Below are 55,771 nucleotides of genomic sequence, written 5' to 3'. Positions count from 1 at the left end.
CGGCGCAATCCTGCGAGCAGTGGCAAATGACGTGATCCCGGCCATGTCCAAAGGCGCGGCACTGGTCGATTGTTCAACCGTCGATGTCGAAAGTGCGCGTGCGGTGGCTGATCAGGCAGGGGCTGCCGGGTTGCTTTTTGTTGATGCGCCGGTTTCCGGCGGCGTTGGCGGTGCAGCTGGTGGCACGCTCACCTTTATGGCCGGTGGTAGCGCAGAGGCCTTTGCCAAGGCGGATCCGTTGTTTGACATCATGGGACAAAAGGCCGTGCACTGCGGCGAAGCGGGTGCCGGTCAGGCTGCCAAGATTTGCAACAACATGATTCTTGGCGTGACGATGATCGCCACTTGCGAGGCCTTTTCACTGGCCGACAAACTGGGGCTGAGCCGGGAAAAGATGTTCGACGTGGTCAGCACGTCATCAGGCTATAGCTGGACCATGAATGCCTACTGCCCTGCCCCCGGTGTTGGCCCGCAATCTCCGTCAGACAATGACTATAAACCCGGGTTTGCAGCCGATCTGATGCTGAAGGACCTGCGTCTGTCGCAGCAGGCTGCAGAAGCCGCAGACGCTGACACACCGATGGGCCAAATGGCACGCGATCTTTACGCACAGTTCGTTGAAAACGAAGACGGCGCAGGCATGGATTTTTCCGCCATGCTGCCCAGATTTGAAAAGCGTAGCCGCAATTAGCACAAGCTTGGAAGAATTTTGCGAGGTCCGCTAGTGGCGGGCCTCATTTTTCTGTGTGCCCCCTCGAAAGACCGCAACCAACACCTATCTGATGAAGGTACACACAGTAAAAGGGTTCCCTAAATGGCCTCCAAGATTTTTGCAAAAAACGTTGGCAGCTTTGATCGCATTTTGCGGATCGGTGCTGGCGCGACTCTCACTCTCGGGTTTTTTGTTAACTATAACCCGCTGTTCCTCATCGGTGTACCGATCGCACTGACTGGTATTTTCTCAACCTGCTGGCTGTACAGCCTTCTCGGACTAAGCACAGCCAAGGCCTGACAAAAGTCAGGCTCTTGGCGACAGAAGCTCTCTGTTCTTGCGTGTAACTGCAATACGTAATGAGGAACAGAGTAATGAGATCAACTATCGTAGCAGCAATTGTCCTGGCCACTATAACTGCAACCGCCGGGCTGGCCGATGTCGGTGGCAAAAAGAAGACGGCGCGTCAGGCTAACGCCCATCATTCGAAAGTAGAAAAATCACACCCTTATGCAAATAAGAAAGTGTTACACACCAAGAGGTTAACTCGAGTCCAAAAGCGTCGCTTGCCAGCTCTTCCAAGAGGTCACAGCTATCGGGTTGTGGGAGATCATGTGGTCGCGATGGATGAAGATTTGCTTGTCATCGTGTCCGTACTGGGTCTTGCCTCTGTATTGTTCGACTGACAATTCAAAATGGGTCGTGGCGTTCCTTTTGGGACGGCCACGACACCAAACACTGTCTTCAATCAACTAGACTACTCGGCAGCAACCCGTTTTCCAGAAAGCATATCCGCCAGATAATGCCCGGTGTGACTGCGTGCATTCTGGGCAACATCTTCGGGCGTGCCAACAGCTACAATCTCACCACCGCCATCCCCCCCTTCGGGGCCAATATCAATGATCCAGTCGGCGGTTTTCACAACGTCCAGATTGTGCTCAATCACAATCACGGTGTTGCCTTGGTCAACCAGCTCATGCAGCACTTCCAACAGCTTGCGCACGTCTTCGAAATGCAGGCCCGTGGTAGGTTCGTCCAGGATGTACAGCGTGCGCCCGGTTGAACGTTTGGCCAGTTCTTTCGACAACTTTACCCGTTGTGCTTCACCACCCGACAGAGTGGTCGCTTGTTGCCCTACCTTGATATACCCAAGCCCCACCCGCGCCAGTGCATCCATCTTGTCACGAATGCTTGGAACCGCCTTGAAAAAGTCCTGCGCATCCTCGACAGTCATATCAAGAACGTCTGCTATGCTTTTGCCTTTAAACTTTATTTCCAGAGTTTCCCGGTTATACCGAGCACCCTGACAGGTCTCGCAAGTGACATAGACATCCGGTAGGAAATGCATCTCGATCTTGATCAATCCATCGCCGGAACAGGCCTCGCAACGCCCGCCTTTAACGTTGAACGAAAAGCGCCCTGGCTTGTACCCACGTGCCTTGGCTTCGGGCAATCCGGCAAACCAATCCCGGATCGGGGTGAAGGCCCCGGTATAGGTGGCCGGGTTAGAGCGTGGTGTGCGCCCGATGGGGCGTTGGTCAATGTCGATCACCTTGTCCAGATGTTCGAGACCTTTGATAGTCTCGCAGGGCGCCGGTGTCTGGCGCGCACCGTTCAGTCGCATCGATGCCGTTTTGAACAGGGTTTCAATGGTTAGCGTGGATTTCCCCCCGCCCGATACGCCCGTCACGCAGACAAATTTTCCCAATGGAAACTTGGCTGTCACGTTTTTCAGGTTGTTTCCCGACGCTTTGACCACCGAGATCGATTTACCATTGCCCTTACGGCGGTCCACAGGAATAGAGATCTCGCGTTTTCCCGACAGATACTGCCCGGTCATCGAGGCTGGATCAGCAGCAATCTCAGCGGGCAACCCCTTGGAAACCACTTGCCCACCATGCACGCCTGCGCCTGGCCCAATATCAAAGACGTAATCCGCTTCGCGAATGGCCTCTTCATCGTGCTCCACAACAATCACAGTATTGCCTTGGTCTCGCAGGTTCTTGAGTGTGCCCAAAAGCCGATCATTGTCACGCTGATGCAGGCCAATCGACGGCTCATCGAGGACATAAAGAACTCCCGTTAACCCAGAGCCAATCTGGCTGGCCAAACGGATGCGCTGGCTTTCCCCGCCCGACAGCGTTCCACTTGAACGTGAAAGCGTAAGGTACTCTAATCCCACATTATTCAGGAATCCTAAGCGTTCGCGAATTTCCTTCACAATCGCCTTCGCAATCTCTTGTTTTTGGGCTGTCAAATGGTTCGGAACATCCTCAATCCACGCCAACGCCTCGCGGATCGACATCTGCACAACCTGCCCCACATGCAGCTTTGCAATCTTTACCGCCAGCGCCTCTTCGCGTAACCGATAACCGTTACAAGAGCCGCATGGCCGGTTGTTTTGGTAACGCTCAAATTCTTCCCGAATCCAGTTGGAATCGGTCTCGCGGTAACGGCGCTCCATATTGGGGATCACCCCTTCAAAAACCCGCGTCACCTGGTAAACACGCCCGCCTTCATCATAGCGAAATGGGATTTCTTCCTCGCCAGAGCCGCGCAGGAACACTTGCTGAACCTTTTCTGGCAGATTCTTCCATGCTGTGTTCTTGTCAAACTCATAATGCTTGGCGATGGCCTCAATGGTTTGCAGGAAGTAAGGCGATTTGCCTTTGCGCCACGGCGCAAGCGCACCGTCGTAGATTTTCAATGTTTGATCCGGCACCACAAGGCGCTCGTCAAAAAACAATTCCATGCCCAGCCCATCACATTCCGGACAAGCCCCAAACGGCGCGTTGAAGGAAAACAAACGCGGCTCAATTTCGGGGATTGTGAACCCGCTGACCGGGCAGGCAAAGTTTTCAGAAAACGTGATGCGTTCCGGCTCTTCGTCTTTTGGGGCGGTCTCCAGAATGGCAATCCCGTCTGCCAGATCAAGCGCGGTTCGCAAACTGTCAGCCAGCCGCGTTTCCAAACCTTCCCGGATCACAAGACGATCGACCACAACGTCGATATCGTGGCGGAATTTCTTATCCAGCGTAGGAGGCTCATCCAGTTCGTAAAACACACCATCCACTTTGACCCGCTGAAAACCCTGTTTGCGTAACTCAAGGAATTCTTTACGATATTCACCTTTTCGGTCCCGCACGATCGGCGCCAGCAAATAGCCACGCACCCCGTCTTGCAGGGTCATGATGCGATCCACCATGTCCTGGACCTGTTGTGCTTCAATCGGCAATCCGGTGGCCGGACTAAACGGCGTGCCAACACGGGCAAACAACAGCCGCATATAGTCATAAATCTCGGTCACAGTGCCGACGGTTGAACGCGGGTTTTTGCTTGTGGTTTTTTGTTCAATCGAAATAGCTGGCGACAGGCCGCTGATGTGATCGACGTCCGGTTTTTCCATCATATCAAGGAATTGACGCGCATAGGCCGACAGGCTTTCGACATAGCGACGCTGGCCTTCGGCATAGACTGTGTCAAACGCCAAAGACGACTTACCTGAACCGCTCAGGCCGGTAATCACCACCAGTTGATCGCGTGGAATATCCACGTCGATGTTCTTGAGATTATGTTCGCGCGCACCGCGCACCTCAATGTTTTTCAACTCAGCCATCAAAGCCCCCGAAACCAATGTCCTAGAGATAGGTTAATTGTGCCGATGTTCCAACATAAAAGTGAGAACATACAGCGAACATTTTGTCTGTTTCTGTCAGCAGACGACATTTACGGGCTAAAACTGATGAGCCGCCCAAACCTTTAGAGCCGACGTCCAAGGCTGACATACCGCCCCTAAATGGATGCATATTTCCCTACCGGCGGAGTCCGATTTCTACCGGAAATCGGAAAATGAAAATCTACATGTGGATCACACGCCCATAAGCATCGAGAACGCTTTCGTGCATCATCTCTGATAAAGTGGGATGCGGGAACACGGTTTGCATCAGGTCTTCTTCCGTGGTTTCCAGCTGGCGCCCAACCACATAGCCCTGAATCATTTCGGTTACTTCGGCACCGACCATATGCGCGCCCAGCAACTCGCCTGTTTTGGCGTCGAACACTGTTTTCACCATGCCCTCAGCCTCACCCAAGGCAATCGCCTTGCCATTGCCGATGAACGGGAAACGGCCCACTTTGATGTCGTAGCCCAATTCCTTGGCCTTGGCTTCGGAATACCCCACCGAGGCCACCTGCGGATGACAATAGGTGCAACCCGCGATGCTTTCGGGCTTTACGGCGTGGGGTTTGCCCCCTGCGATCAGTTCGGCCACCATGACGCCTTCGTGGGATGCTTTGTGGGCTAACCACGGCGCGCCAGCGATGTCTCCAATCGCATAAAGTCCGTCCACACCGGTACGACAATAGGCATCCGTCACCACATGGGTCCGGTCCAGTTTAACGCCCAAGGCTTCAAGCCCCAGATCCTCGACATTGCCGACAATACCTACGGCGGAAATCACAGTGTCAAACTCTTGCTTCTGGATCTTACCGCCACTTTCTATATGGGCCGTGACCTTGCCTTTGCCGCGATCCAGTTGTTTGACCATGGCTTTTTCCATGATGGTCATACCCTGTTTCACAAAGGCCTTTTTGGCGAAGGCGCTGATCTCAGCGTCTTCTACAGGCAACACCCGTTCCATCACCTCAACCACCGTTGTGTCGGCACCTAACGTATTATAAAAGCTCGCAAACTCAATGCCGATAGCCCCCGAACCTATGACCAACAATTTCTTTGGCATGCGTGGTGGCTGCAAGGCGTGCTTGTAGGTCCAGACCAGATCACCATCCGCCTCAAGCCCCGGAAGCTCGCGGGCGCGGGCACCAGTGGCCAGAACAATATGTTTGGCGGTCAGCTCTTCTTTACCTTTGTCGGTTGTAACGCTCACTTTGCCCTTAGCTGGCAGAGTCGCGGCGCCCATGAACACTTTGATCTTGTTCTTTTTCATCAAGTGGCCAATGCCCACTGAGAGTTGCTTGGCCACGCCGCGCGAACGTTTGACTACCGCATCGAGATCATAGTCGATGTTATCAGCCTTGAGACCAAACTCAGCGGCACGATGCATCAAATGAAACACTTCCGAGGACCGCAGCAAAGCCTTGGTCGGAATGCAGCCCCAATTGAGGCAAATTCCACCAAGATGTTCGCGTTCTACAATCGCTACATTCAGCCCTAGCTGTGCTCCGCGAATGGCCGCAACATACCCCCCCGGGCCCGCCCCGATCACGATCATGTCGAAATTGCCCGATGCCATGCGTCTCTCCCTTATGTGCTTCCTAAGAACCTAATGCAGATTCCCCGGTACTTCAACGAAGCCCATTGAGCGATCATTTCAATTGGTGTTTTGATTTCCGAGCGTCTTGAGTCATTTTGAGGACAAGACGTTTCACAGGAAGTCCTCGTCATGAAAACTGTAAAAAACCTTTTGCTCGCAATGATTAATGCCACCCTGATCCTCGTGGCTGTATGTCTGTTTTTGTTCTGGCAAGTTTCCAGCACAGCCGAGCGTGTCGCTGGAAACTTTGCGGCCAACTTGGATGTTCTGGAGCCTGTTACGAAAAGTGTTCGAGGCCTGACCACTGAAGTGGCCACCCTACGCATAGAATTATCCGCAGCCCAAGGGCAAACCCAGATCGCGGCCCGCATAGATGCACTGGATGCCAAGTTGGCACAGCTGCAAGCATCGATGGACAAAATTGTCGACACACCGGATCGGTTGATGATCACCGCCATCGACGCCGCCTCGGACAAGGCGACGCGCACATTGATTGAGCTACGCGACTGTCAGAAACCCGAGGCCTAAGCGGCCGCTTGATGGACTTTCTGAAGCTGTTGCACCGTGTACCCATACCCACCGAGATCAATGTATTCTTTTTCGGGGCCGGTATAGGATCGCGCAAGCGCATCATTGCGATACGGGAAACGACCAAACAGCCGGATCACTTCGCGATGTGCTTTGGCGTGCAGCATATTGGACGGGCCTGTTTCCGGCATCCGTTCCAGCATCATTCGCACGCAACGCTCTTGGTCGCATAGGTTTTCGGAATGCATCAGGGGAAGATAGAAAAACTGCCGCGCGGGCTCGTCGATTTTCAGGTCCCATTTCTGATGAATTGCCGCTTTGGCTGCACTCAGCGCTGCACGATCCGACGAAAACGCCTTAGATGTGCCCCGGAACATATTCCGGGAGAGCTGGTCATTCAGGATGATATAGGCCAGCGCACCGCTGGGATATGTCAGCCATTGCGCAAAACTGCCTTCCTGCGCGTCTTTCCAGGTATCCAGAAACTTGTCCCTGATCTCCTGATCCAAGTCTTCTGATACAGCATACCAACCTTCTGGCCCCACTTCGTCGAGCCAGAACTTCAAGATTTCTTCGGGCCCTGCCATGCCCAAACTCCTTGTGTTTGATCACCCACCACGGTGACATGAAAATGTTACGCAGATTAATGGGTTCACCTTAAGTAACAAATTGCGACATCACGACATATTATTGTGTATTTTCCGCATCTTCCTCTTCAAGAGCGGTTTCAATGGCGAATTCTTGCGCAGCTTCAACCGCAACTGGTGAAGAAGAAGGCAGAATTGGTGCGTATGTGCTGGTGTCTTCCACGGCAATCCCTGCCCGGCGGGTCATACGGAACGCGGCATAGGCAGCGATGGCCAGCATCAGGATAGCCAAGAACAGGAAATATCCCGGAGCCCCAAATACCGCCATAAACCAACCTGTCAAAACGGGGCCTGCGATTGCCCCAAGGCCGTTGATGAAAACCATTCCGCCAGAGGCCGCGGCCATGTCTTCATGCTCCAGATAGTCATTTAAGTGAGCAATCAGCAATGAATACAATGGGTTAGAGAACCCGCCCACAAGAACCGCAGCCACGAGAAGCATCATGTAACTCGTGCCAAGCAGCATACCGACAATCGCACCTATCCCCCCGATCAATCCAGCAATCAGGATAAGAACCCGGCGATCCATACGGTCGGACATCCAGCCCAACGGATACTGCACAATCATTCCACCGACATAGAAAGACGCAACAAACAACGAAATATCTTTCACGGATAGGCCTATCGAGGCCGCATAGACTGCCGCCATCCCGAATTGAGCCGCAAATACACCCCCCAAAAGAAACATACCCACCGTGCCCAAAGGAGAGATATTGACCAGTTCACGCAGGCTCATCGGTTTGGTGGCCTCAAACGCAGGCGTCGGCGAAATGCTGAGCAGAATTGGCGCAAATGAGATGGAAACCAGCACCGAAGGGATCACAAACAGAACAAAGCCCGACGGATCAGCTGTCACCAGAATGGCTTGTGCCGTGACCACACCGATCATTTGCACAATCACATACAGCGACAGCGCCTGACCCCGGGTTTCATTTGTCGCCGCATTGTTGAGCCAGCTTTCAGCGGTGACATACACACCCGAAAAGCAGAACCCGATCAGTACCCGGCAAATGAACCAAACTGTTGGGTTGGCAAATGTCGGATAGATGATGATGACGGCGGAAATAAACGACGCCAGCGCCGCAAAGACCCGTACATGCCCGACCCGCCGGATCATTTCCGGCGCCATACGTGATCCGCCGAGGAATCCAAGAAAGTAACCAGACATCACAAGCGACATCTCAAACGTGGAAAACCCTTCGATCTCGCCCCTGATCCCCAAGAGTGTCGACTGCACGCCATTGCCCAATGTCAGCAGCAGCATTCCCAACAACAGCGCCCAAGCGCCCGACAAGAACTGAAACATCGCGGCCTCCCTGCGATTCCATGAACCTCCAGATCACATACACACAAGGTGGTGTATGCTCTGTCTACGACCAGCCTAACACGTTTGCGGCATGGTTTTGGTGTTTGCGCTCCAACAGCGCAGGCATTTGCTGCGAGATAAAGTTTCCAGCTAACCCAGTTTTGTCAGTTGGATTCACCCCCAAGCGGCGGGGACTTTCTGATCCATGCCATGGTGATTTGAGACTTTGAGGCAAAGTGAACGCTCGATCACGTACTCGATGGCGCAACTGGCAGAGTGAATGAGGCCAAAGATCAAATCCCCACCAAGGCGTAATAACTGGTTAAAAAAAGGCCAAAACAAATGATTGCAACGCGAAGAGCGGATTGCGGTACAGTCAAAGCCAGACGGCCACCCAGGTAACCGCCGATCGAGGAGCTGACCATCATGACCAGAGCAAAATGCCAGGATACCGAACCACCAAACCCAAACACCACCACCGCAACCAGACTGACCGAAAACACCACAAGGTTTTTCAATGTATTGGCTTCATGCAGATCGTCAAATCCGATGAGTATCAACGCGGCCAGCATGATTTGACCCAAACCTGCGCCAAAATACCCGCCATAAACGGTGAAGGCGAAAAAGACCAAGATCGGCAATATCGGCCAGCTTTGGCCCGTGTTGCGCCCCCAAGCCAACACAGCGCGACGCAGTCTGGGGGCCGTGGCAAACAGTATGGTTGAAAATCCGATGAGATAGGGCACCAATCCCGCAAATACCTGTGCCCCTAAAACTAAGAGCATTGTGGCACCAAGTGTTCCGCCGAGCGCCGCCAGAATCATCGGACCCAGACATTTCCGCCCAAGGTGGCGCAGTTGCGGGCGATACGCGGCCAAAGCAACCAGATTTGCGGGCAACAAGGCCACCATATTTGTCGTATTGGCGACCAGAGGTGGCAAGCCCACCCAGATCAGTACGGGAAATGTGAAAAACGTGCCGCCGCCTGCAATGGCATTCACCACGCCAGCCAAAACGCCCGCAAGAGCCAAAATAATGTAAGTTTCAATTCCGACCGTCAAAAATGCACCAAAAGCGGTTTTTGGTTCTTAATGTGACGACCTACTAAAGCTTTGACATCTTTCCCTTTTTCAGGGATGTGCCGCGCCGCTACAGGCAGAAAGTCAGGGTTGTTCAGTTCAGGAAACAAAATCATCACTTCTTCACATGCCTCGGGTCCAATGGCTTTAAGCGCTTCGCGACCTGTATACAAACTTTCCGAAGGTGCGCCTTCGGAAAAGACAATTTCGTGGTTGTCGAACAGCATGTGAAAATAGGAAACGGATCGTAGATCTTGATCCACAAAGATGCTGGGGATCTCGATCAGCTTATGAGCCGCAATCAGGGCCTCGTGCGCACTAAAAATCTGTTTGGCAATCGGCGAAGATATCAAGACCCGATGCTGTGGAGATAGATACAAACCCCGTTTCGGCAAACCATGCCCAAGTGCACCCGCCACTGTTCTGATTGGTTGCAGCTTGGGCTTCAGCGCCAATTGTTGCTGTGTGACACCCTTGCTTGCGATCCACCGCACCGGATGTGCCCCGTCATCCGGCGTCAAAACCTTTTCCTCGGCATTAGATCTTCAATTGGCCGTGCATCGGTCGCGAGAACCGTCAGGAAAACTTCATGGAAGTAAGAGAGACGCGTCTCCATAAGAAAAAAATCGGTACTTTTCTGCAATCGCATGCGCGTAAATGTGGCGTATTTGGTCCTGCCCCATTAACGCCGACACCAACATCATCAATGTCGACTTGGGAAGATGAAAATTGGTCATCAATGCATCAGCGATCCGAAATTCAAAACCTGGGTAGATAAATATATCTGTTCCGCCTTCCCAGGCTTTCATGGCCCCGTCACGCGTCGCGCTTTCAATCAGTCGCAACGCGGTGGTTCCAACCGGGATGACCCGGCCTCCGGCCACCTTTGTGGCTGCAATTTCTGCCGCTGCCTGACGGCTTACCTGCCCCCATTCTGAATGCATTTTATGCGTTGTCACATCATCGACTTTTACAGGCAGGAATGTTCCGGCTCCGACATGTAATGTGACATAGGTGAAAGTAACCCCTTTGGCTTTGAGACGCTCCAGCAAAGGCGGATCAAAATGCAGGGACGCTGTGGGGGCAGCCACGGCTCCTGAGTGTCGCGCCCAGACAGTTTGATAGTCCGTTTTGTCCTGTTCATCAGCCGCACGTTTGGCCGCAATGTAAGGCGGCAGAGGCATGGCACCGGCATCTGCCAGTGCCGCATCGAAATCCTCCCCAGCCAGGTCAAACTGCAAATGCGCTTGCCCATCGGTTTTCGCAATCAATGTGGCCGCAAGAGTGTCAGAAAACACAACCTTTTCACCTTCACGAATTTTTCGCAAAGGCTTGACCAGCGCAGACCATGTCCCTTCCGCATTTGGTTCCAACAGAGTGACTTCAATTTTGGACCGCGTGTCACCTTCGGGGCCTGATCGGGTACGAAACCCTGTCAAACGCGCTGGAATGACCTTGGTATCATTCAAAACCAATCGGTCTCCGGGGCGCAACCAGTCGACAAGGTCGGACACCGCGCCATCAGTAATTTGGTCACCATTGGCCACCAGCAAACGGGCAGAACTGCGAGGATTGGCAGGCCGTGTGGCAATCAGTGCCTCGGGCAAATCGAAATCAAAATCTGCGAGTTTCATCTTGCGTCAGGATCCTGTGAGCCTTCGGTTTCATCTTCCAAAGAACGCGTGCGGGGCTTTGGTCCAGTCCCGTCCGGGCTTGGCGCGCGGAAAATCTCGCGGAAAAACCCCGGCGTCAAGGCCGATAGCGGATTGACGGCAATCTGCACCGAATCCGGCGTGCCTTTGAGGTGATAGTTAAAGGCAATGAGCCCCTCGCCTTTCTTGGAGATGACCCGGCCAACCGAATTGATAATGTAAACCGGAGAGAAGGCGCCCTGAAAATTCATAAAACGGGTTGTAAGGTTCATAACCCCATCCAACGAAATACCCATGGCCGGACCAACTGCGCTGCCTTGGGTGATGGTCAATTTGTTCGGTGCCAAGAGGAAACTGCCAGCAATTTCGGTTAACAGAATGCCCGGTCCGTTTAACTGGTCTAAAAGACCAATCACGCTGACTGCGTTCAACAGCTCTGCAAAGGCAGGAGCCTCCTGAATTCTGACGTTCAGTATCGTGACATTTCCCGAGAAATGCCCCTCCTGTGCGCCCGGCGACAAGTGCAACACCAGGTCTCCTTGTCCCGAGGATTTTGTTATCCCCATGGCCGAGATCACCTGACCGCCTTGATCAGATGTTATTTTGAACGCCTGCCCTTTTTTCTGAGACACCATTTGGCCGGCAATTGGGGCTTGTCCGTTGAACAAACCTGTAAAGTCGCCTCCAAAGCCCCCCTTATCCTCGAACCGTCCTTTAAAATTTGACAGGTAATAGGTGTCGGTAATTTGAACGCGCTCAAGATTGGCTGAAATTGGCCCAAGCCCTCCGCCTGATGTGCTTGCGCCACTCTCGGACCCATCGCCCGAAGGCAACCCCCTTACATCGAAACGTCCGCTAAATAGGTTGATTTCAGGTGCAATCCCCTCGCCCCTGCTTCGAATTTCGCCGGTGCCATTTAGCCAGTCTCCGACCTCAAAGGCGTTCAGTTTAACCCGGTCGAGACCGCCTTTTGGGCGCATCGCAACACTCCCATCTACTGAGAGGCCGGGGGCCTGAAAGGTAAATTCATCAATGCTCGGCGGACTGGATACAGTCATGTCCATGGTGGCCCGCCCTGTGCTGTTCTTGGGTTTGGCATACCCCAGAGGTGGAAAAGAAACGCCAAGCCCCTCAATATCGGAATTCAGCGTCAAAGTTGGTGGCACACCGCGCATCATCTCCATTCGGAAATCGGCCAATGCCTTGCCAGAAAACGTGCCATCCGGAAAACCGACGTCAAACTCGTCCACCGCCAATTGGCTAAGTTCTGCTGTGCCAGTTATCGCGCTTTTTCCGCCGCTATTTGGTCCGATTTTCGAACGCCACCGCGCCTGAACCGGCAACCGTCCGACGGTGACATCACCATCAATCACGATCTCTTTGTTGTTTACTGTGCCCGTAAGCGCCCCAGCGATCACTTTGTCCTTGATGAAATGCGACGTTTCAACCTGAGGCACCACCAAATCGACGGCAAAAATGACATCCTCGGGTTTGACCTTTTGTTTTAGCGTCAGATCGATTGTTCCCACGCCGCGCACTGACCCTTTAGCAAGATCAACGGGTAATTTGGCTTTGTCCATTACCGACAAGGGCTTGCGATTGAGCAGCGACAAGGCGGCGGTCACCGGACCTTTGGCTGACAACCTAACGGTTGCTGGAGATTCCTTGAGACGCGTGTTGTGCACCACGAAACCTGTGCCCGAAATATCGATGTCTCCGCCTTGATCCGCTGTAACATACCCACTTTCGGCACCTACAAGAAAACGGTTGCGCATGAACGAAGCAACCCCCTGCCCCGCGCGCAGGATTGGCATATTTTTCATGAATTTGAGGTTTAGATCAGAGAACAGGAAATCCAGATAAACGTCCGGAGGTTCAGCCCCCTTTGATCGCAATGCAACGTTAATGTCTTTGAGGGCAATCGAATGGATATTTTTGCTTATCCAATTGCGCAGCTTTGGTTTAAAGCGCTCTGGCCAGGCGCCGAGGGCGGCATCAAGATTCAAGCTGGTCATGCTGCCGTCGACTTTGTAATCCCAGACATCATTCTGAGGTGCCAACCACCCTTTTAAATTCAGCCTCTGACCTTTCTGTGACAACACCAATTGCCCAACTGTCAGTTCAAAGGGATTGATCTGAAGACGCACGTCAGCAAAGGCGTTATCCAATGCAATAGGACTATCGGCAAGATTGTTTGGATTGAGATCCAGTTGCGAAAACTCGAGTTGCACAATCATTTCCTGCGGCAGGCCACTGTCCATTTTTCGCAAATACGCAGTGCCAAAAGCCCGTGCACCAACCCAACCTGCCTGTAGTGAAAACTCGTCCAGCGTCAGGGTCTGGCTTTTGGGATCAAACGACAAATAGGTGTGGGCCGAGTCAAAGGGGATGGGTTTGACTTCATTGTCCGGTTGCAGTGCACCTGCTCCAATTTGCAGGGCGACACTTGTCGGGCCCAACACACCCTGGCCGTCCGTCGACGCCCTTAGTGACCCCGAAATGGGAGCCTGCAAAATCTCAAGCCAGGCGAGCGCCGGAGATTGCGAGGCGATATCACTTGCGGGCAAGTCTTCAAAAGTCATGCCGAAATGGGACACATTGGTGGCAAAAGACGTCTGGGCCGTCACCTCGATCGAAGACACATAAGACCGTGCGCCCAAGGCAATAAGGCTGGCCGACAGGTTCAGGTCATTGCCATCCCGCGTCAATCGTGCCTGCCCGCCATCAATCGTCCACCCCCGACCTGCACGCACATCCTCATACCGAAGGTGCAAGGCCTCAATTTCGACCTCATCCAACAAAGCCAGCCCCGGTTGGTCAAAAATGGTCTCTAACGCGGGACCCAAATTCGCCAAGGTGGTGCTCGCGTCGATGGGATCTGCACTGGCCCCCTCGCCCAGCGTGATATTGAACGCCCCATCCCCCAAACGCCGAAGGCTCAGAAACGCTCCCGACAGATGAACGCGCTTTGGGGCCATCTGCCCTCGAAGGACTTCGGTTAACGACAATGTGACGTCGACTTCCTCTAGTTCAATCGCGCTCGAGGATTTGGCCTCGCGCAACACAATGTTACGGGCCCGAATTCGGGGGTGCCAATTGCCCTCCACCACAATCGAAATATCGCCAAGAGACACCTCAACTTGTGGAAACTGGCTGGCCAGAACCTCTTCGGCGCGATCTGCCACAAAGGTCGGAAGCTGCAAAGGCCGCCCGATCAACACAAAAAGAGCGACTGTAAAAGCAACAATAAACAAACTGACGCTCATCAACAACCACAGCCCAACGCGTCGCATTCGACGTGGACGCTGTTGCGTTTCCGGCTCTGTGTTGTCGGCTTGGGACAGGGTAAACCTCATCTGCTTCATATTGGGCTTGCTCAGCCATACACTCGTTATACGTTATGCCTGTGTAATCCGAGGAATCTCAAGATGTTTGACCTGTTAGACCCCGCCCCTGAGGTGATATTGCCCGCCAACGCAGATCAGCAGGTGTCGCTGGCATCACTCCGGGGCCAAAAGGTGGTGCTGTTCTTTTATCCACGTGACAACACTGCGGGTTGCACAAAAGAGGCGATTGGCTTTACCGAGGCCCTGCCTGAGTTCGAGAAAAACGGTGCCGTGGTTCTGGGAATTTCCAAGGACTCGTTGGCCTCGCATGAGCGGTTCATTGCCAAAAAGGAACTGGGCATGCCGCTTTTGTCGGACGAACACAGCGACGTCTGTGAACGTTACGGCGTCTGGAAAGAAAAAAAGATGTACGGGAAGACCTTTATGGGAATCGAACGGTCGACGTTTCTTATCGATGATTTAGGGCGCATCGCAGGTATCTGGCGCAAGGTCAAAGTTGATGGCCATGTGACCGAGGTCCTGGAGGCGGTGAAAGCGCTGTGACCGATTTGACGCTCACACAAATGGCGGTTGATGTGCTGACCACGGCTGATGGTCGGGTCAAGACCGCGCTTAGTCACCAACATGCGGCGACATGGTTTGCGTCTCGTGATGCTGGAAAAGCATTGGAAATTGGCAATGCGGTTCCGCCGATGCAGCCATCGAGGCCGGAAAAGCCCGAACTGTTATCGCCACGGGATGTTCCGCGCAGGCGCCCCGGCAGCCCGCAGGGTCGCATTGCATTGCTGCACGCCGTGGCCCATATCGAATTGAACGCGGTTGATCTGCACTGGGACATAATCGCGCGTTTTTCTGACGAACCCATGCCGGTTGGATTTTACGACGACTGGGTCAAGTCAGCGGATGAAGAATCTAAACATTTCAATTTGATATGTGACTGTCTTGAAGCGATGGGCAGCCATTATGGGGCTCTGCCGGCCCACGCGGGCATGTGGCGCGCGGCCGAAGACACGGCGCAGGACTTCATGGGGCGTCTTGCGGTTGTACCCATGGTTCTTGAGGCCCGCGGGCTGGATGTGACACCGGGCATGATCCAGGTTTTCAAACAAGCCAAGGAGGCCAAAACGATTGAGGCGCTTGAGCTGATCTATGCCGAAGAAGTTGGTCATGTCGCCTATGGGTCAAAGTGGTTTCATTTCTTGTGCGGGCGCAACAATCTGGATCCAAAGGACGTGTTTCACACGCTTGTGCGGCGCTATTTCCATTCGACCCTTAAGCCACCGTTTAACGAAGAAAAGCGCGCCGAAGCTGGGTTGCCGCCCGATTTCTACTGGCCACTCGCCGACGAAACGCCTCGCAAAAAGCGCACTTAGCTCCTCTGCGATCGGCGATAGTTTGCGCGATCGGTCAAACTGCGCCGCCTTGCCGCCCCTTTGAAAGGCGTAAAAACCTTGCCCTAACCGCAACTGCTCGTTAAGAAATCCGGGCCGGGGCAAAGACAAGAACCTCGGACATCTGGGATGGGATTAAGGACGAGGCACGTGCGCACACGGCTGGCTATCAAATTACACACTGTACTTGAGCAGTATTTCCCAGAGCGTCGGTTGTTCCTGCGCTCCGAGGACGACACGCGATTTATTCGCCTGCGCCCCAGCACTCAGCTGATCGCTTTTATGGGGGGATCGCTGATTATCGCATGGACGATTATTGCCACTGCGATCCTGCTGATGGACTCGATTGGCTCTGGCAATTTCCGCGAACAGGCCCGCCGCGATCAACAGACTTATGAGCAACGGCTGAACAATCTCTCGGACGAGCGCGATGTGCGCACCGAAGAGGCTTTGGCCGCGCAAAACCGATTTAACTCAGCGCTTTCGCAAATCTCCGCTATGCAATCCGAGCTTTTGGCCTCGGAATCCCGGCGTCGCGAGTTGGAAACCGGCATTGAGGTTATCCAATCGACCCTGCGACGCACCATGAAAGAGCGTGAAACGGCACTGGCACATACCTCAAACCTTGAAAACAGCGCAAACCAATCGGCCACCGCGGGTTCTGGCGGAGCGCCTCTTGGCAATGACATGATGGATGCCCTGTCCTCTGTTCTGGCGCAAACAGCCGCTGAACGGGATCAAGTTATCGCAGATGCGGAAGAGGCCTTGAAAGCGGTCAAAGAAATGGAGCTGGAGTTGGCTCTGATGGAAGAAAAGAACGACCAGATTTTCCGCCAACTCGAAGACGCGATGACCATTTCGGTTGAGCCGCTTGAGAAAATGTTCACAGCCGCTGGCATGGATACCAAATCGCTGCTGAACGAAGTACGTCGTGGATACAATGGCCGAGGTGGCCCTCTGATGCCGCTTGCGTTCTCGACCAAGGGGGGCGAGTTGACCAAGGAAACCCTGCGCGCCAACGACTTATTGGATCAACTGGATGAGTTGAACATGTACCGCATTGCGGCAGAGACACTGCCTTTAGATTCGCCGCTGAAAAGCGCCTTCCGCTACACCAGCGGATTTGGCATGCGCTGGGGACGGATGCATAATGGGACTGATTTTGCGGCAAAACACGGCACTCCAATCTATTCTACCGCGGACGGTGTGGTCATCCACGCCGATTGGCTGTCGGGATATGGCCGCCTGATCAAGATCAAACACGAATACGGAATCGAAACCCGTTACGCCCACTTGGCGAAAATCCGCGTGAAGGTCGGACAAAGGGTCTCGCGCGGCGAACAGATAGGTGATATGGGCAATTCTGGACGATCGACAGGCACGCACCTGCACTATGAAATTCGCAAGAACGGACGCGCCGTCAATGCGATGAAATTTATCAAGGCTGGACGAAATGTTTTCTAAGAGCAAAATCAACGAACCCGCACCGAAATCCGCTGATGCAGCTAAATCTGCTGTACCGGAAGCTCCGGCTGCCAAGATTCCACCAAAGCCTGCTGGCGATTTCAAAGCAGCGGCGCCCAAGGCAAAACCGCCCGCGTCGATTCTGTCTTCGGACCTGCATGTTACGGGAAACATGAAAACAACCGGTGACATCCAAGTGGAAGGCACCGTGGAAGGCGACATTCGTGCGCACCTGCTTACAATTGGCGAAAGCGCGACAATCAAAGGCGAAGTGATCGCTGATGATGTGGTGATCAATGGCCGTATCGTGGGCCGCGTACGTGGCTTGAAAGTGCGCCTGACATCGACCGCACGCGTCGAAGGTGACATCATCCACAAGACTATCGCGATCGAAAGCGGTGCGCATTTCGAAGGTTCTGTTCAGCGTCAGGACGACCCGCTGACCAAGAAAGATGCAGCCCCCAAGGCCGCTGCACCTAAAGCCAACGTCTAATACCTTTGATCCACAAAAATCTTAAAGAGCGCTCCAGGTGGAGCGCCTTTTTTTTCCGTCCGCGACAGGTATCAACGCCGCACGTATTGGCTAGTTGCGTTTTGGTCGACCTGGTAATCCCAGGCCGTGCTGTTTCGATCCATCGCCGCGTTGACCACATTTTTCATTTTTAGGCGATCCCAGACGTCACTCCCGATCTTGTCCAGATCGAACCGTCCACCGGTTATGATTTGATCCAGCTCATTCTCCAGTTTGGCGTGCTCCGGGCGCCCTGACAGATTGTTCCATTCATCCGGATCCTGAACGAGATTGAACAGCTGCGGCGCTTCACCGTGACAATAAATATACTTCCAGTCCCCCACGCGCACCATAAACGCCGGGCGCATAATCCCTTCTCCGTGATACTCGGAGATGATGGGAACAACCTCCAGAGCCTCGCCGCGCAATGCTGGCATCAACGAGCGACCCTCCATAGGAACAGCTGGAGTCTGGCCAGCCATCTCCACTAAGGTAGACGGCAAATCAATAAGCGATACAGGGGTTTCAACCTTGCTTGCTGGCGCGCCGGGCATATCGATAAACAACGGAATACGGGTCGACCATTCATAAAGGTGGCGTTTTTGGATCATGCCCTTCTCGCCTAGCATTTCGCCGTGATCCGACGTCAAAATGACGATCGTATCTTCGCGCAAACCCTGTTCCTCCAAGACTTCGATCAGTTCACCGATCTTGTCGTCCACATAATGAGCCAGCGCCGCAAACCCCCGTCGCATCGCCAACAGGTTTTCCGGATCACGGATGCGGTCTCCCTCGCGATCCAGCCCAAGCCAACGCCGCATCAGACGATCATAGCCTGAGTATCTCTGGTCCATATCTTCAGGAAACTGTGGCACATCCAGATCCGCATCCTTGTACATTTCCCAATACTTACTAGGAACTTTGTAAGGTGGATGTGGATTGGTAAAAGATACCGTAAGCATCCAAGGCTCTTCTGGAGTGTGGCGCAGATATTCCAGGCTACGAAAGTGCGTTTCTTCGTCATACTGCAGTTCTTTCGACCATCCGGGGCCGATGTTCTCGCTGACATATTGGGCGACAAAATCAAAAGCCTGAAAATCCGGATCATCTTCGGGCGGCATCGGGTAGGACCAGATAAAACCTGACGGGTAAACATCAGTGTTCAGGCGCCTCTTGAAACCGTGCAACTGATCCGCACCAATAAAGTGCATTTTGCCTGCCAGAACAGTGTCATATCCCGCATTGGTAAGGTAATGGGCAAAAGTCGGAATAAAGGAATCGAAGGGATCGCCATTGTCATAACATCCCGTTGTTGATGTGTGCATACCAGTCATGAAACAGGACCGCGCGGGCACGCAGATGGGGCTGGGGGAATAAGCGTTGGTGAATGCCACCGACCGCTGCGCCAACGCCGACATATGCCGAGTCCGCGCCTGTGGATACCCGCAGGCCTCGAGCATAAAGGGCGGCATCTGGTCGGTCATGATCAACAGAATATTGGGATGTGTATCGGCAGGCATGTCGTGTCCCTTCAGAATCAATTTATCGGTGTTATCGGCAATGCTACTTCAAAGCATGCGACTTTTCTGAACGTTCACGACACGCCAATGTCTTATTTTTGAGCAAATGCACACGACAAATTGGGAAGATCTGACTTCGCATGCTCTTACGTCGGGTTTGGACGCTGGTTGCGCCAATTCCTGACAGATCGTATCTAGTCGTCAAACCCACCATCATCATCAAAGCTGTCCGACACCATGGACATCCCCAGAATTGTGGCGCCTGCCTCGCCGTAATCCGCCTTTTGACCGGCTTTACGTTTTTTATGAGCGCCCCGGGCGGCAAAAAAGATAACGACTCCGATAAGGCTGAGACCTCCGCCGAAAACCGGCGCGGCAATTGCATCTTCGGTCATTCCTTTGGCATCAATTGTTTCAATTCCGGCACCAAGGATCACAACCCCAAATAACAAAAATCCCAGCGACAGAACTATTCCGATAAAATATCTCATGACAGGCTCTTTCCTGTCCCGAGCATACCAGAAGGTGCGAAAACCCACGTTGAGCCATCTCAACGCGGTATCACATTGATCTAATTGCCCAGCATCCATGTCCCGTCCGGCCAAAAGGCGTGATAGGCAAAAGCAAACATTACGTCGTGGGGGACATCGCGTCCCTGCCCGTCTTTGACACGGATTGATCCCACATCACGCCCTTTTGCCATTGTCCCGGCATCCAATGCCGAGGCCTGGCCTTGACGCCAGCTGATCTCTAGCCCGGCCTCGCGCACTACGGTTTCTTCGCGCAGGCGCTGCATGGGCCAGGCTCGAGCCCCAACGCGCACGACACGCGACAAGGCTTCGATCCCATGCGGTGGCAATTCTCCGCTGTAAAGGAAGGGACGCTTAGAACTGTCGTATCGTTCATAAGGATTGCGACCGTAGCGCCGGTTATGCGGCGGCTGGACCATGACCAATCCGCTTGGGTTCTCGGCCATGTATTGAGCCCATCCCTGCATATAGCTGGGCAGAAGGTGCAGCTCTGTGCCCGTCAGATCGCCAACGATGGCCGTGCCAAGGGCCTGTTGCCACCAGCTTTGGGTTTCGCGGTCATACATCACCATGTCTGAGTTCCGAAGTTTACCGGACACCCCAAATGTCAGCGTCTGACCTGCAACCCGCCGATCGAACGTTAAGGCCGAATTGCATAAAGGGCAAAATGTGACCGCAATGGGAACGCCACCTATCGTGTCATTCACAATCTCATGCCAAGTCAGGTAGCGCAGCGGATAAGCGCGCGGATCACTCCCCGCAATTTCCAGCACGATCACAGGTTCCAATGCACCGATCCTGGTCTCTTGTTCAGCCCGAATAAACTGCGGGTCACTCAGGGCTGGAATACCGTCCTTGGGCGGGCCTCCGGACAGGATTTCCACCCAATTGGTCACAGAAGTCTTAGCAAAATCTGTTTCCGGCCATTCGTGTTTCCAGAAATCCGGATTGGCACTGGCGCTGGAGCCAAGCAAAACCAGTAATAGTGCCGCGAACAGGTGATTAAGTAAAAACATCTGTGAGCCTCCCTAGGTCAGAAGCAGGCTTGCAAAAAATAAGGGGGGCCGCATAGCCCCCCTCACAACAGTTTGATGGTGTTTGACTGCGAGCTTAGTCGATGACTGTGACGGTTTTCATCATGTCGGGCTGGCCAATCACCGATCCGTTTTGACCTTTGCCAAGCTTGATCTGATCCACAACATCCTGACCAGAGGTCACTTTTCCGACCACGGTGTATTGCCCGTTCAGTGAAGAATATTCGGTGAACATGATGAAGAACTGCGAGTTCGCAGAGTTTGGGTTCTGAGAACGGGCCATACCCACGATACCTTTTTCAAAAGGGATATCTGAGAACTCGGCCTCCACGTCCGGGCGAGAAGATCCGCCCATACCTGCACGGCGCATATCGCCGCCCATTTTACCGAACTGCACGTCTCCGGTTTGCGCCATGAAGCCTTGGATCACGCGGTGAAACACCACGCCATCATAGGCACCCTCGGCGGCCAGAGTGGTGATTTGCTCGACATGTTTCGGGGCCACATCTTCGAACAGGTCAATAGTGACAATGCCATTGGCCTCGCCTTCGATCTCAATCTGAATGCCCGTGGCTAGTGCAGGGCTGGCCAAAAGGGTCAGAGCCAGCGCTGCCTTAAGCATCTTCGTCAGCCGCAACTTTTACGCTGATCATGCGGTCGGGCGACATCGGCGGCTCGCCGCGTACAATCGCGTCTACGTGCTCCATGCCTGAAATCACACGACCATAAACGGTGTATTGATTGTTCAGGAAATGGTTGTCACCGAAGTTGATGAAGAATTGCGAATTGGCACTGTCAGGCGCCTGACTGCGGGCAGCGCCCAAAGTGCCACGGTCGTGTGGAATGCGGCTGAATTCGGCTTTGAGGTTCGGCAGGTCCGACCCGCCAGTGCCTGCACCACGGATGTTAAAGTCTTTTTCCATGTTGCCGTTAGCGACGTCGCCGGTCTGCGCCATGAACCCGTCAATCACACGGTGAAAGCAGACATTGTCGTACTGACCTGACCGGGCCAGTTCTTTCATGCGCTCCGAATGGCCCGGTGCGATGTCAGGCATCAATTCGATGACAACAGTGCCGTCTTTCAGTTCCATCAGGATGGTGTTTTCTGGGTCTTTGATCTCGGCCATGGGGCTCTCCTATGAATTCGTTTGGGCGATAGTTAATCACCCTGGAACCGAATGCCAAGACATCGCATTGACCCACGCCCAGTTTCCTTTAGAGAACAGGGGGTATTTTGAACAAGGAGAGCCTGAAATGTCTTGGAAAACACTGGACGACATGGATCTTGCCGGTAAACGGGTTCTGACCCGCGTAGACATCAATGTTCCCATCGTCGACGGCGTGGTCACAGACTCGACCCGCATCCAACGCATCGCACCGACCGTGACGCATATCCTTGCTTCAGGTGGTCGTCCGGTTCTTCTGGCTCATTTTGGTCGCCCCGGTGGCGAGCGGCGCACTAACCTGTCGCTGAACCAATTGGTGCCGACGCTGGAACAGGCGTTTAAAGCACCCGTAGTCTTTGCGTCAGATTGTGTTGGCACCGAGGCCGAACTGGCCGCCGAGACGCTGCAACCAGGTCAGGTTCTGTTGCTGGAAAACACTCGTTTTCATGCGGGGGAGACCAAAAATGATCCTGAGTTGGCCAAAGGCATGGCCAAATTGGGTGACGTGTTCTGCAATGACGCGTTTTCTGCCGCTCACCGTGCGCATAGTTCCACCGAAGGTCTGGCGCACCTGATGCCTGCTTGTGCTGGTCGATTGATGCAGGCCGAGCTGGAAGCGCTGGAAAGCGCACTTAGCAAACCGCAGCGTCCTGTGACGGCGGTTGTGGGCGGTGCCAAAGTATCCACCAAACTGGAACTTTTAAGCAACTTGATTGAGAAGGTCGACAATCTGGTGATCGGTGGCGGGATGGCCAACACGTTCCTTGCCGCTCAAGGATTGGATATTGGCAAATCTCTGGCCGAGCGCCTGATGACAGACACTGCCAACGAGATCATAGCCAAAGCCAAAGAAACCGGCTGCCAAATCATCCTGCCAAAGGACATCGTTGTTGCGCGCAAATTCGAAGCCCACGCCAACAATGAAACCCTGCCGGTCGACGCCTGCCCGGCGGACGCGATGATTTTGGACGCAGGTCCTGAAAGCGTCAAAGCCATCACGGAAGTTCTGCAGAACAGCAACACGTTGATCTGGAACGGTCCGTTGGGCGCGTTTGAGATGGAACCATTCGATGCAGCCACCAATGCCGCAGCCCTTAAGGCGGCCGCCTTGACCCGCGCAGGACAGTTGATTGCGGTTGCAGGCGGCGGTGACACGGTGGCCGCGCTGAATGCGTCCGGTGCTGCACGCGATTTCACCTATATTTCGACCGCAGGCGGCGCATTTCTGGAATGGATGGAGGGTAAGGTATTGCCCGGAGTAGCCGCTCTCGAATCCTGATCAGGAAGCACATGGCCCTGCGGCATTTGTTGGATGTCACACCTTGTTAGCGCCACCACGATTGCAACGCTCGCCCCGCTCGCATAAAAGCGGGGCGACGTCATTTCCAGAGACGAAACACCATATTTTCAAGGGCGGGAACATTTATGTCCAATCAAGCACAGACCAAACAAATGACTTCTGGCGAAGGCTTTATCGCAGCTCTTGATCAAAGCGGCGGCTCCACCCCCAAGGCCCTGCGCCTTTATGGTGTCCAAGAAGGCGCCTACAACTCAGAAGCCGAAATGTACGATATGATTCACGCCATGCGTTCACGGATTGCTATGGCGCCAGCCTTTAACGGCGAAAAGGTTGTCGGTGCGATCCTGTTTGAGATGACAATGGACCGTGAAATCGATGGCAAACCCACCGCCACCTATATCTGGGAAGAGCGCGGTGTAGTGCCGTTTTTGAAGGTCGACAAAGGCCTGGCTGACGAAGAAAACGGCGCGCAGGTCATGAAGCCTATGCCGGAACTAGACGCACTGTGTGAACGCGCCGTAAAAGCAGGCGTGTTTGGGACCAAAATGCGCTCGGTGATCAATGCAGCCAACCCGGCTGGCATTGCCGCGGTCGTCGCGCAGCAATTCGAAGTTGGCAAACAAATCCTCGGTCACGGCCTGATGCCGATCATCGAACCTGAAGTGACAATTTCCATCGCCGACAAGGCCGCCGCCGAAGACATTCTTCTGGCCGAACTGACCAAACAGATCGACGCGCTGCCAGATGGTCAACAGGTCATGCTGAAACTGACCCTGCCGGAAACCGCAAATCTTTATAAATCACTGGTCGACCACCCCAAGGTGATGCGCGTTGTGGCCCTGTCTGGTGGCTATAGCCGTGAAGAAGCCAATGATCGCCTGTCGAACAACACTGGCGTGATTGCCTCGTTCAGCCGTGCGTTGACCGAAGGCCTGTCGGCCCAGCAAAGTGACGCAGAATTCAACGATACGATCGCCGCTTCAATCGGCAGCATTCACGCAGCCTCGGTTGCCGGTTAAAAGGATCAATTGCCCGCCGCTGTCACCCGGTGGGCAAACTCGTCTTTGACGATACCTTCGGCCGCTTGCGCGAACTGGCGGATCAGCCGGGGTTTGCCAGACGATTTTCGCCACACCAATCCCACTGAGCGATACTGCCCTCCCCTCATCGGGATCAGCACGACATCGCCTTTGGGATCGGACACTTCGGATTGAGCATAAAGAGCTGGCAGCAGTGTCACGCCCATGTCCATCGCCACCATCTGGCGCAACGCATCTAGGCTTGTACCCTCGTATTCCCTTCGCAGTCGCGCCCCCACATCTTTGCACATCTGCGCCAAAGGCTCGTGCAACATCAAACTGGACCCAAGCGTCAAGACGTCTTGCCCCACAAGATCGGATTGCGCGACTTGTGAGCGCTTGGCCAATGCATGATCCCGCGCCACCGCCAGCAGCAATGGCTCTCGGTAAAGCCTGTGCACGGTAAAATCCGACGAGTTTACAGGGAGTTGAGTGAGGATCACATCATGTACACCCGCCAGCAACTCCTCAAGCAGGTCACGCGGCGCACCATCGCGTGCAACCAGTTTTAAATCTGGATGGCTGACATGCAAATGCCGCAGAAACGATGGCAGAAAATAGGGACCGATTGTCACCGTTGATCCAAGCCGCAACTTGCCTCCACTGCCTCCAGCCAGGGCGGCGGACAATTCCATCAGGCCCTCGACGTCGTCCAATACCTGTTGGGTTTTCTGTAGCACTTCACGCCCTGCAGGCGTCAGTTGAGCGCCGCGCCGCCCACGCTCCAAAAGCTGTAATCCCAGCACCCCTTCCAAAGCGACTATCTGTTGGCTCAGGGAAGGTTGACTCAGCCCAAGCTGCTCTGCGGCCCGTCGGTACTGTCCGGTTTGAGCCAAAGTGGCGAAGTACTTGAGCTGACGAAGGGTTGGTTTTTCAGCAGACATGAAGTTTTCCTTTGATAGGTTTTTCCTATCAATCAAATAGCGTTCTACGCATTTTAATTATACCAAGGCACCTCATATGGGAAGGGACAGCAGAGATACTGCTGATCAAATGAACAACAACACCGAGGTCAAAATGTCTGACAGTCTCTTCAAACGTATCGCCATCATCGTCATCCACATGAAGTCTCTGAAAAACCGCCAAACCATTCTGGACGGACAGATCGAAGTAGAACACAAGCGCCGCGCACCGGATCAGGAGCAGCTGCGCTGGCTTAAAGTGCGCCGCCTGATGGTTCGTGACCAGATCGCCCGCTACGAGAGCATTCTCCAAGACCTCAGATCCCTCTTACCAACCACCCATTCAAGAAAGGTAGCCCTGGCATGACCGAGCTTTTCAAATACCTGACCCCATCCTGGGCCTCTCCAAGTCAACGTGTTGAACGTTTGATGAACAGCTTGGAAAAAGACAACTATGTCGCCGAACGCATCACCGCAGCCCAAAGACCCTATGCGTCGGAATCCACACGCCCGCCCCTGTACCCGTTTTCACCGATGTAGGATGGCCGTTGGTTCTTAACGAGGTTTTCGCAACACCAACACGTCGCGCAGGATGGACTCGCTCATCCGATGCGCGACGTTTCTGTCTATCACCTCAAGCCCAAGCCCATCAAAGGCCGCCACCATCGCCGGACGTCTGGGAATGTTCTGGTTATAGGCAATGGCCATCGCACCCCCCGGCGCCAGGCAGGCTGCCCATCCCGGTGCGGCCGCCTGAATAACGTCGATCGGGCTGCGCGCACCATCCGCGCCCCCCATGTGCTGCACACCATAGGGGATATCCGTCACAATCAGATCAAACGGCTTGCGCCCCGCCAGATCACAGGCATTCACCGTGTCTCCGATGACGAGTCTCGCAACCTGCCCCTCGGCCATGAAATCCAGAAACTTGCCCACGCCCTTTTTGTTGGATTTTTGCACCCAACCATCGACCAATTTGTGTTTCTGGCGGTGCAGTTTGGTCCATTTTTTGAGCCCTCGACGCACCTCGTTTAAAACCGTCTGATCCTTTTCGATCCCATTGGCGGATATCCCAAACCGCATTGCCCAGAACAATGACGTGCCCCGCCCGCACATTGGATCAAGAAGGCGCAGCTTTTCATTATTAGTATCAGCTTCTTGAAGGGCAATGTTGATCAGCAACCGCGTCAATGTCTCGTTGGTCTTACCCCGGTATTTCTCACCATAGACAAAGTCTTCGTGCAAACCGAAACCGGCCCCGCATTCAATCGGTTGCCAGTTGTCACCATCGACCTGAAACAGACCCTGTGCAAAAGACAGGCGCAAAATATCGCAGGCTTTCTCTGGCTCGGCGGTCAAACGCAGAAACGACATACCCCCGCGTGCCTCGTGACCCGACACATCCACATCCGCCAGCCCCGCAATTTCGGCCAAAACAACCTCTTGCGTGTCGGCGAAATAGGCCGCCCGCGCAGAAGGTGAGATCAATAATGCAAATTCAGACATGTCGCGCTTTCGAGAAATCAGGATCGGGCGGACCCTACCCGAGCGCAACAGGCTTGAAAAGCATCATGCCTGCGGATCAAGTCGCGCCAGAATAGCTTCCGTATCCAGCCCCGCCACTGTACCCGCGATTTGACCGCGGTGGTTGACAACACGGCTGGTGATATACCCCGAAACCACCGCATTGGGCGCGGTCTGCATCAAGGCGGCAGCGGTCAGCAAGTTGGCCAGGCTTTCGGCAAACCATCGTGCGTCGCCTTCGCCGGGAATACCGGGCCAGCGCGCGCGGTGCTCGGCAAGGGCTGCATCAAAGCGTGAATCATTTCCACAACCCGCATCCAATACCCCATTCAATGCCTCGGCGGCGCCGGGTTCACGCGTCAAAGTCCGCAGGATATCCAGACAAATCACATTGCCCGATCCTTCCCAGATCGAATTCAAAGGTGCCTCGCGGTAAAGCATCGGCATCGGCGTGTCTTCGACGTACCCCATGCCTCCCAACACCTCGAGTGCCTCTGCGACCACAGAAATCGCGCGTTTGTTGGACAGGTATTTCGCCAACGCCACTCCGATGCGTGCCAAAGCCCGCGAAGCGTCATCGTCATGATCGAAACTGCGCGCCATAAACATCGACACGGCCAGCGCGCCCTCCCAGTCCAACGCCAGATCGGCCAGAACCTGACGCATCAAAGGCTGATCAATCAGCTTACGTTGAAATGCAGAACGATGAGATGCCCAGTGATGGGCTTCGGCCAACGCCGCATGCATCAAGGCCGCTGGTGCAATCGCGGTATCCAATCGGGTGTGATGCACCATTTCGATGATCGTGCGCACCCCGGCACCCTCGTCCCCAAGACGGAAGGCCAGAGCATTGTGATACTCGATCTCGGAACTGGCATTGGCGTGATTGCCTAACTTGTTCTTTAATCTTTGCAGCCGGATCGTGTTCCGCTCGCCGTCCAGCCATCGTGGAACCAGAAAACATGTGAGCCCCCCGTCGGCCTGCGCCAAGGTCAAAAAGCCATCGCACATCGGCGCAGAACAGAACCATTTATGACCCGTGAGACGATAATGATCGCCATCCCGCGCCGCTTTGGTACTGTTGGCTCGCACATCTGATCCACCCTGTTTTTCGGTCATCGCCATGCCCAGCGTCGCCCCGGACTTTTCCCAGATTGGCCTCAGGGACGGATCGTAAATCCCTGACGTCAGCTTGGGCGCCCATGCGTCAAACAGGGCTTGATCGTGGCGCAAGGCAGGCACAGCCGCATAAGTCATCGTCATCGGGCACCCAGCGCCCGGTTCCACCTGCATCTGCATATAAACAAGGGCTGCATGGGTGGCATGACCGCCAGGATTCCCATCCCAGGCCACCGCTGCATAACCCGCATTCAGCCCATTTTCCATCACCTGATGATAGCCGGGATGGAAGTCCACCTCATCCAACCGGCGCCCATTGCGATCAAACAAGTTCAAGCGTGGCAGGTCCCTTTGCGCGTCTTGCGCGGCCTGACGTATCTCAGCCGAGCCAAAGCGCCTGCCTGCTTTCTGTAAGATATCCGGGCGGGCGCTCGCGCCAATCGCGGCCTCACGCAACGGTAGATCATCTGCCCAAAGATCAATGTCCTGCCTTGCCGCTGGTTGATTTTGTACCTCGTGGTTTTCGAGAACGCTGGTTGGGGCACATTCAGTCATCAGGCAATCTCCAATCGTTACCTCAGCCTAACGGCACGGCACGAATTGGAGCCAGAGAATCGTGACGTCACAAATGAACAGAAAAAGCCAAGCGATTGGTAAAAAAGAGTTTCACAGAACGAATCACTTATGTCATAGTGCTTAAAGACGTCCGCAAAGGACGCGTTTGAGGCAGAGCATGACAACACAGAAATCCAGACCGGCCCTAGGGGCACTCCTGTTTTTCGGAGTATGCTTTGCTTTGTCGATCTATTTCACCTTTGCGGCAGTTCAGGGCGACTATGGCGTCTTTCGTCGTGTTGAAATCGAAGCAGACCGGACTGCTCTGATGGCCGAGTTAAAGCTTCTACAGGCCGATGTTGGGCACATGGAAAACCTGACTCAGCGCCTTTCTGACGATTATCTTGACCTTGATCTGCTTGACCAACAGGCTCGCGATGTACTTGGATTGATCCGGTCAGACGAAATCGTCATTCGTTAGACCTTTATTTATCTGGCCAAAAATACGCCGGGGGTCCGGATATTGGCCTCGGTGTTTGTCAAAATTTCCGCTCGCCACTTTGTATCGTATCGGATAGCATATAGTTTAATGCTAAACTATTCTATTTGCTGGGAGGCTTGGAATGGCTGCCAAAAAGCCCGCCAAAAAGACCAATGTGTCTGGCGACGAACTCAAGAAATACTACCGCGAGATGCTTCTGATCCGACGCTTTGAAGAAAAGGCCGGACAGCTTTATGGCATGGGGTTGATCGGTGGTTTCTGCCACCTTTACATCGGTCAGGAAGCCGTTGTTGTCGGCCTTGAAGCCGCAGCAGAAGACGGCGACAAACGTATTACATCCTATCGTGACCACGGCCATATGCTGGCCTGCGGCATGGATGCAAATGGCGTCATGGCCGAGCTGACGGGTCGCGAAGGCGGTTATTCCAAGGGCAAAGGCGGCTCAATGCACATGTTCTCGAAAGAGGCGCATTTCTATGGTGGCCATGGTATTGTTGGTGCGCAAGTTCCTTTGGGTGCGGGTCTGGCTTTTGCCGACAAATACAAAGGCAACGGGCGCGTAACCTTCACCTATTTCGGGGATGGCGCTTCGAACCAGGGCCAGGTCTATGAAACCTTCAATATGGCTGCACTCTGGGACCTTCCTGTGATTTTTGTCATTGAAAACAACCAGTACGCTATGGGTACGGCGCAAACCCGCTCTACTTCTACACCCGATATCTACACCCGCGGCGAAGCCTTTGGCATTCCGGGCGAGGCTGTGGACGGTATGGATGTGCTGGCCGTTAAGGACGCTGGCGAGCGCGCTGTTGCGCACTGTCGCAAAGGCAAAGGGCCCTATATCCTCGAAGTTAAAACCTATCGCTACCGCGGTCACTCTATGTCGGATCCCGCCAAATATCGCACTCGCGAAGAAGTGCAGAAGATGCGCGAAGAACGTGACGCGATTGAGCATGTCCGCCAGATGATCCTGACTGGCAAGCACGCCACCGAAGAAGACCTCAAGGCGATCGACAAGGAAATCAAGGCAGTGGTGAACGCCAGCGCCGAGTTCGCCAAAGAAAGTCCCCTGCCCGCAGCCGAAGAGCTGTGGACCGATATTTACGCCTGAGACTGACAGAGGAGAGTAGAAAATGGCTACTGAAATACTGATGCCCGCCCTGTCACCTACGATGGAAGAAGGCACGCTGGCAAAATGGCTCGTAAAAGAGGGCGACGCCGTGTCGTCCGGAGACATCATTGCCGAAATTGAAACCGACAAAGCCACGATGGAGTTCGAAGCCGTCGATGACGGGGTTATCGGCCATATTCTGGTGGCTGAAGGCACTGAAAACGTGGCTGTAAACACTGCAATTGCGACCTTATTGGAAGACGGAGAAGAGGCCGGCGCGGCTCCCGCACCTTCAGACGCATCCGCAGCTCCTGCGCCGGCACCGGTCGCAGCACCTGCCTCGGTGGCCGCTCCTCCGGTTGCAGCGCCCGTAGACCTCTCGCCGGATTGGCCCGAGGGCACACCGATGAAGCAGCAAACCGTCCGCGAGGCCCTGCGCGATGCAATGGCCGAAGAAATGCGTAGTGATGAAGATGTCTATCTGATGGGTGAAGAGGTTGCCGAGTATCAGGGCGCCTACAAAGTCTCGCAAGGGTTGTTGGATGAGTTTGGTTCCAAGCGCGTGATCGACACGCCGATCACGGAACATGGCTTTACCGGGATCGCAGTGGGCGCTGCTTATGGTGGCCTAAAGCCAATCGTTGAATTCATGACCTTCAACTTTGCCATGCAAGCTATTGATCACATTATCAACTCTGCGGCAAAAACGCTCTATATGTCTGGTGGTCAAATGGGCGCTCCGATGGTGTTTCGCGGGGCAAACGGCGCTGCTGCACGAGTTGGAGCCCAGCACAGCCAGGACTACGCCGCATGGTATTCACAGATTCCCGGTCTCAAAGTGGTGATGCCCTATTCTGCGTCAGATGCCAAAGGCCTGCTCAAGACCGCGATCCGTGATCCGAACCCGGTAATCTTTCTGGAGAACGAAATCCTTTATGGCCGCGCGTTTGATGTGCCTGCCATGGATGATTTCACCATTCCATTTGGCAAGGCGCGTATCTGGCGCGAAGGTTCGGATGTGACGATTGTCAGCTTTGGCATCGGCATGCAGTACGCGCTGGAAGCCGCTGAAAAGCTTGCCGAAGGCGGTATCAATGCCGAAGTTATCGACCTGCGCACCCTGCGTCCGATTGATTACGACACTGTGATCAACTCGGTGATGAAAACCAACCGCTGTGTCACCGTTGAAGAGGGTTGGCCGGTGGGATCGATTGGCAATCATTTGTCTGCAACCATCATGGAGCGTGCGTTTGATTACCTCGACGCGCCGGTGATCAACTGTACGGGCAAGGACGTGCCGATGCCTTATGCATCCAATCTTGAGAAACTGGCCCTTGTGACAACTGCCGATGTGATCGCAGCTGTCAAACAAGTGACATATCGCTGATATGCAGTGGAAAGGTTTCATAACTGGGGTGCTTGTCGGCGGACTGACTGTTGGCAGCATCTATTTCCTGAGCGACATTGCGAGCCTCTTTATTCAAGGCCCCAAGGTCACAGAGTTGGTCTTAGAAAATGAGGTTCTAAAACAGGAAAATGCAATTTTGCATGGAATGACCGAGGCAAACTGGGTTGGCATGACCACACAAGAAGCCACAAAGCAGCTCACTGCGCTGGGGCTGACCCACTCTGTCAAAGGCGCCGATGGGATCACAACCGGATCAATTTATCTTAAGCTGACCGACGGTCAGGTTGCCAAAATCCAAGCCCACTGCGCCCCGCCGGCCCCGGCCGGCTGCGCAACACAGGGAGTAAACTGAAATGCCGATTGAAATTCTTATGCCTGCCCTGTCCCCTACCATGGAAGACGGCACACTGGCCAAATGGCTGGTCAAAGAAGGCGACGAAGTGCGATCCGGAGATATTATTGCCGAGATTGAAACCGACAAGGCCACGATGGAGTTCGAGGCGGTGGACGAGGGCATAATGGGGCCGCTTCTGATTGCCGAGGGCACAGAAGGCGTCTTGGTAAACACCGCCATTGCTGTGTTGCTGGAAGAGGGCGAAGACGCCAGCACCGTCCCTGCTTCATCTGCACCGACTCCGGAAGCCACGTCTGCAGTTGACGCGAGCCACAAGGCGGCTTCTTCAGCGGTCTCCGAGGCGCCCGCCACCGCACCAGTCGCGCTTTCCTCTGATGGCAATCGCATCTTTGCCTCTCCACTTGCCCGACGCATTGCAGCCGACAAGGGCGTCGACCTGGCAGCTTTGCAAGGGTCTGGTCCCCGAGGCCGGATCGTCAAAGCAGATGTCGAATCTGCCCAGCCCGGCGCAGCACCGCAAGCCGCAACAACGACAACGCCTGCCACTACCCCGGTTGCTATGCCAGCCAGCGTTGATGCATCAGTGGTCGCGCGGATGTATGAAGGCCGCGAAATCACCGAAGTACCGCTGGACGGCATGCGCAAAGTGATTGCGGCCCGCCTGACAGAAGCCAAACAAACCATCCCGCATTTCTATTTGCGTCGCGACATTCGTCTGGATGCCCTGATGAAATTCCGCGCCGAGCTAAACGGACAACTGGAATCCCGCGGCATCAAACTGTCGGTCAACGATTTCATCATCAAGGCCTGTGCTTTGGCCCTGCAATCAGTGCCGGATGCCAATGCCGTCTGGGCCGGGGATCGCATTCTGAAGTTGACACCATCAGATGTGGCTGTGGCTGTCGCGATTGAAGGCGGATTGTTTACGCCGGTTCTTCAGGATGCCGACACCAAGTCCCTGTCGGCGTTGTCAGCAGAGATGAAAGACCTCGCGACCCGTGCCCGAGACCGCAAACTGGCGCCTCACGAGTATCAGGGCGGCAGCTTTGCCATTTCAAACCTTGGCATGTTCGGGATCGACAATTTCGACGCCGTCATCAATCCGCCGCATGGGGCAATCCTTGCTGTGGGGGCTGGTGTGAAGAAACCGGTGGTGGGCAAAGACGGAGCACTGGAAGTGGCCACGGTCATGTCCGTCACACTGTCGGTGGATCATCGTGTGATTGACGGGGCACTTGGCGCTGAATTGCTCGGATCCATCGTCGACAATTTGGAAAACCCAATGACGATGCTGGTCTAAAATTCGAGAGATTCACATCAAAAAAGCGCCGCAACATCCTGCGGCGCTTTTGTTTTTCGAACTCGATAAATTAGTGCTCGAGTAACTGATCCATGCTCACAGCCGGCTGATCACATCCTGCTTCACCAACGATTTTGGCAGGCACGCCTGCCACAGTTTTGCACGGTGGAATATCTTCCAGAACCACAGACCCCGCCGCAATCCGACTGCAATGACCGACTGTGATATTGCCCAGAACCTTGGCCCCGGCGCCAATCAACACACCATCACCGATCTTGGGGTGCCGGTCTTCCTCTTCTTTGCCAGTCCCGCCAAGCGTTACTGAATGCAGCATCGACACATTGTCACCCACCACGGCGGTTTCGCCAATCACGATGGAATGGGCATGGTCGATCATGATACCTTTGCCAATACGCGCGCCCGGATGAATGTCGATCCCAAAAATCTCGGAGGTGCGCATCTGGATGAAATAGGCCAGATCCTTGCGTCCCTGGCGCCACAACCAATTGCCGATGCGATAGGCTTGCACGGCCTGATAACCTTTGAAGTACAGGATTGGCTGCAACAAACGGTGGCAGGCCGGATCACGCTCAAAAATCGCCATGAGGTCAGCGCGCGCAGACGCGATAAGATCAGGATCTTCGGCAAACCCCTCATCTGCGATCTCGCGCAATACCACCATGGACATCTCGTTCGACGCCAGCTTGGCCGCAAAGCGGTAGCTCAGCGCACGTTCGATAGATTTGTGGTGCAAAACACAGGCATGCACCAATCCGCCCATGAGCGGTTCTTCTCGGACAGCAGCTTCTGCCTCGGCAGTGATCCGCTGCCAGGTTGGATCAATCTCAGATATCTTGCTGCGCGTTTCGGCCATGGCAAATCGTCCTTTTCTGCCGTTAGACTACACTACATAGTCAACCAGCCGCAAATTCAAAGGCGTGATCGAGAGGTTCATCAACGTGAATGTGAAGGCGCAGCAGAAATATCGCACCTTGATTGAGACGCATCTGGCCGCTCTGAAGGAGGAAGACAAGCTGGGCCATGATGGCCAGGCAGTTGTCACATTGGATCAACAGGCGGTCGGCCGTCTCAGCCGTATGGACGCGCTTCAATCGCAGGCAATGGCCAAAGCAAATCAAACCCGACGTAATGTCAAAAAGCAGGCCTTGCAGGCTGCACTTGTGCGTATTGAAGAAGACGAGTTTGGCTATTGTGACGATTGCGGCGACGACATTGCCCCCAAACGGCTGGAGTTCGATCCTTCGGTCCGCAAATGCATCAACTGCGCCCGTGGGTGACCTGACGCGCCGTGCGCCAGGTACTCAATTCATGTAGCACCATTTCCATACAACCGCAGTATTGCGAGTCAGAAAATCCCGGCTCTGGTGGCACAGTCCGCTTGAGCGCGCAGGACATTAGCGATCCATCCCCCCAAAGGGCATGTGAACGCCCAAAGCGGCGGAAGTAACGATGCGCCGCATGCGCTTCGACAATCATTCGGCGACACAGGCTTTGCCGGGTCTCGTCAGGCACCCCCAACAAGACCAGCGCCGCTGTCACAACGTCTCCGTGCATAACCCGCCGCATGAGGTTCACACATCGACCGGCAGTGTCGCAAAAAGTCCTGCTCCGTACCGCGCCGATACTTGCGCAATCGAAATCTCGATTCCCCCGGTCGCCCCATCCGCCAACCGCTGCGCCAGCGTGTAGCTCCAATTTGGCTCAGACACATGGGTTTCGGTCAAGATACTGCCGTCCTTTATCACGCGCAGGTGATACCGCTCGCTTTCTTCGCCCAATGGTACTTCGGGCAGGTCCCACCCATCTCCATCAATACGAGTTCGGCGAATCCAGGTGATATCCATATTTCCGTTTGGCATTTGTCTGGTACGCAGATGGCACGGCGCATATGGCCGCATCCCGTTGCCGGCAAAGGCTTCGATCCTATGCTCATAAGTTGGATCGTCATAGCCGCGCTGCGCCGGACCAATACGGTAGTGGCGCGCGATATTGCGAGCCGAACTGGCCATTTCAATCTGCGAAAACTCGGACCCAAACAGTACAAAATACGATCCGATCGGCCAGGCAACCGGCATCAGCGCATCTGATCCCAACTGCCCTCGCAGGCGCGTCCTTATCCACCATGTGTCAGGCGCGATCAATTCGGCATCCCGAAACTGAAACAACTCCCAGTTTCCTGAGCTGCCGTCCCCGATCATCGCCAGATTGCCGCCGTTTAACAATGCCTCTTGGCTGATACTTTCCAGAGCCCCTGACACCAGACGGACTTGCAAAGCTTCACCATGATCCCAAAGTCCGCTTTGTGCTTCAGACAGGATGGTTTCGGTCGTCCCCACCACCGCACGTCTGGGCAGTATGGTATTCAGGCCATAGTTGGCATCGGTTGTTGCATCATAAACGGCAACGCTGCCCGGCCAGGGTTGTGCCGTCACCGCCAAATGGGGCGCATGTGGCACCTCATCTCCGGTTAACAGCGGCAGATCAAGGAACAAAGGCACCACCGGAACCGGGGCCACGAAACGGGACGTCGAAGGGCTATCGTCCTCAAAATCAGCTGGCGTGTAGACTGCCGGTTCAATGCGAACCCCTTCCAGAATTTGCAGATCTGCCTGCTCAACTCGGTCCACACGATAAAGCGCATCCCCATCTTTGGCCGCAAGAGACACCACATCCCCGGCTCCTATGTTCAGGGCAGAAGGCGGCAACGCAAAGCGCACGCTGTCGCGAGATACACGCGCTTCGGTCAACCAGCGTTCGGCAGTTTGACGACCTTCCGCCCGCGTCAGCGACAACGGCAAATCAGACCCCGAAACGGCATGAGTGGACTGATCTGCCAAAACAGCTTCTTCCGCCAGAATATCAAAATCACCATCGGCTTCGACAAATTGCACACGTATCCGTCCCGCCGTTTCCGCTTCGCTGCCGCGGGTCTTTTCGACAGTGCCGTCCAAATCTGCGGACACAGCCAAAAGGTCCCCATCCAACGCAATGGGCGCACGACCATCACGCATGACAAAGTGCAACACCCCATCTCTTTCGACCGCGTCAAATCCGTGCCGCAGCATCAATGGCTGTAACGCCGCACGTGCATCCGTGACATCCTCAACCGCAAGGCCGCGTACAACGCCACGCAGGTCACTGACGTCAAAACTTGACACACCAACCCGCAAACATAGTTCGCGCACAACCGACGCCAACGGCCTTGCTGTACTTCGGCCATTGATCCAATGCCCTTTGGCATAGTTTTCACCGTCGCTCCAAAGTGCGCGGTTGTTCGGAAATGTCGGGTAAGGCCGCGCATCCCACGCCCAGACATGAGCACGGCTCATATCGACCATCGGAGCCAAGTAGAGTTCTGAGACCGGATTGTTTTCGGAACGGGCCCAGTATTCAGTCACTGCGCGCAGGTATTGTTGCTGCATGAATTCATCGCGACGCCCGTCCGAGTATCTCGGCAACAAAGATTCGGACGACTTATCGTCCAGAAATTTGTTGGGCTGATTGGTTGCTTTGTCCAAGGCGGCGCAGCCAATTTCGGTAAACACAATTGGTTTTGACTGTGGCTCCCACGAGGTTGGGAGCACTTGGCGAACACCGCCAATACGGTTGTGGTGCCGCTTGGACCACCAATTTCCAATGTCTTTGTAGCGATAGACCCAAGGCTCATTATGCGCACCATCCGTGATCTCTGTGCGGATTTGCGCTTCTCTCGCCTCTGGCGAATGGTAGTACCAATCATAGCCCTCGCCGCCCGCCACATTGGCCATGAGGTACTCTGGATTGTAGATACTTCCCCAATCCGCATCGATATGATCCTCACCATCGCGCCAATCAGACAGAGGCATGTAATTGTCGATGCCAATAAAGTCGATATTGTCGTCCGCCCAAAGCGGATCCAGATGAAAATGGACATCGTCCGAACCATCTTGAGGGTGATAACCAAAATATTCGCTCCAGTCCGCCGCATAGCTGATACGCGTGTCCGGGCCCAGAATGCTGCGCACTTCTGCCGCAAGATTCCGCAAAGCCAGCACTGTCGGAAACGCACCGCCCGCGCCCCGGAGTTGTGTGAGGCTGCGCATCTCTGACCCAATGCAAAATGCTGAAACGCCACCAGCCAGCGCGCATAGGGCTGCCTGATGCAAAATGAACCGACGATACCCCCATTCCTCGGGACCAAGATAAGTCACCGATCCGGTAACGGTTGTAAAATCCGCCGCAGACGCGGTGCCAAAGAAAGCTGCCACCTCGGCATCGGCCTGCGCGGTCCCATCAGGCGATCCAGGTTGCCCGGGCGCCATGGATCCGGTGATCCGGCCACGCCATGGCAAAACGGGCTGGTTTTGATTGCCGGTCCAAGGATCCGGCAATCCGTTCCCAGCCAGCTGATCCATCAAAATAAAGGGGTAATACATCACCTCTTTGCCAAGGCCATTAAGATGCGTGATCGCCTCAACAACCGAGTCATCCGTGGGGGTGCCTCCATAGACCGGACGATCTTCAACCTGCGCTATCTCATCGGCTGATGCACGGGTCAGCCCGGACACGCGCCATGGCATATTGCGCCCATCGGCCTCTTTGCGTTCGACCTTGGGGCGGATCGTGCAGTCACCGCATCGCAAGTCATTGCCAAACCAGCTGACCACCAAAGATATCGCCCCACAATTGGGCAATTCTTCATTCAAGGCCTCAACCGAGGTCACAAAATCGGTCTGCCCTGAGGGTGAATTTACATTGGCACTCTGGCTATGCCCAACCGCACCGGACACAAAGACCGGTGTTGTGGCCAGCGAGTACTCTCCCGTTCCCGGAACCAGCGCCACAGCACGCACCCCATGCGCAATGTCGCCTTCGGCCTCTGGCTGCTCAGCAGGGCTCGGGCGGCAGACTTCAAAGGTGAACTGGGGCACACGGTTGCCAAATCCTGACAGCGGCAGGTTTTCCATGACCACGTAGGCCGTGCCACGATAGGCGGGCACCAATCCTTCACCTTCTACGGCCTCGATCAACGGGTCAGGCAATTGATCTGCTGATCCTTTGTAAACCCGCATATTCAGGTCACCCGGAGCCACCTCTTCGCCATCCGCCCATACCCGGCCAACACTGGTGATCTCACCTTCGCAAAGGCCGATCGCAAGAGAAACCGAATAGCTGTATTCGGCGGTTTCAGGCTGCGAAGACATGCCCTTGCCGCCGCCCGAACGATGAACCGATTCCACAAATTGCGTTGTCCAGATCACCTGCCCCGAGATACGCATCCGCCCATAAAGCTGGCTCACTGCGGCACCTTCAGCCGTGCCCGTCACACGGAACCGATCCACCCGACCGACGTCAACAACATCGGAGCCTGTTCCCAGAATCTGTTGATCTATGGCACGTCCCAAAGTCGCGCCAGCCAGTCTTCCGATTGCAACCGAAGACACCCCGGCCAGAGTGCCACCAACAGATCCACCTATGGCCGCACCGGCTGCGGATAACAAAAGCGTCGCCATTTCTTAACCCTCCTTGGGAAATTCAAACCGCGCCACAATGCGTCGGCGCCATGGGGTGCTCAGCGGGCTTTCGGCCACTGCATGCCCCGAATAGGCGTGAATAAAAGTCGCGTTTGCGCCGACCCTGCCGGCAATGCCAAGATGTTTTGCCACGCCCCCGGCGCGCATTCGAAACAGCAAAACATCTCCGGGCCTGCCCTGGTCTTTCGGCTTTTCAATCAACCAGCGTCGGGCGGCGCGCCATAAGCGCTCGTCGCCCTGAGGTTCGGACCAATCCATACTGTAGGCAGGTACATCTTCGGGCAAATCCCCCCGGACTTCGCGCCACACACCCAACAACAGGCCCAGACAATCACATCCCGCCCCCTTGCAACGTGCCTGATGGCGATAAGGTGTGCCAATCCAGCTGCGTGCGGCCTCGACAACCGGGGTCACCCGCGCAGGCTCCCGCCAGAGTTGTCAGCCCCCTGTCGGGGGTAACTCATCATCCAGTCATCCCCTGGAATGTCTGGAAACCCCTGAAAATTCACCAAATTGACGAATTTCAAGCGGCATGTGTCAAACCGTTTGTCACAACCCGCCTCAAGGCGCACCTGATCCCCTACCTGCAGCAGCGCGCGGATCGGCTCCCACAGTTCAACAACCCGCAAACCACCATCGAATGTATCGCGCTTGATCAACCCGTTCAGGCCCTCGCCGCTCCCGGACTGAACCCTCAGGGTGCCGCGGGTGAACCAGGCAGGTTCAAACTCAGTCATCTCACTCCAGCGAAAAACACGCGCATCTTCAACACCTTCAATCGGGCGAATGGCATGATATCCGGCAACATCAAGATCAACACCACAAGCCGCGTCTCCCAGCACTGCGGTGCAGGGTTTTTGATAAACACGTCCAACCGGACGGTTCAGAGCTTCGGTCAGCCCACGCAATTCGGCCTGAAAAGCACCTCCTGCGCGACGTAGCTCGCCGATTGAGCCACGAAACAACAGACTGCGTTCTGCGACATCACTCCAATTGGCAAGCCAACACATCACCTCGGCCCCATCAAAGCGGCCTGCGTCGATGTCTGCTTCGCTCACACTTGTATCACTAAGCGCCCCAAGCGCTTCGGTGTTGTCAATCGAAAGACCCGTGGATTGTTCAAGCGACACCGCTGACAGTCCGGTATCGGCGCGAAAGGTGAAGCCCTCAAATGACAGGTCAAGATCATGGTCTGTGAAACCGTAACGTTGCCCATCCTTGCGGATAATGGCCCAGCATCTTGCAACGGTTGTGAAACCGCCAGCAAGATGCATCTTAAGATCGCTTTGCAGTGCCATCAGACCCGTACCTCCACCACGGGGACGTTCGGAACATCCACCGCTTGAAACGATGCCACACTTGTTTGAATGCGATCGGTGTCGAACCGAACCGGCACATCGAATTCAAATCCGGCGGTTATCTGACGATCCGGATCAGGGGGATGGTTAAACAAGATCTGACCGGTTTCAGTATTGATCTCATAATGCACACCTTCCTGCATTTCGTCACCTTCAACGCCGACACGTACAGTCCCTTCAACAGGCTTCAGGATGGGGCGCCCATAATGTGCTGTGCCGGACAGATACGTCTTTTGCAGAACAAAACTTGTCTCGATCCCATCGGCCAGCGCAATCACCTGATCACGGTAGTTCACTTCATTCGAAGGCTTGCAGGACTTAAAGTCTGACCAGTCTTTCCAGCGAAACCCATAAAGCTGACCACGGCGGGCCTCAAAAAAGGCGATCAACAGCTCGACGTCGTCCAACGACCGCATTCCCACACCCGCATCATAGCGTCGACGTGAGTGTGCCCAAGGCGTGTTGCGTTCTTCGAAACCATTGGCCAGCGACACCACATCTGTGCGTCTCTCGGGCCCGCCAATGGATCCAAAGCTTAGATTTGCCGGAAACCGGACTTCATGAAATCCCATTGCCTTAGCCCCTCTTATCGATTGCGTTGGCCGCGCCCGAGGGCACGGTTCATCTGCGCTGCAATTTGCCCCTGCGAGCGACGAAAGCTTTCTGCGTCAGGGGTTTGAATGTTCATCACGACATTGGTCGTTACCCCGCCACCACGCACCCCAAGCTTGCCATCGGCACCGCGTGCCAGTGGCATGATGGCTTCTGCGCCGGCTTCCCCCATGAGCCCCGTACCGCCGCGCATCGGAAACAAAGTTGGGCCCGACACCACACCGCCATTGGCAAAAGGCATCACCCGCCCCTGGGCAAATCCAGCGCCATTGGCAAAGGGCAAAATGCCTTGGATAAGCGTGCCAATTCCATTGGCCACAGCGCCACCAACTCCATCCGTCACAGGTTTGAGGGCTGCGTTATAGGCGGTGTTCATCATTGAGCGCGCCACATCCTCAAGCGCGTCTGACAGCTTCATGCCGTCAAAAACCACCCCGTCAAAAGCGCGCCGCAACCCGCGTGACAACCCTTTTTCCAGAGTTTTCACGTCTTGCCCGGTGGCCGCCAACGACTGGCGCACGCTGCGCAACTCTGTGTCAAAATTGGCGGCCACAGCTGCAGTCTGCCCAAGGGTCACCTCCAGCGCATCCACCTGCGTGTCAAAATCTTCCAACGCATCAATCTCGCTCATCTTCATGTCCTTCCGTCTTGTCCGGATATGTCGCCAATAATGCATCCAGCCCCTTGCGGGTTAACGCGGGCGCCCCAGCCCCCTGTCCCAGAATCATCTGCAACTCAGCTGGCGTGAGTGCCCAAAAATCCGCCGGACGCAGACGTAATCCCCGTAGCCCTGCAGCCATCAAAGAAGGCCAGTCAAAGCCCCTCATGCGGTTGCATCCGGAACGCAAAAGGCGCGGGCCAGCAATTCGGCCGCCACTTTGGCCGCCTGCATTGGCCCACCAGCGATTTCGGCCGCCATCAGGTCTGCCGCCTGCCCTTGCCAGCCACCACCACGCAGCCCCGCCACAATCAGCGCCAGCACGTCGCGCGTTGAAAAACCACCCTCTTCGAACCGCTCGACCAGCGCCACGAGCGAGTCACTGTCCAGTTCCGCTTCAAGCTCTGCCAATGCCCCAAGTGTCAGCTTCAGTTTTTGACGTTCGCCATCAATCACCAAAGCCACTTCACCTGCCCAGGGGTTTGCCATGCTCAGACCGCCACAAAGGTCAGCACACCCGCCGACGCCAGCGACAATTCATACGTCGCTTCGCCATTGTGGCTGCCCGCATATTCCACCGAAGACACCTGAAACGGGCCTTCCACGATGCCAAAATCGGGAATAATCACTTGAAAATCAGGCGTTTCGCCGTCAAAGAAAATCTGACGGGCCCGTTCGTCTGTGCCTTCGTCCTTAAACACACCAGATCCGGAAATCGACGCCGATTTCACACCGGCACCGGACAACAACTCGCGCCAACCGCCCTGACTTTCCAGGCTGGTCACATCCACAGCCTCTGAATTGAAACTGATCCGCGTGGCCCGCAGGCCTGCGATGGTTTCAAACTGACCGTCTCCGGTCTGGTCTACCTTGATCAAAAGATCCTTGCCGTTCTGAGCACCCATTTTGCCTACTCCGCCTTGTTAAATGTTGTCTTCCACACGGGCTCGGAACCGCAGATCAATTCTCCGCGTATTTGCCGTACCCTCGCGCCGTGCCGTGGCACGGTCGAATTTGAGATAAACCAGCCGCCCGCGTGTCAGCGTCAGGTCGGCCCCCTCCAGCGCATCGCTGATCGCCACCGCCACGGCCTTGGCATCTGCAAAACCTGCCGCCTCGGACAGAATTGAAATCGTCAAACGATGCTCCGCGCCACTGCCGGATTTGTCAGACCGATCCAGAACGGTTTCCGCCCCCAGGCTGACATAAGTTTCCGGTAAAACACCTGCAGGCACCTCGTCAAAAATGGCCGCGCCGATGAGTGAAGTGACACCAGCATCCCCTTGCAATCGCTGATAAATCGCCACCTGAAGCGCTTTGGATACTGCATAACTGATGCGACCACCTCTTCGGTTGCGAAACACGTCAGCATCCGACCACGCGGATCGCGTTCCGCCACGGCATGCACCGGAAAAAGACGTGTCCCTTCGCGAAATCGCATTCCCGGAGCAGGCCTTTGCGCGGACCCCTGGGGCGCGCCGCGCACCACAATCCGGTAACTGACCGAGGACAAAGAAAACTCACCGCCGTCTTTTTCGCGACCTGTCCCTGCTTTGACTTCTGCCCATAAAACGCCCCTGGCGACCCAGCTTTCGTCATAGCCCCCTGCGCCATCTGATAACCGCTCACGCGCTTCCAGAACCAATTTGCGAGACAAATGCACCCGGTTCATCGCACCGCCCCTATACGCAACGGGCGATAGCGCTCGATCAGACTGGTCACACCAAACGGCATACACCCGCCACTCAGCGCAGTATCATCGCGATACTCATAGTAATGCGCTGCCAACAACAGCACCGCCTGTTTCAGATCCGCAGGCACATCTGACCATTCCGGGCCAAATCCAGCCCAAAAATGGATCACGACCTGACCCTCGTTTGGGATACTTGGCAAACAGGACCCCACCGGGCGCAACGCCGGGCGCTGCTGATCAGGAGACAACCTGTAAGCACTTGGCGCCACCACAGCACTGTCGCCCTGACGATCGACCAATGTGACACTTTGCAGGCTGCTCACAGGTGCAACCGGAAGCCCCTGTCCCTGATCGTCGCGCCAAAAGCCCAACGACCATGAGAACTCTCTTTCGATCAATGCCTTGCCAGTGCGCGCCTCAATGGCTGCCATGGCTGCGCGCAGAAAACTTTCCAACACGCTGTCCTGTACATCATCTTCGCCAAAGCCGCTGCCCAGACGAAGATGTTGTTTGAATTCTGCGACCGGCAGGGCCAACAGCGGCACCGAGGTCTCTTCGACTAACATCATGGAAAAAACTCCGAAAATTGCGACCCCTCCGAGAGTTCGGGCGCGCGTCCATGCGCCGCTCGAACGGAGGGGACAGCCAGACAACGCAAACAGCGGACGCACGCCCTGGCGAAGGCAGCTTGCGCTGCCTTCCCCATTCCCAACCTCTTACGAGGTTGCGAATTTCAGGAGCTTAATCGCCGCAAAGTCGCTGACATCGCCACCCACACGTTTGGTGGCATAGAACAGAACATTTGGTTTGGCGCTGAACGGATCACGCAGCACGCGCAGATCGGGGCGTTCGGCAACTGTGTAGCCCGCCGAGAAATCCCCAAAGGCAATCGCGGTCGCATCCGACGCAATGTCCGGCATGTCTTCGGCAATCAGCACCGGATAGCCCAACAAACGCGCAGGCTCGCCCGCAGCCAGACCATCCGACCACAAGAAACGGCCATCAGCGTCCTTCAGCTTGCGCACAGCGCCCGCAGTCTTTGAGTTCATCACGAAAGACGCATTGGCGCGGTATTGCGCACCAAGGGCATAAACCAGATCAATGATGCCGTCTCCGCCATTGAAATCGCCGTCAACGCCTGTGGGGACATACCCGATATTACCCCAGGTCCAGCTGCCATTGGCCACTGTTGTATGGGTCATGATGCCGGTTGGTTTATCAACGCCGTCACCGTTGATGAATGCCGCCGCTTCGGCACGGGCAAATTTGTCAGCGATACGACCCGCCAGCCAGTTCTCAACATCAAACGCGCTGTCATCCAGCAAACGCTGCGATGCTTTTGGCATGGCCGACAACTCATAGAGCGGAATGACAATACGTTCGACTGTCGGTGTGCCGGTTTCGCCCGTAGCAGAGGTCTCATCCGCCCAGCCCGCGCCCACATCGGTTGAATCGATCAGCACGTCATAGGTTGTGGCCTCAATATTCACCACATTGGCAATGGCGCGAATGGACGCCGTCGAATGCAAAACAGATTTTATGGCATCCGACGTTTGCGGATCCACGAGATAGCCCCCGTCGCTATTTACAGCCGTCGACATGGACTTGCCGTCCAATTCGAGGCCGCGCAGCGCATCGTCTTCACCGGAGCGCAAATAGGCATTGAATGCCTTTTGGTGCGGTGCCTCGAAGTCGGCAGATGCGGCCAGCGCCGGGCGCTGTGGAATATGTGATTTACGATCAAGCATGGTCACTCGCTCTTCCTGTTTTTGCAATCTATTGTTCATGTCGTCTTTGAAGTCCTTGAAGTCATTCATGAAACCCGTCATGGCCGACTTCACCTCGGCGGCCGGAGACAAAGCTTCCCCGCCCCGAGCCTTCGTCTCGGTATTACCCATCCAAATGGTCCTCGATCTAGATTTGTGCCGGGCGCTATTCGCGCTTCAGCTCCTGACGGGCGCCCTCAAGGGTCGCCGCCAATTCACGCAGCATGTCGCCGTCCGGGGTTTCCCCCTTGGCCGACACACGCGCACTGGGCAGCATCGGAAAGGTGACAAGCGACACCTCCCACAGCTCCAGTTCCTGTAAGAGCCGCTGGCCCTTGTTGTCTTTCGTGGCTTTGACCGTGCGATAGCCGATCGACAGGCCGTCAATCGCCCCTGCCGCGATCAATGTGGCCGCCTCGCGCCCCTTGTCCACATCCGTCAGAAGACGCCCTTTGACCCACAGGCCACGCGCATCCTCACGCACCTCATCCCAGATACCGATGGGTTGCGCCGGATCGTGTTGCCATAGCATCTTGACCGCCCGCCCCGAGGCCATCAGCGCCTTGAGAGAGGCCGCATAAGCCCCCTTCTGCACCACATCTCCGCCCTGATCGGAACGTCCAAACAGGCTGGCATAGCCTTCAATTTGGGTGCCGTCCTGCACCTCCAGCCCATCGCCAAAGCGTGCAAATTTGTGTTCCAAACCGTTTTCCATGTCTTTTTTCCACCTTGTTCCGCTCATGGCGCCGCATTCAGCAGGCCCTGAAACGCCTGTGCGAGAATTGTGCCAACCACGCCATAAACCGTGAGCCACAACCGCTTTTCCAACCGCTCGATCAAGTCTTCGATCTTATCGAGCCGCCGGTTCAGGCCATCAAACTGCAGCTTTGCCACCCGTTCATGTGCTTCAAGACGCAAGGCCGGTGCACAATCGAATTGTTCAAACCCATAGCGCTGTTCACCCATCCGCAGGCTCTTCCGCCGCGACTGCTGGCAGGCCCAACAATCGCCGTTTCTCCACATCGCTCAGAAACGCCGCGGCCTGCACGCGCGCCCATTGCGCATCTCTTTCCGCAGCCAACGCCGGCACCTGATCCAGATCCGGTTTCAATTCCAATGCTTCGCCCACAAACCCGGCCAGCCAATCGCCAACGGCCGCAGCGACACGTGTCGCCAAAGGCAAAACGGTCAGGCGATAGAACGCCCGGTTGGCCTCCTGATAGTTGGCATAGGCCGCATCCCCGGGAATCCCGAGCAACATCGGCGGCACCCCAAAGGCCAGGGCAATCTCGCGCGCTGCCGCTTCTTTGGTTTTTTGAAACTCCATATCGGACGGCGAAAACCCCATCGGCTTCCAATCCAACCCACCTTCGAGCAACATCGGGCGACCTGCATTGCGCGCGCCCTGGTGCTGGCTCTCCATTTCTCCCACCAGCCGGTCGTATTGATCGGGGCTCATTGATCCCGCCCCATCTGCACCTTTGTAGACAATGGCTCCTGACGGGCGCGCCGCATTATCCAAAAGCGCTTTGGACCACCGCGACGCCGCGTTGTGCACATCCACCGCCATGGCCGCCGCCTGCATGGGCGAAAACCCATAGTGATCGTCCTGCGGGTGGAAATTACGCACATGGCAGACGTTGGCCCCGGCGCCGAGATCAAACCGATGTTTGCGGGCCCCTACCTTGTATTCATAGGCCACAGGCCAGCCATCTGCACCGGGCACAACGCTCATGCGGTCTGACCGCAGCACGTGCAGCTCAGCCGGCATGCCACCATCACCGGCTACGGCCTCAATATAGCCATTGCCTGACAACAGCATCTGACCGTAAAGCGCTTCCATCAGCTCGGCACGTCCCTGCGCCGGGTTCGGCGAGGTCAACAATGCCAGCAAGGGATGCGTGTCATAGCGCTGTGCACCATCCTGCAACACCAAAGGCAGGGCTGCCGCGCTTTCTGCAATCAACTTGACCGATCGAAACCCCACCGGATTTCCGCTGAAACCGGTCCGTGTCAAAGATACGGTATCGCGCGGGCTCCAGGCCACACGACCGGCGCTGTGATAGGCCACTACCGGACCCGCTGCGCTGGCTTTTTGTTCGGGCGCATTGGTTTCGGATCGCCGGAAGAAATCAAATACCATCTCGTGCTCGCTCCTGTTTCTTTGCCTTAGGCCCGCTTCGCTGCTTGTGCGCTTTGGACAGGTTGGACTTTGTCTCAAATTTGTTAATTCGCTCTCAGGCCACCGCACGGTTCGATTTGCGAGGCACCTGTTAATCTCAAAGGCTGCGCATACGCGGGCGTCGCCAACGGGCTGATGGTTCAATCACCAATTCATGCAGGGCCCAGACAAGCGCATCCAAACGATCGGGACTGCCCGATCCCTGATAGCCACGCAGGCTCATGCGGCACATCTGGTCTTCCAATTCACCAAACTGCCCCACATGGCGCACCCGACCTTGTTCATACAAAGCCGCCACAGGCTCTGCGCGGGCTGACTTGGCGCGCGCTGCACGCACCGCTTTGTATGGCACCAGTGGGTCTACCTGACGGACCACTTCGGCAACCATGTCTCCGCCCTGGTTCACTTCGGCCACCAATCGGTCTGCCCCCCATGTCTCCATGGCTGTCACAGCAACACGCGCCCATCCTGCCGGGCTCTTGGCTCTGACGGTCACATCATCCAGCACATAAGCGCGCCAATCGCTGACCGGCCCCTTCATGGTGACACCGGCCACCACAATGCCGCACTCATCTGATCCGGCATGCCCGGTCACAGGCGGGTCAACCGCCACAACAATGCGATCAAGGTCTGGCGCCTTCTTGCACCGCATTTTTTCAAGCATCGACGTCGTCCACATCGCACCCTCGACGTCATCCAACAGCACACCGTCCAATTCTTGCCGGCCCAGCCTTGTTCCGGCATAGCGCGCACGCACTTCTTTCAGAAAACTATCCGCCAGATTTGCCCGGTTCGCCTCGGTTGTGGCATGGGTGACCACTGTCGACTCCTGCGCCAACAACTCTTTCAAAAGCCCGATATTGCGTGGTGTCGTCGTGACGCAAACCTGCGGGTCTTTTCCCAGCCGCAAACCGAACTGCAGCATGTCCCACGTGGCCTGCGCCTTTTTCCACTTGGCAAGTTCATCTACCCAGGCCGCATCAAATTGTGGGCCCCGCAAGGCTTCCGGGTCATGCGCAGAAAACACTTGCGCAACGGCTCCGTTAGGCCAGATCAATCGCTTGCGTCCAGCCTCCCATTTGGGCATCCGGTCAGGCGGCGAACACGCCAACACCCCACTGTCACCAAACACCATGACCTCGCGGACCTGATCAATGGTTTCCCCGACCAAAGCAACGCGTTTAGCGCGCCCATTATCCAAGGGGCCGTTGCCCTCAACCATAGAGCGCACCCATTCGGCGCCTGCGCGGGTTTTCCCCGCACCGCGCCCGCCCATTATGACCCAGGCCTTCCAGTTGCCCTCCGGGGGCAACTGGTGGTCAAACGCCCAGAACTCAAACAAGTACGGCAGCGCCAATAGTTCGCTTTGGCTCAAGTCATCCAGAAAGGCTTGTTGTGTCTCGAACGGCTCGGAGGCGAGCCAAACGGCGCTCGATCGAAGCCCGTGCGTCGTGCAGGTCGAGCCGATAGTCGTTGACGATTCCGTCTTTCTCTTTCTGGCGCTGCTCAAAACTCTTCTCCGTATCAATGGTCGTGCGGATCAGGTGACGCAGTTCGGTCAGAACCTTGCCGGTCTGGCCGCCGGCTGCCTCCTCATCTTGTTCCAAACGGCCGCGCAGCGTTGACAACGCTCCTCTGACCCCCCGCAACAAATGCCGTACCTCTGCCACATCTTCATCCAGTGGCGACTCGCCTGTCGGCGCTGTGAATTTGTTCATTTATGCCCGTTGCCTCTCTGCGTGGTTCTCCCCTCCGCAAGAGCCGAAGCAATTGCTCCGTCTGGCCAGCAAACCCTGCCGCAGATATTTCACCAACCGCTTAAGGCAACGCGCGTTGGGTCCGAAAATGACAAAAGGCCGCCCAATTTGGACGGCCTTTTGTTTGATGGTGATATTGAGCGATGAAATGCGCAGATTCCGTTTTGTACAAAACGGAGATTTCTGCGAAAAAGTTTGTACAAAACGGTCACTTTACCATTTTGGGCCAGACTTACTGATTGGCGCGCTCAGCCTCAATTTTGCGCCATTTTGCAACGTTGGCGTTGTGCTCAGCCAACGTGGTTGCAAAAGCGTGGCCACCGGTGCCGTCCGCCACAAAGAAGATATAATCGCTTGCGTCCGGATTCACCGCAGCCTCAAGGCTCGCGCGCCCCGGATTGGCAATCGGTGTCGGTGGAAGACCGGTAATAACGTAAGTATTCCAAGGCGTTTCTTTGCGCAGCTCACTTTGACGCAAGCCCCGCCCCAAGACGCCCTGCCCTTTGGTGACGCCATAAATCACTGTCGGATCGGTTTGCAACTTCATGCCGCGTTTCAGACGGTTGGTAAACACGCTGGCCACCTGACGTCGTTCTTCCGCCAGACCGGTTTCCTTCTCAATGATCGACGCCAGGATCAACATCTCTTCCGGAGAGTTGACCTGCGCAGTTTCAGCCCGCGATTCCCAAGCAGCCGCGATAAGTACCGCTTGTTTTTCCTGCATGCTTTCGATCACATCCGCGCGGGTGTCTCCGGCTTGAACTTCGTAGCTATCCGGTGCCAGTGTTCCTTCATCCGGCACGGCCACTTCGCCAGACAACAAGCCGATTTTTAACAATGAATCAACGACTTGCCAGCTTGTCACACCTTCCGCCACCGCGATACGATACCGCGTATCGGCGCGCTGACGCATGGTTGTGAACGCCTCAGGCGTTTCCTCTTCGGCTGGATTGAACGCCGCAACTTCCACGAATTTTCCGGTTTCGGGATCCAGCTCGCGTACTTGAACGGTTTGCCGGGTCACGCCCACACGGTACACAATTTCGGTGCCACAGGTACTGGCCCCTCCACGCGTAACGATATCAGTAATCTGCTCCATCGACGCGCCGGTTGGCACCAAAAATGCACCCGCTTTCAGCTTGTCGCTTTTTTCAGAGTAGTCCGTGCCGATCCTGAACACTGCGCCGTTTGAGATCGCACCTTGGGTTTCAAGGTCCTTGGACACGCGGCTCATGTTCGAGCCACGCTCAACACGCAAACACATCGGTGCGTCCAGCGGCCCTTCAGCGCGATACTGCGCCTGCCCCCACAACACCAGTCCTCCCAAAAGGAACACTGCCACAATCAGCAATGTAATCGCGTTCGAAGCGATATGACGCCACATTAGCTGACTTTTCCGAAGATGACGGATGCGTTGGTGCCACCGAACCCAAACGAGTTGGACAGTGCGACGTTTATTTCGCGTTCAACTTTCTTGTTCGGGGCCAGATCGACAACGGTTTCCACGGCCGGGTTATCCAGATTGATTGTTGGCGGAGCGACCTGATCGCGGATCGCGAGGATCGAAAAGATCGCTTCAATCGCACCAGCGGCCCCAAGTAAGTGCCCGGTCATGGATTTCGTCGATGACATGGTCACATTCTTGGCAGCGTCCCCCATCATCCGTTCAACCGCTCCCAATTCGATGGAATCTGCCATGGTCGACGTGCCATGAGCGTTAATGTAATCCACGTCTTTGGGCTCTAGCCCGGCGTTTTTCAAAGCCGCGCGCATTGACCGTTCACCGCCTTCGCCGTTTTCAGACGGAGCGGTGATGTGATAGGCGTCTCCCGACAGGCCATATCCCAACACTTCAGCGTAGATCTTTGCTCCGCGTGCAACCGCGTGGTCATAGTCTTCCAGCACCACGACGCCCGCACCTTCGCCCATCACAAATCCATCGCGATCGGCATCATAAGGGCGGCTGGCTTTGGTCGGGTCATCACCGCGGCCGGTCGACAGCGCTTTGCACGCGTTGAAGCCCGCGATGCCAATTTCACAAATCGCTGCTTCAGCACCGCCAGCAACCATCACATCGGCGTCACCGAACATAATCAAACGGGCCGCATCACCAATTGCATGCGCACCAGTGGAACAGGCCGTGACGACTGCATGGTTCGGGCCCTTAAAGCCGTATTTGATACCCACTTGCCCCGAGATCAGGTTGATCAGCGCACCAGGAATAAAGAACGGCGACACACGACGTGGGCCTTTTTCCGCCATCAGCAGTGTTGTCTGTTCAATAGACTGCAATCCGCCGATGCCCGACCCGATCATCACACCAGTGCGCTCAAGGTCTTCGTCAGCTTCGGGCTTCCAGCCGGAGTCTTCTACAGCCTGCGTCGCAGCGGCAATACCATAAAGAATAAAGTCATCAACCTTGCGGCGCTCTTTTGGCAGCATCCAGTCATCAGAGTTAAAAGTGCCATCTGATCCGTCGCCATAAGGCACTTCGCATGCGTATTTCGTGGTGACACGTTCGGTATCAAACCGCGTGATCGGTCCTGCTCCGGATTTTCCGTCCAGAATTCGTGACCAGCTTTCTTCAACACCACTCGCCAATGGCGTGACCAATCCAAGCCCAGTAACAACAACACGACGCATAAGGCAGCCCCTAGTTTGGTAATTCTCTTCGAGACTGTCTACTTGCTCACAAGTAGCAGGGCAAGCCGTTGCAAAGCACTAGAACCGGGTTTTCCAAGACATGCGCCCTGACGGCAAATTATTTGCATTTCTTGTTTTTGCTGGTCTTCTGCGCAATTCGAAGATCATTATTGAGCACCTTGAGGCTCCTTTTCGAATGATCGTAGATTGATTCAAAATCCCTGAGATTTTTCAAATTTCGATCCAGTTTTCTTTGTGCGGAGTCCTTCTTTCGCTCGATTTGACGTAATTTTTTACTATCCTTTGTCTTTTTGGCCTCAGCATCGAGTCTGTGAATCGTTTGATTGCTTTCCTTAATTTTGGATTTGAACTTTGCCACGCTGGCCTTTTCACGGCTCATTTCGTCTTGTGTGCGATCTCTACTTTTGGTCAATCTTTTCACGAGAGCTTTCAGCTCTTTGCAATCCATGTCGACAATCTGTGTCGATACATATGTGGAAGGCGAATGAGCATTACCTTCACCTATTCCGACAGAAGGAATTGAAACCGACAGACATAGGATTGTGCCCAAGACGACTTGTGAAAAAGATCTATTTCCTTGAAGAACCCGCATTGAAAACCTCCAAAATCGGCTGCTCAATTCAGGCAGTCCTTCAAAACCGTACTAATTTTGGGAGGTTTTGCAAAACTCAGAGGGGATTTGCTGAGAGATCGCCCGTATTTCTTCAGAATAAAGCAAGGCCTTAAACGGCCTCTGCACGCTATCAATGCAGACCGCACCGGCCTTGTAGGTCAGTGCGGTCAAGGTTCTGTTTTTCGATTACTGGAATTCCGCTTTGGGTTCCGGAGTTGGTTCAGCCAAGGCCAAGGCGTCTTGCAGATCGATGTCTTTTGAGAAAAGAGCCCGACCAATCAACGTGCCGCTGATCTTAGGAACGTATTTAATGCGCGAGACATCATCTGAACTGCGCACTGTTCCTCTGGCAATGACCTGATGGTGTGTTGCTTCAGCAATGCCCGAGACCAGTCCCAATTGCGCGTCCTGATCGCCGATGTCGGCATCAATATCCGTGACAATCACGCCAGCCAGGGGTGAATCCGCATAGGCTTTGACAAAATCCTCGGGTTGCATTGCCCCAGTCTGGCGCCAACCGTCCGTCATCATTTTTCCCTGAAAAACATCAACCGCGAGAACAATTTGGTCAGGATAGCGTAGCGCCATTTCCTTGACGAGGTTCGGGTCCTGCACCGCCAAAGTGCTGACAACAATGCGCCCTGCGCCTTTGTCGATCCATTGCTCAATGCGATCGCGCGAGCGGAATCCGCCACCCAGTTGAATGGAAGCACCTGCTGATCGCACGATTTCTTCAACAATGGCCTCACTGTCTGAGCTGCCTGCAACTGCGTCCAGATCGGTGACATGAATCCATTGAGCGCCTTGCTCGGCGAAACTTTGTGCGGTGGCCACCGGATCGACATGCCAGATTGAAGGCTCATCAAGGCGCCCACGTTGCAATGAAACGCATTTGCCCTGCTGCAATTCGATAGTTGGATAGATGATCATTGTGCTCTCCACGGGTAGGTGCCCCTTCACCAAAAGGGGTCTCCCTATAGGAAGAGTATCATTTTTCACCGATATCCCCAAATCGGCAAAAGAGAGCACAAATGCGCCATTTCTGGGGGCAACGCACAAAAAAGGCCCCTGCCAAAGCGGCAGAGGCCTGTTCCCACCCCAAAAAGGGTGAAAAGACTTAGGAAGCTTCGGTGATGAATTTCACCGCGTCGCCAAAGGTCTGGATGGTTTCGGCGGCGTCATCGGGGATCTCGATGCCGAACTCTTCTTCGAAGGCCATAACCAGTTCCACGGTGTCCAGGCTGTCTGCGCCCAGATCGTCGATGAACGAGGCGTTTTCAACAACCTTGTCCTCTTCAACACCCAAGTGCTCTACAACGATCTTTTTCACGCGGTCTGCGACGTCGCTCATGTCAATTCCTCATTCGTCATGGGCACTATGGCCCTGTGATCGCCCGCCCCCATGTGCGGCGGGTTTTGATTGGTGCCCCGAGGGGCGGCTCGTGTATCCGGTTTCCCAGATGTTCCTGGGTGTCCTCACAAGGCACCCTCGGGAAATATGCGCCGCCTATAGCATATCCTCATGCCAAGGCAAACGCTTTCGCAATATGGCGTCAAAAGGTCCTTAAACAACCCCTACAGCCATTTTGGCAGAAGTCTGCCTGCCCTACAGCATGGCCATACCACCGTTCACATGCAAGGTGGTTCCTGTCACATAAGCTGCTTCAGGGCTGGCCAGATACAGAACCGCAGCGGCGATTTCTTCGGGTGCGCCCATACGTGCCGCTGGAATCTGCGCGTTGATCTTACCTTTTTGATCATCGGTCAGCTTGTCAGTCATGGCCGTCGCGATAAAGCCCGGTGCAACCGCGTTAGCTGTGATGCCACGGCTTGCGACCTCATAGGCCATGGATTTGGTCAGCCCGACCATACCGGCTTTGGAGGCTGCGTAGTTGGCTTGCCCGGGATTGCCCGTGGCCCCAACGATAGAAGAAATATTGATGATCCGCCCCCAGCGCGCCTTCATCATGGGGCGCATCACACCCCGGCACAGTCGCATGGTCGAGGTCAGGTTGACGTCCAGTACACTTTGCCATTCGTCATCCGACATGCGCATGAAAATCTGATCGCGTGTGATACCCGCATTGTTCACCAGGATATCCACGCTGCCCATGGCTTCGGCAGCCTGCTTCGGCAAAGCATCCACGGCTTCGGGGTCACTCAGGTTGCAGGGCAATACATGCGCGCGATCGCCCAATTCAGTGGCCAAAGCCTCAAGCGGCTCAACACGGGTGCCAGACAGCCCCACGGTTGCGCCTGCTGCATGCAACGCTTTGGCAATCTCTCCGCCAATGCCGCCCGACGCGCCAGTTACCAGCGCGCATTTTCCAGTCAAATCAAACATATCTGCTCCTTAGCTCAGGCTTTTCGCCGCTGCTTTTACGTCTTCCGGTGTACCCACAGCTTTGCAGGCAATCGACCGATCAATGCGGCGCACCATGCCAGACAAGGCTTTGCCGGCGCCGATTTCCCACATCTCAGTGACACCCTGCTCGGCCATCCAGCTAACCGATTCGCGCCACCGCACGGACCCCGTCACCTGATCCACCAAAAGGGAGCGGATCACGGTTGGATCACTCACAGCTTCGGCAATCACGTTGGCCACAACTGGTACCGACGGAGCATTCATTGGCACATGGCTCAATGCTTCGGCCATGGCTTCGGCTGCGGGTTGCATAAGCGCGCAATGGAACGGAGCGCTGACAGGCAAAAGAACGGCGCGTTTTGCCCCTTGTTCCTTGGCCAGCAAAACCGCGCGTTCCACCGCAGATTTGTGGCCGGACACCACAACCTGCCCCGGATCATTGTCATTCGCAGCCTGACAGACATCGCCTTCAGCAGCAGCGGACGCCACATCGCGTGCGGTTGCAAAATCCAGCCCCAAAAGGGCGGCCATGGCTCCAACGCCAACCGGCACCGCGGCTTGCATGGCCTGACCCCGCGTCCGCAACAGCCGCGCTGTATCCGCGATGCTCAAAGTTCCGGCCGCGGCCAAGGCGGAATATTCTCCTAAAGAGTGCCCTGCAACATAAGCTGCGGCATCCATGGACACGCCTTCGGCCTCAAGGGCGCGCATCGCCGCCAAAGAAGTCGCCATCAACGCCGGTTGTGCATTCTGAGTGAGCGTTAGCGTGTCCTGATCGCCCTCCCAGATCAACGCGCTCAGGCTTTCGCCAAGCGCCTCATCGACCTCGTCAAATACCGCTTTGGCTTCGGGATAGGCGTCTGCCAGGGCCTTGCCCATACCAATAGTTTGCGCGCCTTGTCCTGGAAATACGAATGCTCGGCTCATGCTGTTCCCCATATTCTTTTCGTTTCATTTGGAATACCGCGCCGTGCCCATCGGCGCAACGGCCTTGCGCGCCCTTGCACGGGCTCTGTGCGTAAAATTGCATTTCCGAAGGCCGTCAGGTGCCCTATCTCTAAAAAAACAATTCTACGGAGTAGATTTATGCCTTTGGTGAATACATCAAGCCAATACGGTAGCCTGACCAAAGCATTTCACTGGCTTACAGCCCTTTTGATTCTGACGGCTTTGCCGCTGGGGTTCTTGGCCCATAACGCTCCCTTCACCGATGGCGCAGAAGTGGCGCACAAGGCGTGGCTGTTCTCTTTGCAT

Annotated in this window: 60 protein-coding genes and 1 pseudogene (2 of these 61 running past the window's edge); 19 read left to right on the top strand and 42 right to left on the bottom strand. The window is 55.2% G+C overall.

The features are described from left to right. The 3 genes from mmsB to BUC32_RS04140 all read left to right on the top strand — a co-directional run. Nucleotides 1–691: the 3' portion of a 3-hydroxyisobutyrate dehydrogenase gene (gene mmsB / locus BUC32_RS04150; protein ID WP_073249722.1), read on the top strand. It extends 182 nt beyond the left edge of the window; only the last 691 of its 873 coding nucleotides appear in the window; its start codon lies beyond the left edge, outside the window; it ends in the stop codon at nt 689–691. Nucleotides 692–814: 123 nt separating this feature from the next. Continuing rightward, nucleotides 815–1,012, top strand: a complete 198-nt coding sequence (locus BUC32_RS04145; protein ID WP_073249720.1) for a YgaP family membrane protein — start codon at nt 815–817, stop codon at nt 1,010–1,012. Between the two features lie 74 nt (nt 1,013–1,086). Next, a complete protein-coding gene (locus tag BUC32_RS04140) occupies nt 1,087–1,398 on the top strand; it encodes a hypothetical protein (protein WP_073249718.1) in 312 nt (103 codons plus the stop codon). A 71-nt stretch (nt 1,399–1,469) separates the two neighbouring features. On the opposite strand, the gene uvrA is transcribed toward BUC32_RS04140, so the two are convergent. Further along, on the bottom strand, nt 1,470–4,328 hold the full coding sequence (gene uvrA, locus BUC32_RS04135) for an excinuclease ABC subunit UvrA (protein WP_073249716.1): 2,859 nt from the start codon (nt 4,326–4,328) through the stop codon (nt 1,470–1,472). 241 nt (nt 4,329–4,569) lie between these two features. Then, the gene (gene lpdA, locus BUC32_RS04130) at nt 4,570–5,964 is read right to left on the bottom strand and encodes a dihydrolipoyl dehydrogenase (RefSeq protein WP_073249714.1); all 1,395 of its coding nucleotides are present in this window, start codon (nt 5,962–5,964) and stop codon (nt 4,570–4,572) included. Nucleotides 5,965–6,114: 150 nt separating this feature from the next. Between lpdA and BUC32_RS04125 the strand changes: the two genes are divergently transcribed. Then, nucleotides 6,115–6,513: a hypothetical protein gene (locus BUC32_RS04125; protein WP_073249713.1), complete on the top strand. Its 399-nt coding sequence runs from the start codon at nt 6,115–6,117 to the stop codon at nt 6,511–6,513. Here BUC32_RS04125 and BUC32_RS04120 read toward each other — a convergent pair. From BUC32_RS04120 to BUC32_RS04095, 6 genes are all read right to left on the bottom strand, one after another. Further along, on the bottom strand, nt 6,510–7,100 hold the full coding sequence (locus BUC32_RS04120; RefSeq protein ID WP_073249712.1) for a DUF924 family protein: 591 nt from the start codon (nt 7,098–7,100) through the stop codon (nt 6,510–6,512). The genes BUC32_RS04125 and BUC32_RS04120 overlap by 4 nt on opposite strands. Nucleotides 7,101–7,200: 100 nt before the next feature. Next, nucleotides 7,201–8,466: an MFS transporter gene (locus BUC32_RS04115; protein ID WP_073249710.1), complete on the bottom strand. Its 1,266-nt coding sequence runs from the start codon at nt 8,464–8,466 to the stop codon at nt 7,201–7,203. 293 nt (nt 8,467–8,759) lie between these two features. After that, on the bottom strand, nt 8,760–9,527 hold the full coding sequence (locus BUC32_RS04110) for a sulfite exporter TauE/SafE family protein (RefSeq protein ID WP_083599239.1): 768 nt from the start codon (nt 9,525–9,527) through the stop codon (nt 8,760–8,762). Further along, nucleotides 9,524–10,066, bottom strand: coding sequence for a Hint domain-containing protein (locus BUC32_RS04105; protein WP_073249708.1), 543 nt, complete (start codon nt 10,064–10,066; stop codon nt 9,524–9,526). The genes BUC32_RS04110 and BUC32_RS04105 overlap by 4 nt, the downstream gene beginning before the upstream one ends. Nucleotides 10,067–10,132: 66 nt before the next feature. Continuing rightward, a complete protein-coding gene (queA, locus tag BUC32_RS04100; RefSeq protein WP_073249706.1) occupies nt 10,133–11,179 on the bottom strand; it encodes a tRNA preQ1(34) S-adenosylmethionine ribosyltransferase-isomerase QueA in 1,047 nt (348 codons plus the stop codon). After that, a complete protein-coding gene (locus BUC32_RS04095) occupies nt 11,176–14,562 on the bottom strand; it encodes an AsmA-like C-terminal region-containing protein (RefSeq protein ID WP_073249704.1) in 3,387 nt (1,128 codons plus the stop codon). The genes queA and BUC32_RS04095 overlap by 4 nt, the downstream gene beginning before the upstream one ends. Nucleotides 14,563–14,625: 63 nt before the next feature. Between BUC32_RS04095 and BUC32_RS04090 the strand changes: the two genes are divergently transcribed. The 4 genes from BUC32_RS04090 (at nt 14,626) to BUC32_RS04075 (ending at nt 17,892) form a co-directional block, all read left to right on the top strand. After that, the gene (locus tag BUC32_RS04090; RefSeq protein ID WP_073249702.1) at nt 14,626–15,087 is read left to right on the top strand and encodes a peroxiredoxin; all 462 of its coding nucleotides are present in this window, start codon (nt 14,626–14,628) and stop codon (nt 15,085–15,087) included. Between the two features lie 20 nt (nt 15,088–15,107). Continuing rightward, nucleotides 15,108–15,917 (top strand): ferritin-like domain-containing protein, encoded by an 810-nt coding sequence (locus BUC32_RS04085; RefSeq protein ID WP_073249700.1) that lies wholly within the window; start codon nt 15,108–15,110, stop codon nt 15,915–15,917. Nucleotides 15,918–16,085: 168 nt separating this feature from the next. Next, a complete protein-coding gene (locus tag BUC32_RS04080) occupies nt 16,086–17,399 on the top strand; it encodes a M23 family metallopeptidase (RefSeq protein WP_073249698.1) in 1,314 nt (437 codons plus the stop codon). Further along, nucleotides 17,389–17,892 carry a bactofilin family protein gene (locus BUC32_RS04075; protein ID WP_073249696.1) on the top strand — a complete coding sequence of 168 codons (504 nt, stop codon included), beginning with the start codon at nt 17,389–17,391 and terminating at the stop codon, nt 17,890–17,892. Before BUC32_RS04080 ends, BUC32_RS04075 begins: the two co-directional genes overlap by 11 nt. A 71-nt stretch (nt 17,893–17,963) precedes the next feature. Here the strand turns inward: BUC32_RS04075 and BUC32_RS04070 are convergent, their stop codons facing one another. The 5 genes from BUC32_RS04070 to BUC32_RS04050 form a co-directional block, all read right to left on the bottom strand. Then, nucleotides 17,964–19,430, bottom strand: coding sequence for a sulfatase-like hydrolase/transferase (locus tag BUC32_RS04070; RefSeq protein WP_073249694.1), 1,467 nt, complete (start codon nt 19,428–19,430; stop codon nt 17,964–17,966). A 194-nt stretch (nt 19,431–19,624) separates the two neighbouring features. Beyond that, nucleotides 19,625–19,921 carry a hypothetical protein gene (locus BUC32_RS04065; protein ID WP_139280627.1) on the bottom strand — a complete coding sequence of 99 codons (297 nt, stop codon included), beginning with the start codon at nt 19,919–19,921 and terminating at the stop codon, nt 19,625–19,627. An 80-nt stretch (nt 19,922–20,001) separates the two neighbouring features. Further along, complete coding sequence (locus BUC32_RS04060) at nt 20,002–20,976, bottom strand: DUF3179 domain-containing protein (protein ID WP_073249690.1); 975 nt, start codon at nt 20,974–20,976, stop codon at nt 20,002–20,004. Nucleotides 20,977–21,070: 94 nt separating this feature from the next. Beyond that, nucleotides 21,071–21,616 (bottom strand): peptidylprolyl isomerase, encoded by a 546-nt coding sequence (locus BUC32_RS04055; RefSeq protein ID WP_073249687.1) that lies wholly within the window; start codon nt 21,614–21,616, stop codon nt 21,071–21,073. Continuing rightward, complete coding sequence (locus BUC32_RS04050; RefSeq protein WP_073249685.1) at nt 21,609–22,121, bottom strand: peptidylprolyl isomerase; 513 nt, start codon at nt 22,119–22,121, stop codon at nt 21,609–21,611. Before BUC32_RS04050 ends, BUC32_RS04055 begins: the two co-directional genes overlap by 8 nt. A gap of 127 nt (nt 22,122–22,248) precedes the next feature. Between BUC32_RS04050 and BUC32_RS04045 the strand changes: the two genes are divergently transcribed. Together BUC32_RS04045 and BUC32_RS04040 are read left to right on the top strand one after the other, a co-directional pair. After that, nucleotides 22,249–23,439 carry a phosphoglycerate kinase gene (locus BUC32_RS04045; protein WP_073249870.1) on the top strand — a complete coding sequence of 397 codons (1,191 nt, stop codon included), beginning with the start codon at nt 22,249–22,251 and terminating at the stop codon, nt 23,437–23,439. Between the two features lie 146 nt (nt 23,440–23,585). Further along, nucleotides 23,586–24,479 carry a fructose bisphosphate aldolase gene (locus tag BUC32_RS04040; RefSeq protein WP_073249683.1) on the top strand — a complete coding sequence of 298 codons (894 nt, stop codon included), beginning with the start codon at nt 23,586–23,588 and terminating at the stop codon, nt 24,477–24,479. A 5-nt stretch (nt 24,480–24,484) separates the two neighbouring features. On the opposite strand, the gene BUC32_RS04035 is transcribed toward BUC32_RS04040, so the two are convergent. Continuing rightward, a complete protein-coding gene (locus BUC32_RS04035; protein ID WP_073249682.1) occupies nt 24,485–25,423 on the bottom strand; it encodes a hydrogen peroxide-inducible genes activator in 939 nt (312 codons plus the stop codon). A gap of 109 nt (nt 25,424–25,532) precedes the next feature. On the opposite strand from BUC32_RS04035, the gene BUC32_RS04030 reads away from it, so the two are divergent. Beyond that, nucleotides 25,533–25,808, top strand: coding sequence for a YdcH family protein (locus BUC32_RS04030; RefSeq protein ID WP_175556894.1), 276 nt, complete (start codon nt 25,533–25,535; stop codon nt 25,806–25,808). Then, complete coding sequence (locus BUC32_RS20620) at nt 25,805–25,981, top strand: hypothetical protein (protein ID WP_175556893.1); 177 nt, start codon at nt 25,805–25,807, stop codon at nt 25,979–25,981. Before BUC32_RS04030 ends, BUC32_RS20620 begins: the two co-directional genes overlap by 4 nt. A 15-nt stretch (nt 25,982–25,996) precedes the next feature. Here BUC32_RS20620 and BUC32_RS04025 read toward each other — a convergent pair whose 3' ends face one another. Then, nucleotides 25,997–26,947, bottom strand: a complete 951-nt coding sequence (locus tag BUC32_RS04025; RefSeq protein WP_073249680.1) for a TRM11 family SAM-dependent methyltransferase — start codon at nt 26,945–26,947, stop codon at nt 25,997–25,999. 63 nt (nt 26,948–27,010) lie between these two features. Beyond that, nucleotides 27,011–28,639 (bottom strand): acyl-CoA dehydrogenase family protein, encoded by a 1,629-nt coding sequence (locus BUC32_RS04020; RefSeq protein WP_073249679.1) that lies wholly within the window; start codon nt 28,637–28,639, stop codon nt 27,011–27,013. Nucleotides 28,640–28,817: 178 nt separating this feature from the next. On the opposite strand from BUC32_RS04020, the gene BUC32_RS04015 reads away from it, so the two are divergent. From BUC32_RS04015 to BUC32_RS03995, 5 genes are all read left to right on the top strand, one after another. Next, on the top strand, nt 28,818–29,120 hold the full coding sequence (locus BUC32_RS04015) for an FtsB family cell division protein (protein ID WP_073249678.1): 303 nt from the start codon (nt 28,818–28,820) through the stop codon (nt 29,118–29,120). A gap of 142 nt (nt 29,121–29,262) precedes the next feature. Next, nucleotides 29,263–30,252 (top strand): pyruvate dehydrogenase (acetyl-transferring) E1 component subunit alpha, encoded by a 990-nt coding sequence (gene pdhA / locus BUC32_RS04010; protein WP_073249677.1) that lies wholly within the window; start codon nt 29,263–29,265, stop codon nt 30,250–30,252. 22 nt (nt 30,253–30,274) lie between these two features. Further along, nucleotides 30,275–31,639, top strand: a complete 1,365-nt coding sequence (locus BUC32_RS04005) for a pyruvate dehydrogenase complex E1 component subunit beta (RefSeq protein WP_073249675.1) — start codon at nt 30,275–30,277, stop codon at nt 31,637–31,639. Between the two features lies 1 nt (nt 31,640). Beyond that, entirely contained in the window at nt 31,641–32,012 is a 372-nt protein-coding gene (locus BUC32_RS04000; RefSeq protein ID WP_073249673.1) for a hypothetical protein, read from the top strand. A 1-nt stretch (nt 32,013) separates the two neighbouring features. Continuing rightward, nucleotides 32,014–33,315: a pyruvate dehydrogenase complex dihydrolipoamide acetyltransferase gene (locus BUC32_RS03995; protein ID WP_073249672.1), complete on the top strand. Its 1,302-nt coding sequence runs from the start codon at nt 32,014–32,016 to the stop codon at nt 33,313–33,315. Nucleotides 33,316–33,385: 70 nt separating this feature from the next. Here BUC32_RS03995 and cysE read toward each other — a convergent pair whose 3' ends face one another. Continuing rightward, entirely contained in the window at nt 33,386–34,189 is an 804-nt protein-coding gene (gene cysE, locus BUC32_RS03990) for a serine O-acetyltransferase (RefSeq protein ID WP_073249669.1), read from the bottom strand. A gap of 64 nt (nt 34,190–34,253) precedes the next feature. Between cysE and BUC32_RS20910 the strand changes: the two genes are divergently transcribed. Beyond that, nucleotides 34,254–34,613 carry a TraR/DksA family transcriptional regulator gene (locus BUC32_RS20910; RefSeq protein ID WP_245815129.1) on the top strand — a complete coding sequence of 120 codons (360 nt, stop codon included), beginning with the start codon at nt 34,254–34,256 and terminating at the stop codon, nt 34,611–34,613. Here the strand turns inward: BUC32_RS20910 and BUC32_RS03980 are convergent. From BUC32_RS03980 to fabD, 25 genes and pseudogenes are all read right to left on the bottom strand, one after another. Further along, nucleotides 34,594–34,902: a DUF7742 family protein gene (locus tag BUC32_RS03980; RefSeq protein WP_073249667.1), complete on the bottom strand. Its 309-nt coding sequence runs from the start codon at nt 34,900–34,902 to the stop codon at nt 34,594–34,596. The two genes, BUC32_RS20910 and BUC32_RS03980, sit on opposite strands and share 20 nt — an antisense overlap. A 5-nt stretch (nt 34,903–34,907) precedes the next feature. Continuing rightward, the gene (locus tag BUC32_RS03975) at nt 34,908–38,828 is read right to left on the bottom strand and encodes a baseplate multidomain protein megatron (protein ID WP_073249665.1); all 3,921 of its coding nucleotides are present in this window, start codon (nt 38,826–38,828) and stop codon (nt 34,908–34,910) included. A gap of 3 nt (nt 38,829–38,831) precedes the next feature. Then, entirely contained in the window at nt 38,832–39,263 is a 432-nt protein-coding gene (locus tag BUC32_RS03970) for an NlpC/P60 family protein (protein WP_073249663.1), read from the bottom strand. Beyond that, nucleotides 39,260–40,147 carry a DUF2163 domain-containing protein gene (locus BUC32_RS03965; protein WP_073249661.1) on the bottom strand — a complete coding sequence of 296 codons (888 nt, stop codon included), beginning with the start codon at nt 40,145–40,147 and terminating at the stop codon, nt 39,260–39,262. The genes BUC32_RS03970 and BUC32_RS03965 overlap by 4 nt, the downstream gene beginning before the upstream one ends. After that, entirely contained in the window at nt 40,147–40,779 is a 633-nt protein-coding gene (locus tag BUC32_RS03960; protein ID WP_073249659.1) for a DUF2460 domain-containing protein, read from the bottom strand. Before BUC32_RS03960 ends, BUC32_RS03965 begins: the two co-directional genes overlap by 1 nt. A 14-nt stretch (nt 40,780–40,793) precedes the next feature. Continuing rightward, the gene (locus BUC32_RS03955) at nt 40,794–41,450 is read right to left on the bottom strand and encodes a phage tail tape measure protein (protein WP_073249657.1); all 657 of its coding nucleotides are present in this window, start codon (nt 41,448–41,450) and stop codon (nt 40,794–40,796) included. Beyond that, nucleotides 41,437–41,646 carry a rcc01693 family protein gene (locus BUC32_RS20615; RefSeq protein ID WP_073249655.1) on the bottom strand — a complete coding sequence of 70 codons (210 nt, stop codon included), beginning with the start codon at nt 41,644–41,646 and terminating at the stop codon, nt 41,437–41,439. The genes BUC32_RS03955 and BUC32_RS20615 overlap by 14 nt, the downstream gene beginning before the upstream one ends. Beyond that, on the bottom strand, nt 41,643–41,966 hold the full coding sequence (locus tag BUC32_RS20610) for a gene transfer agent family protein (protein WP_073249653.1): 324 nt from the start codon (nt 41,964–41,966) through the stop codon (nt 41,643–41,645). Before BUC32_RS20610 ends, BUC32_RS20615 begins: the two co-directional genes overlap by 4 nt. A 2-nt stretch (nt 41,967–41,968) precedes the next feature. Continuing rightward, complete coding sequence (locus BUC32_RS03940; protein ID WP_073249651.1) at nt 41,969–42,382, bottom strand: phage major tail protein, TP901-1 family; 414 nt, start codon at nt 42,380–42,382, stop codon at nt 41,969–41,971. Nucleotides 42,383–42,400: 18 nt separating this feature from the next. Beyond that, on the bottom strand, nt 42,401–42,814 hold the full coding sequence (locus BUC32_RS03935) for a DUF3168 domain-containing protein (protein ID WP_073249865.1): 414 nt from the start codon (nt 42,812–42,814) through the stop codon (nt 42,401–42,403). Continuing rightward, nucleotides 42,814–43,149 (bottom strand): annotated as a pseudogene (locus tag BUC32_RS20160) (head-tail adaptor protein); the annotation flags it as partial. The pseudogene BUC32_RS20160 and the gene BUC32_RS03935, both read right to left, overlap by 1 nt. Continuing rightward, entirely contained in the window at nt 43,146–43,739 is a 594-nt protein-coding gene (locus tag BUC32_RS03925; RefSeq protein ID WP_073249647.1) for a head-tail connector protein, read from the bottom strand. The gene BUC32_RS03925 and the pseudogene BUC32_RS20160, both read right to left, overlap by 4 nt. 147 nt (nt 43,740–43,886) lie before the next feature. Then, nucleotides 43,887–45,068: a phage major capsid protein gene (locus tag BUC32_RS03920; RefSeq protein ID WP_073249645.1), complete on the bottom strand. Its 1,182-nt coding sequence runs from the start codon at nt 45,066–45,068 to the stop codon at nt 43,887–43,889. Nucleotides 45,069–45,102: 34 nt separating this feature from the next. Further along, nucleotides 45,103–45,651, bottom strand: a complete 549-nt coding sequence (locus BUC32_RS03915) for an HK97 family phage prohead protease (RefSeq protein WP_083599247.1) — start codon at nt 45,649–45,651, stop codon at nt 45,103–45,105. Between the two features lie 23 nt (nt 45,652–45,674). Further along, complete coding sequence (locus BUC32_RS03910; protein WP_073249641.1) at nt 45,675–45,902, bottom strand: GTA head formation protein, RCAP_rcc01685 family; 228 nt, start codon at nt 45,900–45,902, stop codon at nt 45,675–45,677. Next, complete coding sequence (locus BUC32_RS03905; protein WP_073249639.1) at nt 45,895–47,079, bottom strand: phage portal protein; 1,185 nt, start codon at nt 47,077–47,079, stop codon at nt 45,895–45,897. Before BUC32_RS03905 ends, BUC32_RS03910 begins: the two co-directional genes overlap by 8 nt. 136 nt (nt 47,080–47,215) lie before the next feature. Next, a complete protein-coding gene (locus BUC32_RS03900; protein WP_456114197.1) occupies nt 47,216–48,586 on the bottom strand; it encodes a DNA-packaging protein in 1,371 nt (456 codons plus the stop codon). Continuing rightward, nucleotides 48,495–48,836 (bottom strand): hypothetical protein, encoded by a 342-nt coding sequence (locus tag BUC32_RS03895; protein ID WP_073249637.1) that lies wholly within the window; start codon nt 48,834–48,836, stop codon nt 48,495–48,497. Before BUC32_RS03895 ends, BUC32_RS03900 begins: the two co-directional genes overlap by 92 nt. 271 nt (nt 48,837–49,107) lie before the next feature. Continuing rightward, nucleotides 49,108–50,259 (bottom strand): endolytic transglycosylase MltG, encoded by a 1,152-nt coding sequence (mltG, locus tag BUC32_RS03890; protein WP_073249635.1) that lies wholly within the window; start codon nt 50,257–50,259, stop codon nt 49,108–49,110. Next, complete coding sequence (gene fabF, locus BUC32_RS03885; RefSeq protein ID WP_073249633.1) at nt 50,259–51,518, bottom strand: beta-ketoacyl-ACP synthase II; 1,260 nt, start codon at nt 51,516–51,518, stop codon at nt 50,259–50,261. The genes mltG and fabF overlap by 1 nt, the downstream gene beginning before the upstream one ends. Nucleotides 51,519–51,636: 118 nt before the next feature. After that, on the bottom strand, nt 51,637–52,131 hold the full coding sequence (locus BUC32_RS03880) for a hypothetical protein (RefSeq protein ID WP_139280626.1): 495 nt from the start codon (nt 52,129–52,131) through the stop codon (nt 51,637–51,639). Nucleotides 52,132–52,338: 207 nt separating this feature from the next. Further along, nucleotides 52,339–53,082, bottom strand: coding sequence for a 1-(5-phosphoribosyl)-5-[(5-phosphoribosylamino)methylideneamino]imidazole-4-carboxamide isomerase (locus BUC32_RS03875; protein ID WP_073249628.1), 744 nt, complete (start codon nt 53,080–53,082; stop codon nt 52,339–52,341). Between the two features lie 187 nt (nt 53,083–53,269). Further along, entirely contained in the window at nt 53,270–53,503 is a 234-nt protein-coding gene (locus BUC32_RS03870; protein ID WP_073249626.1) for an acyl carrier protein, read from the bottom strand. 255 nt (nt 53,504–53,758) lie between these two features. Next, on the bottom strand, nt 53,759–54,496 hold the full coding sequence (fabG, locus tag BUC32_RS03865; RefSeq protein WP_073249624.1) for a 3-oxoacyl-[acyl-carrier-protein] reductase: 738 nt from the start codon (nt 54,494–54,496) through the stop codon (nt 53,759–53,761). A gap of 9 nt (nt 54,497–54,505) precedes the next feature. Further along, nucleotides 54,506–55,444 (bottom strand): ACP S-malonyltransferase, encoded by a 939-nt coding sequence (gene fabD, locus BUC32_RS03860; RefSeq protein ID WP_073249622.1) that lies wholly within the window; start codon nt 55,442–55,444, stop codon nt 54,506–54,508. Between the two features lie 159 nt (nt 55,445–55,603). Between fabD and BUC32_RS03855 the strand changes: the two genes are divergently transcribed. Beyond that, nucleotides 55,604–55,771 carry the start of a cytochrome b/b6 domain-containing protein gene (locus BUC32_RS03855; RefSeq protein WP_073249620.1) on the top strand. Its footprint extends 1,053 nt past the window's final position, so only the first 168 of its 1,221 coding nucleotides appear in the window; its start codon is at nt 55,604–55,606; its stop codon lies beyond the right edge, outside the window.

This window comes from Shimia gijangensis (assembly GCF_900142085.1).
GTDB lineage: Bacteria > Pseudomonadota > Alphaproteobacteria > Rhodobacterales > Rhodobacteraceae > Shimia > Shimia gijangensis.
Note: the sequence above shows the minus strand (reverse complement) of the source record. Positions and strands in the feature narration are given on the sequence as shown.

What these genes read in the sequence shown, in the direction of transcription:
- BUC32_RS04025 (WP_073249680.1), bottom strand. Translation starts at nt 26,947, where the DNA reads ATGTCTGAATTTGCATTATTGATCTCACCTTCTGCGCGGGCGGCCTAT.
- BUC32_RS03975 (WP_073249665.1), bottom strand. Translation starts at nt 38,828, where the DNA reads ATGGCGACGCTTTTGTTATCCGCAGCCGGTGCGGCCATAGGTGGATCT.
- BUC32_RS04115 (WP_073249710.1), bottom strand. Translation starts at nt 8,466, where the DNA reads ATGTTTCAGTTCTTGTCGGGCGCTTGGGCGCTGTTGTTGGGAATGCTG.
- BUC32_RS04060 (WP_073249690.1), bottom strand. Translation starts at nt 20,976, where the DNA reads ATGTTTTTACTTAATCACCTGTTCGCGGCACTATTACTGGTTTTGCTT.
- BUC32_RS20610 (WP_073249653.1), bottom strand. Translation starts at nt 41,966, where the DNA reads ATGGCAAACCCCTGGGCAGGTGAAGTGGCTTTGGTGATTGATGGCGAA.
- BUC32_RS04145 (WP_073249720.1), top strand. Translation starts at nt 815, where the DNA reads ATGGCCTCCAAGATTTTTGCAAAAAACGTTGGCAGCTTTGATCGCATT.
- BUC32_RS04120 (WP_073249712.1), bottom strand. Translation starts at nt 7,100, where the DNA reads ATGGCAGGGCCCGAAGAAATCTTGAAGTTCTGGCTCGACGAAGTGGGG.
- BUC32_RS03980 (WP_073249667.1), bottom strand. Translation starts at nt 34,902, where the DNA reads ATGCGGCGGGTTATGCACGGAGACGTTGTGACAGCGGCGCTGGTCTTG.
- lpdA (WP_073249714.1), bottom strand. Translation starts at nt 5,964, where the DNA reads ATGGCATCGGGCAATTTCGACATGATCGTGATCGGGGCGGGCCCGGGG.
- BUC32_RS03910 (WP_073249641.1), bottom strand. Translation starts at nt 45,902, where the DNA reads ATGGGTGAACAGCGCTATGGGTTTGAACAATTCGATTGTGCACCGGCC.
- BUC32_RS20620 (WP_175556893.1), top strand. Translation starts at nt 25,805, where the DNA reads ATGACCGAGCTTTTCAAATACCTGACCCCATCCTGGGCCTCTCCAAGT.
- BUC32_RS03875 (WP_073249628.1), bottom strand. Translation starts at nt 53,082, where the DNA reads ATGATCATCTATCCAACTATCGAATTGCAGCAGGGCAAATGCGTTTCA.
- BUC32_RS04075 (WP_073249696.1), top strand. Translation starts at nt 17,389, where the DNA reads ATGTTTTCTAAGAGCAAAATCAACGAACCCGCACCGAAATCCGCTGAT.
- BUC32_RS03880 (WP_139280626.1), bottom strand. Translation starts at nt 52,131, where the DNA reads ATGCGGGTTCTTCAAGGAAATAGATCTTTTTCACAAGTCGTCTTGGGC.
- fabG (WP_073249624.1), bottom strand. Translation starts at nt 54,496, where the DNA reads ATGTTTGATTTGACTGGAAAATGCGCGCTGGTAACTGGCGCGTCGGGC.
- BUC32_RS04055 (WP_073249687.1), bottom strand. Translation starts at nt 21,616, where the DNA reads ATGCTTAAGGCAGCGCTGGCTCTGACCCTTTTGGCCAGCCCTGCACTA.
- BUC32_RS20615 (WP_073249655.1), bottom strand. Translation starts at nt 41,646, where the DNA reads ATGAGGGGCTTTGACTGGCCTTCTTTGATGGCTGCAGGGCTACGGGGA.
- BUC32_RS04095 (WP_073249704.1), bottom strand. Translation starts at nt 14,562, where the DNA reads ATGAAGCAGATGAGGTTTACCCTGTCCCAAGCCGACAACACAGAGCCG.
- fabD (WP_073249622.1), bottom strand. Translation starts at nt 55,444, where the DNA reads ATGAGCCGAGCATTCGTATTTCCAGGACAAGGCGCGCAAACTATTGGT.
- BUC32_RS04040 (WP_073249683.1), top strand. Translation starts at nt 23,586, where the DNA reads ATGTCCAATCAAGCACAGACCAAACAAATGACTTCTGGCGAAGGCTTT.
- BUC32_RS04085 (WP_073249700.1), top strand. Translation starts at nt 15,108, where the DNA reads ATGGCGGTTGATGTGCTGACCACGGCTGATGGTCGGGTCAAGACCGCG.
- BUC32_RS04125 (WP_073249713.1), top strand. Translation starts at nt 6,115, where the DNA reads ATGAAAACTGTAAAAAACCTTTTGCTCGCAATGATTAATGCCACCCTG.
- BUC32_RS04140 (WP_073249718.1), top strand. Translation starts at nt 1,087, where the DNA reads ATGAGATCAACTATCGTAGCAGCAATTGTCCTGGCCACTATAACTGCA.
- BUC32_RS04045 (WP_073249870.1), top strand. Translation starts at nt 22,249, where the DNA reads ATGTCTTGGAAAACACTGGACGACATGGATCTTGCCGGTAAACGGGTT.
- BUC32_RS03965 (WP_073249661.1), bottom strand. Translation starts at nt 40,147, where the DNA reads ATGGCACTGCAAAGCGATCTTAAGATGCATCTTGCTGGCGGTTTCACA.
- BUC32_RS04005 (WP_073249675.1), top strand. Translation starts at nt 30,275, where the DNA reads ATGGCTACTGAAATACTGATGCCCGCCCTGTCACCTACGATGGAAGAA.
- BUC32_RS03940 (WP_073249651.1), bottom strand. Translation starts at nt 42,382, where the DNA reads ATGGGTGCTCAGAACGGCAAGGATCTTTTGATCAAGGTAGACCAGACC.
- BUC32_RS04070 (WP_073249694.1), bottom strand. Translation starts at nt 19,430, where the DNA reads ATGCCTGCCGATACACATCCCAATATTCTGTTGATCATGACCGACCAG.
- BUC32_RS04030 (WP_175556894.1), top strand. Translation starts at nt 25,533, where the DNA reads ATGAACAACAACACCGAGGTCAAAATGTCTGACAGTCTCTTCAAACGT.
- BUC32_RS03915 (WP_083599247.1), bottom strand. Translation starts at nt 45,651, where the DNA reads ATGGAAAACGGTTTGGAACACAAATTTGCACGCTTTGGCGATGGGCTG.
- cysE (WP_073249669.1), bottom strand. Translation starts at nt 34,189, where the DNA reads ATGGCCGAAACGCGCAGCAAGATATCTGAGATTGATCCAACCTGGCAG.
- BUC32_RS03905 (WP_073249639.1), bottom strand. Translation starts at nt 47,079, where the DNA reads ATGGTATTTGATTTCTTCCGGCGATCCGAAACCAATGCGCCCGAACAA.
- pdhA (WP_073249677.1), top strand. Translation starts at nt 29,263, where the DNA reads ATGGCTGCCAAAAAGCCCGCCAAAAAGACCAATGTGTCTGGCGACGAA.
- BUC32_RS04000 (WP_073249673.1), top strand. Translation starts at nt 31,641, where the DNA reads ATGCAGTGGAAAGGTTTCATAACTGGGGTGCTTGTCGGCGGACTGACT.
- fabF (WP_073249633.1), bottom strand. Translation starts at nt 51,518, where the DNA reads ATGCGTCGTGTTGTTGTTACTGGGCTTGGATTGGTCACGCCATTGGCG.
- BUC32_RS04035 (WP_073249682.1), bottom strand. Translation starts at nt 25,423, where the DNA reads ATGTCTGCTGAAAAACCAACCCTTCGTCAGCTCAAGTACTTCGCCACT.
- BUC32_RS03870 (WP_073249626.1), bottom strand. Translation starts at nt 53,503, where the DNA reads ATGAGCGACGTCGCAGACCGCGTGAAAAAGATCGTTGTAGAGCACTTG.
- BUC32_RS03920 (WP_073249645.1), bottom strand. Translation starts at nt 45,068, where the DNA reads ATGGGTAATACCGAGACGAAGGCTCGGGGCGGGGAAGCTTTGTCTCCG.
- mltG (WP_073249635.1), bottom strand. Translation starts at nt 50,259, where the DNA reads ATGTGGCGTCATATCGCTTCGAACGCGATTACATTGCTGATTGTGGCA.
- BUC32_RS03925 (WP_073249647.1), bottom strand. Translation starts at nt 43,739, where the DNA reads ATGATGTTAGTCGAAGAGACCTCGGTGCCGCTGTTGGCCCTGCCGGTC.
- BUC32_RS04015 (WP_073249678.1), top strand. Translation starts at nt 28,818, where the DNA reads ATGACAACACAGAAATCCAGACCGGCCCTAGGGGCACTCCTGTTTTTC.
- BUC32_RS04020 (WP_073249679.1), bottom strand. Translation starts at nt 28,639, where the DNA reads ATGACTGAATGTGCCCCAACCAGCGTTCTCGAAAACCACGAGGTACAA.
- BUC32_RS03955 (WP_073249657.1), bottom strand. Translation starts at nt 41,450, where the DNA reads ATGAGCGAGATTGATGCGTTGGAAGATTTTGACACGCAGGTGGATGCG.
- BUC32_RS04065 (WP_139280627.1), bottom strand. Translation starts at nt 19,921, where the DNA reads ATGAGATATTTTATCGGAATAGTTCTGTCGCTGGGATTTTTGTTATTT.
- BUC32_RS03895 (WP_073249637.1), bottom strand. Translation starts at nt 48,836, where the DNA reads ATGAACAAATTCACAGCGCCGACAGGCGAGTCGCCACTGGATGAAGAT.
- queA (WP_073249706.1), bottom strand. Translation starts at nt 11,179, where the DNA reads ATGAAACTCGCAGATTTTGATTTCGATTTGCCCGAGGCACTGATTGCC.
- uvrA (WP_073249716.1), bottom strand. Translation starts at nt 4,328, where the DNA reads ATGGCTGAGTTGAAAAACATTGAGGTGCGCGGTGCGCGCGAACATAAT.
- BUC32_RS03960 (WP_073249659.1), bottom strand. Translation starts at nt 40,779, where the DNA reads ATGGGATTTCATGAAGTCCGGTTTCCGGCAAATCTAAGCTTTGGATCC.
- BUC32_RS03995 (WP_073249672.1), top strand. Translation starts at nt 32,014, where the DNA reads ATGCCGATTGAAATTCTTATGCCTGCCCTGTCCCCTACCATGGAAGAC.
- BUC32_RS04090 (WP_073249702.1), top strand. Translation starts at nt 14,626, where the DNA reads ATGTTTGACCTGTTAGACCCCGCCCCTGAGGTGATATTGCCCGCCAAC.
- BUC32_RS04050 (WP_073249685.1), bottom strand. Translation starts at nt 22,121, where the DNA reads ATGGCCGAGATCAAAGACCCAGAAAACACCATCCTGATGGAACTGAAA.